This is a genomic window from Aeromonas sp. s8 (assembly GCF_040907785.1).
In the GTDB taxonomy this organism is placed as follows: Bacteria; Pseudomonadota; Gammaproteobacteria; order Enterobacterales; family Aeromonadaceae; genus Aeromonas; species Aeromonas veronii.
In genome coordinates, this window is the sequence record NZ_JBFOCL010000017.1 from 1 (window position 1) to 57671 (window position 57671).

Annotated in this window: 50 protein-coding genes and 2 tRNA genes (1 of these 52 running past the window's edge); 22 read left to right on the top strand and 30 right to left on the bottom strand. The window is 59.3% G+C overall.

From position 1 onward, the window contains the following. Positions 1-4998 (top strand): VCBS domain-containing protein (locus AB5Y86_RS05880; RefSeq protein WP_368192393.1); only part of this gene is annotated, 4998 nt, incomplete at its 5' end. Positions 4999-5067: 69 nt separating this feature from the next. Here the strand turns inward: AB5Y86_RS05880 and AB5Y86_RS05885 are convergent. After that, entirely contained in the window at positions 5068-5562 is a 495-nt protein-coding gene (locus AB5Y86_RS05885; RefSeq protein ID WP_005335330.1) for a hypothetical protein, read from the bottom strand. Between the two features lie 185 nt (positions 5563-5747). Between AB5Y86_RS05885 and AB5Y86_RS05890 the strand changes: the two genes are divergently transcribed. Continuing rightward, on the top strand, positions 5748-7703 hold the full coding sequence (locus tag AB5Y86_RS05890; RefSeq protein ID WP_219264515.1) for an EAL domain-containing protein: 1956 nt from the start codon (positions 5748-5750) through the stop codon (positions 7701-7703). 63 nt (positions 7704-7766) lie between these two features. Here AB5Y86_RS05890 and rraB read toward each other — a convergent pair whose 3' ends face one another. Continuing rightward, positions 7767-8102: a ribonuclease E inhibitor RraB gene (gene rraB / locus AB5Y86_RS05895; RefSeq protein ID WP_368192424.1), complete on the bottom strand. Its 336-nt coding sequence runs from the start codon at positions 8100-8102 to the stop codon at positions 7767-7769. Between the two features lie 265 nt (positions 8103-8367). On the opposite strand from rraB, the gene AB5Y86_RS05900 reads away from it, so the two are divergent. The 4 genes from AB5Y86_RS05900 (at position 8368) to AB5Y86_RS05915 (ending at position 11326) form a co-directional block, all read left to right on the top strand. Beyond that, positions 8368-8443, top strand: a tRNA-Phe gene (locus AB5Y86_RS05900). Between the two features lie 4 nt (positions 8444-8447). Further along, positions 8448-8523 (top strand) — tRNA-Asn (locus AB5Y86_RS05905). A gap of 426 nt (positions 8524-8949) precedes the next feature. Continuing rightward, positions 8950-10224, top strand: a complete 1275-nt coding sequence (locus AB5Y86_RS05910) for an alpha/beta fold hydrolase (RefSeq protein WP_368192394.1) — start codon at positions 8950-8952, stop codon at positions 10222-10224. A gap of 376 nt (positions 10225-10600) precedes the next feature. After that, complete coding sequence (locus AB5Y86_RS05915; protein ID WP_368192425.1) at positions 10601-11326, top strand: carbonic anhydrase; 726 nt, start codon at positions 10601-10603, stop codon at positions 11324-11326. An 87-nt stretch (positions 11327-11413) separates the two neighbouring features. Here the strand turns inward: AB5Y86_RS05915 and AB5Y86_RS05920 are convergent, their stop codons facing one another. Further along, positions 11414-12322, bottom strand: a complete 909-nt coding sequence (locus tag AB5Y86_RS05920; RefSeq protein WP_368192395.1) for a pseudouridine-5'-phosphate glycosidase — start codon at positions 12320-12322, stop codon at positions 11414-11416. Further along, positions 12316-13407: a PfkB family carbohydrate kinase gene (locus AB5Y86_RS05925; RefSeq protein WP_042080063.1), complete on the bottom strand. Its 1092-nt coding sequence runs from the start codon at positions 13405-13407 to the stop codon at positions 12316-12318. The genes AB5Y86_RS05920 and AB5Y86_RS05925 overlap by 7 nt, the downstream gene beginning before the upstream one ends. Before the next feature lie 204 nt (positions 13408-13611). Between AB5Y86_RS05925 and AB5Y86_RS05930 the strand changes: the two genes are divergently transcribed. Further along, on the top strand, positions 13612-14064 hold the full coding sequence (locus AB5Y86_RS05930; protein ID WP_368192426.1) for an RNA methyltransferase: 453 nt from the start codon (positions 13612-13614) through the stop codon (positions 14062-14064). A gap of 119 nt (positions 14065-14183) precedes the next feature. On the opposite strand, the gene AB5Y86_RS05935 is transcribed toward AB5Y86_RS05930, so the two are convergent. The 3 genes from AB5Y86_RS05935 to AB5Y86_RS05945 all read right to left on the bottom strand — a co-directional run bounded on the left by AB5Y86_RS05935 (position 14184) and on the right by AB5Y86_RS05945 (position 16551). Beyond that, on the bottom strand, positions 14184-14927 hold the full coding sequence (locus tag AB5Y86_RS05935) for a substrate-binding periplasmic protein (protein ID WP_368192396.1): 744 nt from the start codon (positions 14925-14927) through the stop codon (positions 14184-14186). A gap of 425 nt (positions 14928-15352) precedes the next feature. Next, positions 15353-15568, bottom strand: a complete 216-nt coding sequence (locus AB5Y86_RS05940; protein WP_005335285.1) for a SlyX family protein — start codon at positions 15566-15568, stop codon at positions 15353-15355. Positions 15569-15582: 14 nt separating this feature from the next. After that, positions 15583-16551, bottom strand: coding sequence for a vegetatible incompatibility protein HET-E-1 (locus tag AB5Y86_RS05945; RefSeq protein WP_043820853.1), 969 nt, complete (start codon positions 16549-16551; stop codon positions 15583-15585). 118 nt (positions 16552-16669) lie between these two features. Between AB5Y86_RS05945 and fkpA the strand changes: the two genes are divergently transcribed. Next, positions 16670-17473: an FKBP-type peptidyl-prolyl cis-trans isomerase gene (fkpA, locus tag AB5Y86_RS05950; RefSeq protein ID WP_005335283.1), complete on the top strand. Its 804-nt coding sequence runs from the start codon at positions 16670-16672 to the stop codon at positions 17471-17473. A 151-nt stretch (positions 17474-17624) separates the two neighbouring features. Further along, positions 17625-19031 (top strand): sigma-54 dependent transcriptional regulator, encoded by a 1407-nt coding sequence (locus AB5Y86_RS05955; protein ID WP_005348258.1) that lies wholly within the window; start codon positions 17625-17627, stop codon positions 19029-19031. Between the two features lie 54 nt (positions 19032-19085). Here AB5Y86_RS05955 and AB5Y86_RS05960 read toward each other — a convergent pair whose 3' ends face one another. The 3 genes from AB5Y86_RS05960 to AB5Y86_RS05970 all read right to left on the bottom strand — a co-directional run bounded on the left by AB5Y86_RS05960 (position 19086) and on the right by AB5Y86_RS05970 (position 20893). Continuing rightward, entirely contained in the window at positions 19086-19955 is an 870-nt protein-coding gene (locus tag AB5Y86_RS05960; RefSeq protein WP_368192397.1) for a hypothetical protein, read from the bottom strand. A gap of 113 nt (positions 19956-20068) precedes the next feature. Further along, entirely contained in the window at positions 20069-20404 is a 336-nt protein-coding gene (locus AB5Y86_RS05965) for a hypothetical protein (protein WP_368192398.1), read from the bottom strand. A 144-nt stretch (positions 20405-20548) separates the two neighbouring features. Next, entirely contained in the window at positions 20549-20893 is a 345-nt protein-coding gene (locus AB5Y86_RS05970; RefSeq protein WP_005349520.1) for a DUF2956 domain-containing protein, read from the bottom strand. Positions 20894-21161: 268 nt separating this feature from the next. Between AB5Y86_RS05970 and ushA the strand changes: the two genes are divergently transcribed. Next, positions 21162-22886 (top strand): bifunctional UDP-sugar hydrolase/5'-nucleotidase UshA, encoded by a 1725-nt coding sequence (gene ushA, locus AB5Y86_RS05975; RefSeq protein ID WP_368192399.1) that lies wholly within the window; start codon positions 21162-21164, stop codon positions 22884-22886. Positions 22887-23081: 195 nt separating this feature from the next. On the opposite strand, the gene AB5Y86_RS05980 is transcribed toward ushA, so the two are convergent. After that, on the bottom strand, positions 23082-23942 hold the full coding sequence (locus tag AB5Y86_RS05980) for a Tim44 domain-containing protein (protein WP_005335275.1): 861 nt from the start codon (positions 23940-23942) through the stop codon (positions 23082-23084). A 363-nt stretch (positions 23943-24305) separates the two neighbouring features. On the opposite strand from AB5Y86_RS05980, the gene dnaB reads away from it, so the two are divergent. From dnaB to AB5Y86_RS05995, 3 genes are all read left to right on the top strand, one after another. After that, a complete protein-coding gene (dnaB, locus tag AB5Y86_RS05985; protein ID WP_026035132.1) occupies positions 24306-25700 on the top strand; it encodes a replicative DNA helicase in 1395 nt (464 codons plus the stop codon). 199 nt (positions 25701-25899) lie between these two features. Continuing rightward, positions 25900-26973 (top strand): alanine racemase, encoded by a 1074-nt coding sequence (alr, locus tag AB5Y86_RS05990; RefSeq protein WP_021230808.1) that lies wholly within the window; start codon positions 25900-25902, stop codon positions 26971-26973. Continuing rightward, a complete protein-coding gene (locus AB5Y86_RS05995) occupies positions 26973-27392 on the top strand; it encodes a secondary thiamine-phosphate synthase enzyme YjbQ (protein WP_005335267.1) in 420 nt (139 codons plus the stop codon). The genes alr and AB5Y86_RS05995 overlap by 1 nt, the downstream gene beginning before the upstream one ends. Before the next feature lie 120 nt (positions 27393-27512). Here AB5Y86_RS05995 and pepE read toward each other — a convergent pair whose 3' ends face one another. The 5 genes from pepE to AB5Y86_RS06020 all read right to left on the bottom strand — a co-directional run bounded on the left by pepE (position 27513) and on the right by AB5Y86_RS06020 (position 32790). Further along, complete coding sequence (gene pepE / locus AB5Y86_RS06000) at positions 27513-28250, bottom strand: dipeptidase PepE (RefSeq protein WP_213386650.1); 738 nt, start codon at positions 28248-28250, stop codon at positions 27513-27515. Positions 28251-28494: 244 nt separating this feature from the next. Next, on the bottom strand, positions 28495-29856 hold the full coding sequence (locus AB5Y86_RS06005; protein ID WP_368192400.1) for an endonuclease/exonuclease/phosphatase family protein: 1362 nt from the start codon (positions 29854-29856) through the stop codon (positions 28495-28497). Positions 29857-30086: 230 nt separating this feature from the next. After that, on the bottom strand, positions 30087-30899 hold the full coding sequence (locus tag AB5Y86_RS06010) for a heme ABC transporter ATP-binding protein (protein WP_368192401.1): 813 nt from the start codon (positions 30897-30899) through the stop codon (positions 30087-30089). A gap of 11 nt (positions 30900-30910) precedes the next feature. Continuing rightward, positions 30911-31942, bottom strand: a complete 1032-nt coding sequence (locus AB5Y86_RS06015) for an iron ABC transporter permease (RefSeq protein ID WP_040066744.1) — start codon at positions 31940-31942, stop codon at positions 30911-30913. After that, positions 31939-32790: a hemin ABC transporter substrate-binding protein gene (locus tag AB5Y86_RS06020; RefSeq protein WP_042080088.1), complete on the bottom strand. Its 852-nt coding sequence runs from the start codon at positions 32788-32790 to the stop codon at positions 31939-31941. Before AB5Y86_RS06020 ends, AB5Y86_RS06015 begins: the two co-directional genes overlap by 4 nt. 170 nt (positions 32791-32960) lie before the next feature. On the opposite strand from AB5Y86_RS06020, the gene hutX reads away from it, so the two are divergent. Both hutX and hutZ read left to right on the top strand, forming a co-directional pair. Next, entirely contained in the window at positions 32961-33473 is a 513-nt protein-coding gene (gene hutX / locus AB5Y86_RS06025; RefSeq protein ID WP_042080089.1) for a heme utilization cystosolic carrier protein HutX, read from the top strand. Further along, positions 33470-34027, top strand: a complete 558-nt coding sequence (hutZ, locus tag AB5Y86_RS06030; RefSeq protein ID WP_005335257.1) for a heme utilization protein HutZ — start codon at positions 33470-33472, stop codon at positions 34025-34027. Before hutX ends, hutZ begins: the two co-directional genes overlap by 4 nt. Positions 34028-34113: 86 nt before the next feature. Here hutZ and AB5Y86_RS06035 read toward each other — a convergent pair whose 3' ends face one another. Genes AB5Y86_RS06035 through AB5Y86_RS06045 form a run of 3 tightly spaced genes read right to left on the bottom strand, consistent with a single transcriptional unit; the run spans position 34114 to position 36086 of the window. Beyond that, positions 34114-34497, bottom strand: coding sequence for a hypothetical protein (locus AB5Y86_RS06035; protein ID WP_005335256.1), 384 nt, complete (start codon positions 34495-34497; stop codon positions 34114-34116). A 37-nt stretch (positions 34498-34534) separates the two neighbouring features. Then, entirely contained in the window at positions 34535-35089 is a 555-nt protein-coding gene (locus AB5Y86_RS06040; protein WP_005348211.1) for a cysteine hydrolase family protein, read from the bottom strand. A gap of 25 nt (positions 35090-35114) precedes the next feature. After that, positions 35115-36086: a ChaN family lipoprotein gene (locus AB5Y86_RS06045; protein ID WP_042080090.1), complete on the bottom strand. Its 972-nt coding sequence runs from the start codon at positions 36084-36086 to the stop codon at positions 35115-35117. 193 nt (positions 36087-36279) lie between these two features. Here AB5Y86_RS06045 and AB5Y86_RS06050 point away from each other — a divergent pair, with 193 nt between their 5' ends. Beyond that, on the top strand, positions 36280-38385 hold the full coding sequence (locus AB5Y86_RS06050) for a TonB-dependent hemoglobin/transferrin/lactoferrin family receptor (protein ID WP_368192402.1): 2106 nt from the start codon (positions 36280-36282) through the stop codon (positions 38383-38385). A 348-nt stretch (positions 38386-38733) separates the two neighbouring features. On the opposite strand, the gene sppA is transcribed toward AB5Y86_RS06050, so the two are convergent. Further along, the gene (gene sppA, locus AB5Y86_RS06055; RefSeq protein ID WP_368192403.1) at positions 38734-40578 is read right to left on the bottom strand and encodes a signal peptide peptidase SppA; all 1845 of its coding nucleotides are present in this window, start codon (positions 40576-40578) and stop codon (positions 38734-38736) included. 318 nt (positions 40579-40896) lie between these two features. Here sppA and AB5Y86_RS06060 point away from each other — a divergent pair, with 318 nt between their 5' ends. Next, the gene (locus AB5Y86_RS06060) at positions 40897-42924 is read left to right on the top strand and encodes an FAD-dependent oxidoreductase (RefSeq protein WP_368192404.1); all 2028 of its coding nucleotides are present in this window, start codon (positions 40897-40899) and stop codon (positions 42922-42924) included. A 114-nt stretch (positions 42925-43038) separates the two neighbouring features. Then, a complete protein-coding gene (locus AB5Y86_RS06065) occupies positions 43039-43587 on the top strand; it encodes an NAD(P)H nitroreductase (RefSeq protein ID WP_042080611.1) in 549 nt (182 codons plus the stop codon). A 381-nt stretch (positions 43588-43968) separates the two neighbouring features. Here the strand turns inward: AB5Y86_RS06065 and AB5Y86_RS06070 are convergent, their stop codons facing one another. The 3 genes from AB5Y86_RS06070 to AB5Y86_RS06080 form a co-directional block, all read right to left on the bottom strand. After that, complete coding sequence (locus tag AB5Y86_RS06070) at positions 43969-44523, bottom strand: sugar O-acetyltransferase (RefSeq protein ID WP_368192405.1); 555 nt, start codon at positions 44521-44523, stop codon at positions 43969-43971. A gap of 167 nt (positions 44524-44690) precedes the next feature. Beyond that, positions 44691-45569, bottom strand: coding sequence for a 50S ribosomal protein L11 methyltransferase (prmA, locus tag AB5Y86_RS06075; protein WP_236563366.1), 879 nt, complete (start codon positions 45567-45569; stop codon positions 44691-44693). 537 nt (positions 45570-46106) lie between these two features. Then, on the bottom strand, positions 46107-47123 hold the full coding sequence (locus AB5Y86_RS06080; protein WP_263717004.1) for a zinc-binding alcohol dehydrogenase family protein: 1017 nt from the start codon (positions 47121-47123) through the stop codon (positions 46107-46109). 100 nt (positions 47124-47223) lie between these two features. On the opposite strand from AB5Y86_RS06080, the gene AB5Y86_RS06085 reads away from it, so the two are divergent. After that, a complete protein-coding gene (locus AB5Y86_RS06085) occupies positions 47224-48096 on the top strand; it encodes a LysR family transcriptional regulator (protein WP_162504381.1) in 873 nt (290 codons plus the stop codon). Between the two features lies 1 nt (position 48097). Here the strand turns inward: AB5Y86_RS06085 and AB5Y86_RS06090 are convergent, their stop codons facing one another. The 6 genes from AB5Y86_RS06090 to xseB form a co-directional block, all read right to left on the bottom strand. Further along, positions 48098-49525 (bottom strand): PTS transporter subunit EIIC, encoded by a 1428-nt coding sequence (locus tag AB5Y86_RS06090; protein ID WP_042080616.1) that lies wholly within the window; start codon positions 49523-49525, stop codon positions 48098-48100. An 89-nt stretch (positions 49526-49614) separates the two neighbouring features. Next, positions 49615-51072, bottom strand: a complete 1458-nt coding sequence (panF, locus tag AB5Y86_RS06095) for a sodium/pantothenate symporter (RefSeq protein WP_101531276.1) — start codon at positions 51070-51072, stop codon at positions 49615-49617. Then, the gene (locus AB5Y86_RS06100) at positions 51062-51325 is read right to left on the bottom strand and encodes a YhdT family protein (RefSeq protein ID WP_005338912.1); all 264 of its coding nucleotides are present in this window, start codon (positions 51323-51325) and stop codon (positions 51062-51064) included. The genes panF and AB5Y86_RS06100 overlap by 11 nt, the downstream gene beginning before the upstream one ends. 489 nt (positions 51326-51814) lie before the next feature. Beyond that, positions 51815-53683: a 1-deoxy-D-xylulose-5-phosphate synthase gene (dxs, locus tag AB5Y86_RS06105; protein ID WP_368192406.1), complete on the bottom strand. Its 1869-nt coding sequence runs from the start codon at positions 53681-53683 to the stop codon at positions 51815-51817. A gap of 21 nt (positions 53684-53704) precedes the next feature. Next, complete coding sequence (ispA, locus tag AB5Y86_RS06110; protein ID WP_368192407.1) at positions 53705-54595, bottom strand: (2E,6E)-farnesyl diphosphate synthase; 891 nt, start codon at positions 54593-54595, stop codon at positions 53705-53707. Continuing rightward, complete coding sequence (gene xseB / locus AB5Y86_RS06115) at positions 54596-54847, bottom strand: exodeoxyribonuclease VII small subunit (RefSeq protein WP_368192408.1); 252 nt, start codon at positions 54845-54847, stop codon at positions 54596-54598. It lies immediately after the preceding gene. Between the two features lie 211 nt (positions 54848-55058). Between xseB and pomA the strand changes: the two genes are divergently transcribed. The 3 genes from pomA to greA all read left to right on the top strand — a co-directional run bounded on the left by pomA (position 55059) and on the right by greA (position 57352). After that, a complete protein-coding gene (pomA, locus tag AB5Y86_RS06120; protein ID WP_201994663.1) occupies positions 55059-55817 on the top strand; it encodes a flagellar motor protein PomA in 759 nt (252 codons plus the stop codon). 8 nt (positions 55818-55825) lie between these two features. Then, positions 55826-56719, top strand: coding sequence for a flagellar motor protein MotB (locus AB5Y86_RS06125; RefSeq protein ID WP_236563370.1), 894 nt, complete (start codon positions 55826-55828; stop codon positions 56717-56719). Between the two features lie 156 nt (positions 56720-56875). Further along, complete coding sequence (greA, locus tag AB5Y86_RS06130; protein WP_005343528.1) at positions 56876-57352, top strand: transcription elongation factor GreA; 477 nt, start codon at positions 56876-56878, stop codon at positions 57350-57352. A gap of 76 nt (positions 57353-57428) precedes the next feature. Here the strand turns inward: greA and AB5Y86_RS06135 are convergent, their stop codons facing one another. Then, on the bottom strand, positions 57429-57671 hold the 3' portion of the coding sequence (locus tag AB5Y86_RS06135) for a hypothetical protein (protein WP_005338831.1). 339 nt of this gene lie beyond the right edge of the window; only the last 243 of its 582 coding nucleotides appear in the window; its start codon lies off the right edge, out of view — the gene reads right to left on this strand; the stop codon is at positions 57429-57431.

Below are 57671 nucleotides of genomic sequence, written 5' to 3' on the forward strand. Positions count from 1 at the left end.
CTGGATGTGAATGGCAACTGGGTGTACACCGCCGACAACGGCCAGGTGGCGATCCAGCAGCTCAGTCAGACCCAAAGCCTGACCGACACCTTCACCGTGCTCAATGCGGACGGGGTGACCAGCACCACGGTGACCATCACCATCCACGGCACCGATGACAAGCCGACGCTGAACATCTCCAACGATGTTGTCGTCTCCGAAGAAGGTCTCCTTGGTGGGTTGAAAGATGATGAAGGTGGCAAAGATACTACTGATGAGGTCGTTGCCAAGGGAGTGATTACCGTCGGTGATATTGACAGCAACAACTTGACTGTTTCACTGGGATGGCCAACCGATAATGGTGTTAAACCTGTTTATTCTGGTGGTGTTAAGGTCGAGTGGAGTTGGGATGCTGACAGCAAAACGTTGATTGGCTACGCCGGTAGCAAGGACAACGTTGTTCTTGAGGTTAAGCTGACAGCGCCAGTTGGTAGTAGCAAAGGTGACTGGGGTTATGAAGTGACCCTGAAGCAGCCGTTGGATCATGCTAATACCACCCAGGAAGACACCCTCGATCTCAAGATAAATGTGTCTGTTTCTGATGGGGCTCAGTCTGTGACTGAGTCTTTGACGATTACTGTCGAAGATGACGCCCCGATTGCCCGGAATGCTGATGCGGTCTCCGTTGCCAAAACAGACATTCCCAAGGTATTGACTGGTCTGTTTGATCTGACCCAACACTCGGCAACGGCAAATCAGAGAGAGCTTGATCTGGACGGGTTCAAGATCACCGCCAAAGGGTTCAAGTCGGCGACCGATTCAACTCTTATTGCTGCAGATGTCAATGCTTCAACGGCAGGGCTTGGTGTTGCCAGTGGTGATAGTCCGTACCACAACCTCGCCAATGAAGTGGATTTCCGTCTCTTTGGGAATGGAAAGTCTGCATCCGAGGAGCTGATCGTCAAGCTCGATCCGGGGACCGTGGCCTATGGCGCCAATATCAAGTTCAGCCAGATGTTTGGCAAAGAGTTGGAAAGTGGAGTGGTAGAGTTTTACCGCGACAAGGTATTAGTCTCCACACTACCGTTCAGATCGGATGCAGCGGGCGGAGAGTTCAACCAGAACTTCCAGGTGCAGCAGGGTGGCTTCGATACCATGGTGATCAAGGCGACCAATAACGGCAACATCAATACCAAAGACAACAGCGACTTTACCGTCAAGTCTATCGAGTTTCTGGGGGCTGATACGCCGCAGGCAATTGCCTATGGTTCGGGTACGGTTGCACCGCAATGGGGTGCTGATGGCAAGGGGCATATAGCGCTTTTGGGATCCAATGAAGTTGGTTTGATGACAGCTACTGGTAAAGAGATCTCAATTTCCAGCAAAGCAGGTCTACCCAATACCCTGTATGGCGAAGCCAGTGACGGCACTTTGGTGTTCAGGTTGGAGTTCACCCCGGCCACCGGCAAGTGGGAGTTCTTCCAGTACCAGCGCATGTCCAAACCCCTGGGTGATGGTGACATCGACTTCCAGATCCGGGTGGTGGATGGTGACGGTGACGCCAGCATTGGCTCCTTTGCCACCAAGCCTCTCTTCACGCCGCTGGTTCAGGGTGTCTCCAGCGAGAGCGTGACTGAAGGGGGCAACCTGTTGCACAAGGTCACCTTGTCCGATGCGACCCAGGAAGCGACCGAATACGATTTCGCCATTCGCGGATCGGGCAACAACCCCGCCTCCAACCAGGACTGGGGCAATGCCCAGTTCAGCAACGGCGTGACCTACAACAGCACCACCGGCAAGATCACGGTACCGGCGGGCGTGACAGACTTCACGGTGACCATCCCGACGGTGAATGATCGTCTGGTCGAGACGAACGAGACCCTCTCGGTGACCATCGGTGGTCAGAGCGGGACCGGTACCATAGTGGACAACGATCGGGCGCCGACGGCGGTTGGCGGCCACAGCACCGGTGCCGAAGATCAGCCCCAGGTCCTCACCTGGGCCCAGTTCGGTGCCAGCGACGATCAGGACGCGACCGATCTCGGGGTGCAGATCAACACCCTGCCGCTGAACGGTACCCTCGAATACCTCAATGCGGCTGGGCAGTGGGTCGCGGTGCAAACCGGATCCCTCATCTCCTATGCCGAGGTGAACGCAGGCCATCTGCGCTTCGTGCCAGGTCTGAACGAATCGAGCACCCATGCCGCCAACGGCAACGGCGCCGTGGTCGGCAACATGAAGGGCGACTATGCCAGCATCGGCTATCAGATAAGCGACGGTGCCAACCTCAGCAACGGCAGCAAGCTGGTGATCGATGTGGCGGCGGTGGCCGATAAGCCCACGGTCAACGTCACCCTGATGGGGAATGGCATGCCGTCTTACAGCCAGAGCTTCCCGAGCGCGGGGATCACCACGGGCCAGTTCCAGTCCGGCAGCTTCGACAAGGGGGCCCTGGGGATCACTAATACTCTGACCGATAGCACTTCTAGTAAGGACTCCGTGGTGGGCGGTGATGGCAACGACTACATCGTGAGCCAGAAGGGGGGCGGCGACCACTTCGTCGGTGGCAACGGCAATGACGTGCTGGTCGGTGGCAACTCAGTGTCGGGCGATACCCTCGACGGCGGCGTTGGAAATGACATTCTGGTCGCTGGGTTGGGTGGCGATACTCTCTATGGCGGTGCTGGTGATAAAGATATCGCTGTACTGTCCGGCAACCGTGCCGACTACGCCATCACAAAGGGCAGCGGATACTCGATCAATGATCGCTGGTTCAACTTCTCGGTCACGGAGAAGGGGGTCGGTATCACCAAGGCGCTGCACGACGTGGAGTATGTCCAGTTCGCCGACGGTGTCTACCAGATCAATCAGGATACGGGCGTGCTGACCCTGGTGCAGCCGGTGGTGGTCGACTACCCGCTGGAGGTGAGCGCCTCCCTGAGCGATCGGGATGGCAGCGAAGTGCTCGACAGCCTGGTACTGAGCGGGATGCCGAAGGGTGCTGCACTCTACAGCGGTAGCCAATTGCTGGGAACCGTCGGGGTTGATGGCAAGCTTACCCTCACCGCCAACAGCGGTCTGTGGAGTGAGATCGCGCTGGATGTGAAGTTGAGCGGACTGACGCTGCGAGTGCTGGGCAGCAGCGCCGGTCGGGTGGATCTCAAGGTGGAGGCGATCACACGCGAGTTGTATTCGGAGTCGTCAAACACCGCCAGCGACGAAGACAGTATCCGTCTGAGCTACTTCAATGCCACCGAAGGGGAGCCGGGCAACCAGGACCAGACCTATGGCAGCGAGCACAACATAGTGGTGGGGGATCTGGATGGCAGCGTGGTGCTGTCGGGTCAGAACTACAACATTGCCTTCATCGTCGACAGTTCCGGCAGTATAGGTGACGAGGCGATGGAGACGATCCGCACCCAGCTGGAGCAGGTCTTTACCAGCCTCAAGACCAGTGCGGGCACCGACAATGCGGGTACTGTCAATCTCTTGCTCGTGGATTTCGATACCACGACCCGCGGCAGCGTCAGTGTCAATCTGGCCGATAGCGGCGCATTGAAGACCCTGCTCGATGCCCTCAAGGGGATGTCTGCCGATGGCGGCACCAACTACGAGGCCGCATTCAGCAAGGCGGCGAACTGGTTTGCCGGCAGCACGGCGACCAGCAATGTGGATGCGAAGAACCTGGCCTACTTCATCACCGATGGCAAGCCGACCTTCTATGACCTCGGCACTACCACCAGGCTCAGTGATGTGAAGGTCATCGATTGGGCTTATAGCAGTGACGAGTATCTCAACAGCACCTCTTTGAACCTCGGCAACTATGTGCTCGGCAATACCGTGACCTACCGCGGTGTCGAAGTGGTCAACAGCAAAGGGGAAGTGATCAAGTGGTCCGAAGGGTGGGGTGGCTGGTTCACGACCACTGTGGGGGTCATCGTCAAGGGCAGCAACGGCCAGAACCAGATCCAGTTGCTGGGTGGGGATGGGCGAAACAGCACCGATGAGGTTCGGGCCGACGCCTTGTTGGGTTACCAGCTGTTGACCGCAAAAGGGGTGACCGTCGAGGCGATCGGATTGGGTAATAACATTTCCTATAACGATCTCAAGTCCTACGACTCTGACGGTGTCATCATGACCGGCGTCAATGCTAGCGACTTGGCCAACACCATCTTGGGTAGCTCCGTCAACAACAAGCCGGGCAGTGACCGGATCGATGGCGGTGCCGGCGACGACATCCTGTTTGGCGACGCGGTACGCTTCACCGGCATCAGCGGGGAAGGGTATGCGGCCATCAAGCAGTATGTGAGCGGCAAGCTGGGGGCAGGGTCGGTGACCGATGCCCAGGTGCACGCCTACATCACGGATCATGCCAGCGAGTTCGATCAGTCGTCGACCAATGACAAGGGTGACACCCTCCTCGGCGGTGATGGCAATGACATCCTGTTCGGTCAGGGGGGAGATGACTTCCTGTACGGCGGTGCCGGCAACGACACCCTGTTCGGTGGTAGCGGCAACGACACCCTCTATGGGGAGAGCGGCAACGATCGCCTCTATGGTGGCAGTGGCAACGACACCCTCTATGGCGGTACCGGCAACGACATATTGAGCGGCGGACTGGGCAACGACATCCTGATCGGGGGGGCCGGAAACGACATCCTCATGGGGGATGCAGGTGCCGATACCTTCACCTGGCTGAAGGGGGATACCGAGGCTGGCAAGGTGGCCAAGGACTACATCGTCGATTTCAGCAAGTCGGAAGGGGACAAGCTGGATCTGAGCGACTTGCTCGACAGCGATGGCAGCAAGAGCGAGAGCTCCCTGAAGAGCCTGCTCTCGGTGTTCCAGGACAGCGAAGGGGTGCATCTGCAAGTCAAGGAGAGCAGTGCCGCGCCGGTGACCCAGGAGATAGTGCTGATGAACCACACCTTCGACACTCTGACGGGCGGTTCAGGGACGACTGCCAACCAGGTGATCGACTTCATGTTGCAAAACAACATGTTGGATATCAACAAGTAACAGCCAAGCGGGCTGGGCAAAAGCGGCAGAGCAATCTGCCGCTTTTTTTATCTTTGCAGGGAAGCGAAATCAGTTGCCGAGGGTGGCGAACAGGCTCTGCTCTAGGGTACCGCGGGAGACGCAGACCGGCTTGATGGACGGGGCCGGTACGCGCTCGCCTGAGGATTCAACGAAGAACAGCTCGGTGTTGCCCTTGACGTTGACGGTGGCCACGCTGCTGTTACCGCTCTGGGTGATGATCAGGTTGATCTGCAGGTTCGGGTTGCCCAGTGCAACTTTGGATCCCATGGTGCCGCAGTCCAGCCACTCCAGCCCGTCGGCTGACTGGTTGACGTTGGCGGTCATCAGGCCGGAGCCACGCTGGCTGTTTTCGATGGTGAGGCCGTGATCGGTGAACCACTTCTCGGCGCGAGCCCACACCAGATCCACCGGGATCGCCATTTCCTGAGTATTGTTGGTTGCCTTGGCAATTGGCGGGTTGTAGCGATACTCCTCACCGCCGTTATTGTCACCAGCACAACCAACCAGCAGCAGCGCCAATGCGCTCCCCATAATCTTTTTCATCTTGTTTCTCTCGTCCATATCACCAGGCCATTGGCCAACCGGCGCCTATTATCGCCGGAGCGACAATCTCTGTCAGCAACCATCCAGCGTTCGGTGTTATGGGGAGGTGATCGGGGTGCTTTACAAAATTGGTTTGCTATCATAGATTTGCTCGAAATTCCTCCATAAGCGCCCCTGTGACCAACATGCTCACCCCGGATCTGCTGCAGCAGATCATCGACCAATTGCCAATGAGTATCTTCTGTCGAGATAGTCATGGGCGTTACCTGTTCGCCAATCGTGAGTTCGCCCGTGAAGCCAAGCTGGAGTCGCCTGCCGAGGTTGTCGGCAAGACAGATGCAGAGATGCCCTGGGGCGATCTCTTTCGCAGTGAGGATGAGCAGCTGCTTGCCGGAGGCGTGCCGATGCTGTATCAGCAGCTCCATTGCAACCGGGGTGGTGATACCTGCTGGATGGAGGTGCACAAGGTGCCTCTTTACACCCCGCAGGGGGAAGCGTGCGCAGTATTCGGGGTGGTTAACGAGATTGCCCAGCGCAAGAGCCTGGAACAGACCGTCAAACAGCAGCAGTTGTTGCAGCGTTTTCTGCTCGATGCCATTCCTGACCTGATCCGCTTTGATGATCACAACGGGGTGTTGCTGGAGTGCAATCAGGCGTTTCTCGACTTTATCGGCCAAGGGGCGGATGAGGTGCTGGGTCAGCAGCTGCCGTTCCGGTTGGCGGCGCCGCAGGGGATGGGTCATGGCGAGTGTTGTCTGCTGGATGCCAGCGGGCAGGGGCGACACATGGAGATCACCCGGGTAGATGTCCCCGATGGTGATGGTCACTCTCTCGGGATCCTGACGCTGGGGCGTGACATCACCGGTCTGCGCACCACTCAGGCGCAGTTGCAGCAGGAGCAGCACTACGACAGTCTGACCGGGCTGCTCAAACTCTCCCGGTTCTTGCAGACCAGCCGCCATCTTGGGGGACGCAGTGCCACATTGGTGCTGGTCGATCTGCACCATTTTCGTGAAATCAACGATCGCTTCGGGATCCGGATTGCCGACCGCCTGCTCAGCCAGGTGGCCAAGCGGTTGCAGCAGTTGGTACCGCCGCGTTCTCTGCTCTGTCGGGTCGCTGCCGATGACTTCAGCCTGCTGTTGCCCGACTTCAACGAGCCATTGCAGGGGTGGAGCCAGCATCTGCAGCAGCAGTTGATGGAGCACTATCAGGTGGAAGATCACCGGATCCAGATCCCGGTGTTTCTGGGGCTGGCCCAGGGGCGGGCAAGCGATGCCGAGCGGTTGCTCAGTCATGCCGAGGCTGCGCTGGCGCAGGGCAAACGGCAGCAGCAGTACTGCACCCTGTTTGATCCCGAGCTGCATGCCCGGCTCAAGCGGCGTCAGCTGATCGCCGCCCAGTTGCCACTCGCTATCAAGTCCGCCCAGCTGGTTGCCGTCTATCAGCCCATTATCTGTACCCGTACTCACCGGCTGCACGGCGCTGAGCTGCTCTGTCGCTGGCCCCATCCCGAGCTTGGGATGATCTCCCCCGACGAATTCATTCCGTTGGCGGAAGAGATGGGGATCATCGGTCAGCTTGGCCAGTTAATGTTGGAGCAGGGCTGTGCCCAGCTGGCGCAGTGGCAAACTGCGCAGCCGGATATGGTGCTCTCCATCAACCTTTCGCCGCTGCAGTTCCGTGATCCGGCGCTCTGTGAGCGGGTCTCAGCCTGCATCGCTCGCCATGGTCTCAAGGCCAGTCAACTGGAGCTGGAGATCACCGAAGGGGTACTGATGGAGAATGCCGACGAGATTGAGACCAACCTCGACAACCTGATCGCCGCCGGTTTTCAGCTGGCCATCGACGACTTTGGTACCGGTTACTGCTCGCTGGCCTATCTGCCGCGTTTGCAGGTGGCGACTCTAAAGCTGGATCGCAGCTTCACTCAGGGGCTGGCCAGCAATAGCGCGACCACCGCTATCGTGCGTTCGGTCATCGGATTGGGCCATGAGCTCGGGATCCGCATCACTGCCGAAGGGGTAGAGACACCCGAGCAGCAGCTGTGGTTGACCGAGGCGGGGTGTGATCGGCTCCAGGGCTATCTGTTCAGTCGCCCCCTGCCGCCGGCGGAGTTTGCTGCCAGCTATCTGGTGTGAGAGATCGTCAGAAACAACAAGGCCACCGCAAGGTGGCCTTGTTGTTTTACGATGGAGGCAGGATCAATCCTGGAAGTAGGTGCCCCAGCCATCGTAATCCACCCCATATTTTTCCAGGATGGGCAGCATATTGGCGATATCGGCGACGATCGCTTCGACATTCAGCTTGCACTCGATGGTGGCATCGAAGCAGAAGATGGTGGCGCCGTCATCCAGTTCCATCTCTTCGGCATCGGTCACTTCAAAACCAGCCTTGAACAGGTCAACCGCTGCTTTTTCCAGACGGTCGAAATCCTGGCAGGCGAAGTGGTGCTCGATATCGTAATCCGCATCGGGATTGCTGCCATCGGCCAGCAGTTCGTTGACGATCTCGGTGGTCTCATCACGCCACTCTTGCATATTCAGACTCATGTTGCCTCCAGGCGGTATCATTGCGGCAAAGCATACTCGCAGAGTGGATTCGGCTCAATGCGGCGGACCCACTGAACCTCGAATTTCCATCATATTGGCGCAGCCTGCAGGGCGTGCAGAGGTCAGCAAGTATGGCAAACAGGACTGAAGTGGATAATAAATGGCTGCTTCGTTCAGTTGTTGAGCGAACGCACTTTTTATCGAGCCATCATGGTTGACACTCTGCGCTGGAAAGGGTTTAATGCGCGCCGTTGCCCAGATAGCTCAGTCGGTAGAGCAGGGGATTGAAAATCCCCGTGTCGGCGGTTCGATTCCGTCTCTGGGCACCACAATTCCTCCTTAGTTCAGTCGGTAGAACGGCGGACTGTTAATCCGTATGTCACTGGTTCAAGTCCAGTAGGAGGAGCCAAATTCGAAAAGCCCGCTCAATCGAGCGGGCTTTTTCATTTCTAGTTGCTGTTGCATGCTGCCAAAAAGAGCGTTGCGCCACAGGTGGCACTGAACAGCAGCATTCCGGTCTGCAACATGCTGCCAGGGCATGGCTTCTTCTCTCTTTTTCTGGCCCTGATCCACTTCGGTTTCATCACATTCCCTTATCCATTTTGTCGGCCTGAATGGCTGCACTCCTGTGCAGGCGAGCCATCTTTGTTGAATGGCTCCATGGCGTCAATCTCCCCTGCAAAACAATTAATTCAGCAGCGTTGAAGAGCGGCTTGTCGGGTGATGTTTCGACCTTTAAGCCATTGTTAACATTTTGGAAAACCGGAGTGACCCTGTGGCTGGGCGGGGCTATGATGGGATCAATGATGTTCCCATCCTGACGGAGAGATCCCAGATGAGCAGCCCCTTGAGCTATGTATTGGACGGCATTCATTGCGAGCCGCACTTTTTTACCGTTCCCCTCGATCATGATGAGCCGGATGGTGACAGCATTACCCTGTTTGCCCGCACCCTCTGCCGCAAAGACAAACTCGATGACAAGCTCCCCTGGCTGCTCTTTTTGCAGGGCGGTCCCGGTTTCGGCGCGCCGCGCCCGACGGCCAACAGTGGCTGGCTCAAGCGGGCGTTGCAGGAGTTCCGAGTGCTGCTGCTGGATCAGCGTGGCACCGGGATGTCGAGCCCCATCCACGGGCATAGTCTGGCCAAAATGACCCCGGCCGAGCAGGCGGAGTATCTCGGCCATTTTCGCGCCGACAGCATAGTGCAAGATGCCGAGTTCATCCGGCAGGAGCTCAGCCCCAAGCATCGCTGGAGCCTGCTGGGGCAAAGTTTTGGCGGTTTTTGCTGCCTGACCTATCTCTCGCTCTTCCCCGATAGCCTGCGGGAGGTCTATATCACCGGCGGTATCGCACCGATTGGCCGCAGCGCCGAGGAGGTTTACCGTGCCACCTACCAGCGGGTGGCTGACAAGAACCGAGCCTTCTTCGCCCGCTTCCCCCACGCTCAGGGGATTGCCAACCGGCTGGCCAACCATCTGCACCAGCATGATGTGCGACTGCCCAACGGCCAGCGCCTGACGGTGGAGCAGTTCCAGCAGCAAGGGCTGGATCTTGGTGCCACGGGTGCCTTCGTGGAGCTTTATTACCTGCTGGAAGAGGCCTTTATCGGCGACAAGCTGAGCCCGGCCTTTCTCTATCAGGTGCAGAGCATGCAGCCATTCAATACCAACCCGCTGTTTGCCATCCTGCACGAGGCTATCTACGCCGAAGGGGAGGCGACTCGCTGGGCGGCGGAGCGGGTCAGAGGGGAGTTTCCTGCGGTGAACTGGGCGCCCGGCAAGGATTTCGCCTTCACCGGCGAGATGGTTTACCCCTGGATGTTCGAGCAGTTCCGCGAGTTGCTGCCCCTGAAAGAGGCGGCTCATCTGCTGGCCAACAAGGCGGACTGGGGGGCGCTCTATGACCCAGCCCAGCTGGCCCGCAACAAGGTGCCGGTGGCATGCGCCGTTTATGCCGAGGATATGTATGTGGAGTTTGACTACAGTCGCGAAACTCTGCATGGCCTTGGCAACAGTCGCGCCTGGATCACCAATGAATATGAGCACAACGGTTTGCGTGCCGATGGTGAAGCGATTCTTGAGCGCCTGATCGCGTTGAATCGCGACCGTTAATTGCCGTTATCGGCAACTATCGCGGGAGCCCGGACTCCCGCGATAGTTGTGATGGATAGTTGTGATGGATAGTTGTGATGGATAGTTGTTATGAAAGCGTGACACCCTGAACCTTGCCCCGCGCCTGCCAGACGATGAGTGGATAGCTGGCTGATTAATTTCCCCCTCTTTCACTGTATCTGCCGATCCCTCACCATATACTTGCCAAACGACTCTGTATTGAGCCGCGGTCAAACCGATTGACCAACCCGTGCTCGTTACCATTAGAAAGTCGCTCCGATGCTCTGTATTCCGCGTATCAGATATGCCATCTCTGCATGCCCCGCTATCCGGGGGAGGGGATGGTCGTGCTTTTCAATCAAGATAAGGATGTATGATGAGAAAGTCTCTGTTGGCCTGCTCCCTGTTGCTGTGCCCTGTCGTGTTTGCTGCCACCCCCCATTGGGAATATAGCGGTGAGGCGGGGCCTGCCCACTGGGCCAAGCTGACCCCTGAGTTTGGCCAGTGTGCGGGCAGCAATCAGTCGCCGGTTGACCTGAGCGGATTGGTCGAGGCCAAACTGGCCCCGCTGGTACTCCACTATCAGGCGGGTGGCAAGACCGTGGTCAATAACGGTCATACCGTGCAGGTCGGTTATACCCCGGGCAGCACCTTGCAACTCGATGGCACCACGTTTGAGCTCAAGCAGTTCCACTTCCACGCCCCGAGTGAAAATCTCATCGAGGGCAAATCCTATCCGCTGGAAGGGCATCTGGTGCACGTCAGTGACAAGGGAGAGATCGCCGTGGTGGCGGTGATGTTCGAGGCTGGCAAGGCCAATCCGGCGCTGGCGGCTGCCTGGGGTGAACTACCTGCCAAGGTGGGGGAGACCCAGGCCCTCAATGCGCCGCTCTCTGCTGAGCAACTGCTGCCCGAGAATCGTGACTACTATCGCTTCAGCGGTTCCCTTACTACGCCTCCTTGCTCGGAAGGAGTGCGCTGGCTGGTGATGAAGCAGCCAGTCGAGGTCAGTCAGGCCCAGATCGACACCTTCAAGGCGGTGATGCACCACCCCAACAACCGGCCGGTGCAGCCCCTCAATGGGCGCGTGGTGCTGCAATAACACAGCGTTGCAATAGCGCAGTCGATAGCAAAAATAACAAAGAGGGCCGCGAGGCCCTCTTTTACATGGAGAGGTATCGGCGAGCTATCAGAGGCTGGCGGCAATGCGTGCACCGAGGGCCGCGTTGTTCAGTACCAGCTGGATGTTGGCGGCGAGTGAGTTGCCGCCGGTCAGCTCGCAGACGCGGGCCAGCAGGAAGGGGGTAGACGCCTTGCCCTTGATCCCCTGCTCATCCGCTTCACGCAGCGCTTGGGCAATGGCTGCGTCGATATCGGCTTTTGGCATGGCGTGTGCGGTCGGGATGGGGTTGGCCACCACGGCGCCGCCCGCCAGTCCCAGCTCCCACTTGAGGCGCAGCGCCTCTGCGATGGCTGCCGGGGTATCGAGGCGATAATCGACCTTGAAGCCGCTCTCGCGGGTGTAGAAGGCTGGCAGCTCCTCGGTTTGATAGCCGATCACCGGCACGCCCTGGGTCTCCAGATACTCCAGAGTCAGCCCGATATCGAGAATTGATTTGGCCCCCGCACAGACTACGGCCACTGGCGTTTGTGCCAACTCCTGTAGATCGGCCGATATATCGAAGGTCTCCTGCGCGCCGCGATGCACCCCGCCAATACCACCGGTGGCAAAGACCCGGATCCCGGCCATGGTGGCAATGATCATGGTGGAGGCGACCGTGGTGGCACCCATCCCCTTGCGCGCCAGTACGAACGGAATGTCGCGGCGGCTGCACTTGGTCACGCTGTGGCCTGCCCGGCCGAGCGCTTCCAGTGCACCCGCATCGAGACCCACCTTGAGGCGGCCGTCGAGGATGGCGATGGTGGCCGGAATGGCGCCGTTATCGCGCACCACCTGCTCCACCTGACGGGCCGTCTCCACGTTCTGCGGATAGGGCATGCCGTGGGAGATGATAGTGGATTCGAGGGCGACGACCGGTTTGCCGGCGGCCAGCGCGGCAGCAACTTCCGGTTGGATATCGAGGTAAGCGTTCAGCATGAGTACTCCTCCAGTATGCGGTCAACGGCGGTCTTGCTCAGACCGGAAAAAACGGTATCGGAACAATTGACGGTGAGGGCGGCGCAGCCCAGGGCAAAGCGGGTGGTTTGGGCAATGTCGAGCTGTTGCAGCCAGGCGTGGGCGAGACCAGCCATAAAGGCATCCCCGCCGCCGGTGACGTTGAGTACCGGACTGCCCAGCACCGGCAGGTGGCCCTGCTGCTCGCCATCGCTGTAGAAGATCCCCTGTTCACCCAGACTGAGGAACAGTCGCTTGACCCCGGCGCGGTGGAACCAGGCGGCCACCATGGGCCAGGTTTCGGGCCCGGCGATGGTCATGCCGCACAGCTGCTCGGCTTCGCTTCGATTGGGTTTGAGGGTGTGGATCTTGCCGAGCCAGGGGCGGATCTTCTCCACCTTGGCCACCGAAACGGTATCGACAAAGATGGCGTGCTCCCCCTGTCGCTCGAACAGCCAGTCGAGAGTGTGGATGGCCAGATTGGTGTCGAGCACCCAAAGCCGGGCACCGCCGAGAAAGCCTGCGAGGGGGGTCAGGCGGGCAGGGGTGAGCTGCTCTATGATGGCCATGTCATTGATGGCGCAGCTCATTTCGCCGCTACCATCATGCAGGCTGAGGTAGCAAGAGGTAGTGTGGCCATCGAGCACCAGGGTCTGGCGCACATCGACGCCGGCCCGCTGGCTTACCTCCAGCAGATGATGACCATACTGGTCGTTGCCGACTGCAGTCAGCAGCCGGGTATCGCTGCCGAGCCGAGCCAGATTCTCGGCGATATTGCGGCCGACACCACCGGCCGAGGTGCGCACCTTGCCAGGGTTGGAGTCGCCAAGCAGCAGGTTGTCGTGGCTGGTGCCGCAAATATCCATATTGGCACCGCCGATCACCACCACGTAAGGGCCTTCTCGCAGTACATAACCTCTGCCTTGCACATATCCCTGCCGGATCAGGCTTGAGATGTGGCTGGCCAGCGCGGAGCGGCTGATGCCAAGGCGATCGGCCAGCTCCTGCTGGGCAATCATGGGATCCTGACGCAGCAGGGCGAGGATCTCTTGTTCACGCTCAGTCATAGACAAACATCCATTTACAAACGTTTGTCTATTATTGCTGGGAAACGTTTGCTGGCTATCAGCTTGTACAAAATTTGTCGGCTTGCGCACAAAAAATTGACATTCAAAGCTGGGTTGGCAAGCGGTTTAGCCGGGGAGGGGACTTTTAACGGGTCGATGGCCCTGCAACGGCTTATAATGGCCGCCGCAAGATGAGGAGAGATGATGGAAAAGAGTGCATTCTGCTGCGTGGGGCTGGTCAATCCCAAGTCTCCGGAAAATGTCGGCTCCGTGATGCGAGCTGCGGGCTGCTACGGGGTGGACGAGGTCTACTACACCGGCAACCGCTTCGAGTTGGCGCGCCGCTTTGCCACCGATACCAAGCAGATGGTGGAGAAGATCCCGCTGCTCGGGGTGGATGATCTGATTGCGTTTATCCCGCAGGGATGCGTGCCCGTGGTGGTCGATTTGATCGATGGCGCTACGCCGCTCCCCGACTATGTCCATCCGGAACGCGCTTTTTATATCTTCGGGCCGGAGGATGGCACGCTCGATCCCGCCCTCTATGGCGCGGTGAAAGATGTGGTCTATGTGCCGACTCAGGGCTGCATGAATCTGGCCGCCTCGGTCAATGTGATCCTCTATGACCGCTTGGCGAAGGGGTTCCGGCAACCCTGAGTTGTGGCGTGGCCACGGTCAATCAAACCGTAATGGAAAGGTGTTGCTCATAGACTGGTTGCTGGCGGTGGCCGCGGTTGACGGGGCTGCGGTATCCTTCTCTTTCCCCTATGGAGGGATCAGTTTTCGCCGGCCTTGACCGCCTGCTCCTCGAGAAAGTCGCGGTAGTAGTCATAGAGGTGATAACGGCGATATATCTCGGCCAGCGTGCCGCGACGGATCAGATTCACCATCTCCTGATCCCACAGCTGCAGTAGCCGGTCGCCCTGTTCGGTATCGGCAAAAATGGGGTAAGTCGGTATCCAGCGCAAAATGGTGCGGTACATATTGGCCGGGGTCTCATCGGCTGCATGGAGCACGCCAGCGGTCAGGTAATAGCGATAGCGCCCCTTGCCAATCAGCTGCAGGGCCATCTCATGGTTGTCGATCTCGTGCCATCGCATGGTGACCGGAAGATATTTATCCAGCACCCATCCTCGCCGCCAGAGGACGGTCTCGCCTTCCAGACTGCGCTCTCCCCGCCATTGCGGCTGCCACTGCTTGAGCATGAATACGGTCACATCATCTGCGGAGGCTGGCTGATGGGGCTGCTTGACCCCCTTGATCTCGTCCAGATAGACACTCATGGCCATATCGCCCTCTTGCCTGGCTACCATGGCGACGGCGCGTTTGTAGGGCACGATATGGGGCACGATCTGATAGCCGTGGGGTTGGTAGATGGTTCGCACCAGATCGAGATAGATACCGCGGCCATCCGGTTGGCAGAAACCGGGCCAGCCATCGCAATAGACGTGGATATCGGTTGTGCGAGCGTGGGTGATCGCACACAGAGAGCAAAGCAGCAAACAACCGATGCGCAGCATGGTCAGCAATATCCTCGCAGGGGTGAGGAGAGCATTTATCACCTGATTTATACCATGCATTGATCGCGGCGGGCGGAGAAAACATCTCGCATCTCCATTTTGCGACAGGGTTGAGAGTTATTTACCTTCGAGTCGTTCTCATTAATGAGAGGTGCAATAGTGGCCAATTGGTTGTCGCTAATAAGATGGCTAACCACAAATACGTAGGGCTGGTCTGACAGCAGGGGGGATATCAACGTCTGTTTGCATGAGGCGCTGGCACACTCATGCGTACAGGTAAGTGACATATAGTTTTTGATAAACCTCAGCGGTAGCAGCCATACAGCGATATAAAAAGGTGACCCTCATCCGCCTCATGTTATCCCGGCTATGAATCTCTGCAGCCTCACCCGGCGGCCAGCTAGCTTCTCGATCTTGCGCTGTGTTCAGTAGTGCGGCGGCGGGGTCTCTTCGGCCATGCTGGCAATCTGGCTGGGTTGTACGCTTTGCAGTTTGTCGATCAGCAGCTGGATCTGGTATTTGAGCCGATCGAGTTCACGGCCCTGGGTGGTTACCTCGTCGTTGAGCTGCTCTATGGTGTACTCCGCATAGGCGAGACGGGTTTCCAGGGTTTCGATGCGATCGTTAAGTTGCTGACTCATGGGCCTTCGGGTCCTTACTTGATTGTCCAGATTTCGGCCAGACCACTGGAGCTGGCACTGACAAGGTGGCTATTGTCGCGCAAAGCGACGCCGTAGACCACTGCGCTGGGCGGTTTCACCTTGGGTTGCGGCGAGACGCGCCAGCTCTGCAGCAGGGCACCATCGCTCACTTGCCACAGGGAGAGCTGACGGGAAGGGGCGCCGGTGATGAGCCACTTGCCATCGTTGGCAAAGCGGGCGCTGGTGTAGACCTCGAAGCGGTGATCATATTGCAGCTGACTCACCTCTTTGCCGGTTTTCAGATCCCAGATGCTGGCCCGGCTGCTGTCGGCGGTGAAGGCGTAGCGGCCGCTCGGCTCCAGTCTGGCCATGATCACCCGGCCACCATGGTTGAACCGCCAGATCACCTGCCCGCTACGGGTATCCCACAGATAGGCGCTGTAGTCGTTGCCGCCGGTCAGGGCGTAGCGACCGTTGGCGGAGAGATCCACCGTATTGACCTGTTCTGTGTGCCCGAGAAACTGCAGGCGACGACCGCTTCGGGTATCGAGCCACTCGGCCTTGCCATCTTCCCGACCTATCAGCACATAACGACCGTCGGCAGAGAGCGCGATATCCCTCAGCCTGGATTCAGGAAGTGAGTAGTAGCCTTGTGATTGCCCGTCGCTCAGTCGCCAGGTCGCAAAGGTGTCTGGTGTGGCGGTGACGGCATGGCTGTTGCCTTCGGAAAAGCGGGTAATGAATACCAGATCATCCGCCGAGTCGGATTGCTTCCAGCGCCAGCGTTGACGGTTCTGTTCCAGATCCCAGACGATGATGCCCTGGCTGATGCTGGAGACGATGGCCTGCTTGCCATCACTGGATAGATCTGCGGTCAGCAGACCCGTGCTGGCGAGGGTCATTTGCTGGTTGGGTTGGGAGCTTTGCTCGCAACCGGTGAGCATTAAACAGAGGCTCACCAGATAAATGGCACTTTTTATCATTTTTGCGGTCTCACGCTTTTGTTACCTGCGATCACGGCGTTAGTATAAGGCGCTTATCACGATAAACCTCTCATTTCACGATGGAACCGAGAGCGGTATTTGGAGTTTGGAGAAACTGATGAACAAATTTCTGAAGGTGTCCCTGTTGGCGGCGGCCGTTGCCGTCGGTCTGACTGCTTGCCAAAAAGACGAGAAGCCTGCTGCGGCCAATACCGCCGAAGTGAAGGCAGAAGCCAGCAAGCCGGCAGAGGCGACCAAGGCCGAAGCCAAGAGCTTTGAAGAGCAATCTGGCTACGCAATTGGCCTCTCCATGGGTCGTTACATCGCCAATACCCTGGAGCGTCAGCAGGAACTGGGCATCAAACTGGACAACGCCGTGATCCTGAAAGGGGTGACTGACGGTCTGGGCAAAGAAGCCAAGATGACTGATGAAGAGATCCAGAAGGTACTGCAGGATTACGACGCCAAGATCAACGAGCTGACCAAGGCCAAGGCCGAGAAAGACGCCGTTGAGAATCTGAAGAAAGGCGAAGAGTTCCTGGCTGCCAACGCCAAGAAAGAGGGTGTGAAGAGCACTGAATCCGGCCTGCAGTACGTGGTCGAGAAGATGGGCACTGGCGCCAAGCCGAAATCTACCGATATCGTCAAGGTTCACTACACCGGTACCCTGACTGACGGCACCAAGTTCGACAGCTCCGTCGATCGCGGCGAGCCGGCTACCTTCCCGCTCAACCAGGTTATCCCGGGTTGGACTGAAGGTGTGCAACTGATGCCGGTTGGCTCCAAGTTCAAGTTCTTCCTGCCGTCCAAGCTGGCCTATGGCGAGCACGGTGCAGGCTCCATCCCGGCGAACGCCGTGCTGGTGTTTGACGTTGAGCTGCTGGCTATCGAGAAGCCGACTGCTGATGACGCCAAGAAGTAATCCCTTCTTGTAGTTAAAAACGGCTCCTTAAGGAGCCGTTTTTACTTGTGTATTCCCTGCAATCGCGGGATAACAGAGCTGTCTTGGCGTTGGGTTTGCGCGCGAAAATAAGGCAAAATAGATCGCAGAATCAAATACAAGGATGAGTCCAGTGGCTGAAAATAAATCGCGTGTCCTGCTGGTGGAAGATACCCGTAGTCTGGCGGTGGTCTATGAACAGTACCTGCGCCAGGAGGGGTACGAGGTGGTGCTGGCCGACTGTGGTCAGCAGGCGTTGGCACAGTTGCTGGCAAGTCCTCCCCCCGTGGTGCTGCTGGATCTGGAGCTGCCTGATATGTCCGGTATGGATATTCTGCAGATGATCACCGAACAGCAGTTGCCCTGCTCTGTGGTGGTGATCACCGCTCACGGCTCGGTGGATGTGGCGGTGGAGGCGATGCGCCTCGGTGCCTTCGATTTTCTGACCAAGCCGTTTGACAGCAAGCGGCTCTGCGCCACCGTTCGCAATGCCTTGAAACACCAGCAGTTGAGCTCACTGGTTGCCCACTATCGAGAAAACTTCGAGCGTAGCTCCTTCTTCGGTTTTATCGGTGCCTCCATGTCGATGCAGGCGGTCTATCGCATCATCGAGAGCGCTGCGCCCAGCAAGGCGACCGTCTTTATCACTGGCGAGAGCGGCACCGGCAAAGAGGTGTGTGCCGAGGCGATTCACCAGTGCAGCCCCCGCAGCGAACAGCCCTTTATTGCCCTCAACTGCGCCGCCATTCCCCACGATCTGATGGAGAGCGAGATCTTCGGTCATGTGAAGGGCTCTTTTACCGGCGCCCAGGGGGATCGCAAGGGGGCGGCCAGTCTGGCTGATGGCGGTACCCTGTTTCTCGACGAGATCTGCGAGATGGACCTGGATCTGCAGAGCAAGCTGCTGCGCTTCATCCAGACCGGCACAGTGCAGCGAGTCGGCAGTGGCAAGCTCGAGACGGTGGATGTCCGCTTTATCTGCGCCACCAACCGGGATCCGCTGGTCGAGGTAAAAGCGGGCCGTTTTCGCGAGGATCTCTATTATCGGCTCCACGTCATTCCCCTCACTCTGCCGCCGCTGCGGGAGCGGGGTGAGGATATCCTGCTGCTGGCGCGCACCCTGCTGCAAAGCTACGCCAAGGAGGAGAACAAACGCTTCAAGGATTTCGATGTCGAGGCGGCGCGAGTGCTGCTTGACTACCCCTGGCCTGGCAACGTACGCGAGCTGCAAAACGTGGTGCGCAATATCGTGGTGCTCAATGACAAGGAGCTGGTGAGCCCGGATATTCTGCCGCCACCACTCAATGGAGTTCGTCCCCAGCTGCCGGCTGCGATTGCGGCAGCGGTGGCATCGGCTCCGGCCGCCACCGGGGTGGCCAACGGGCCAATTCGTCCGCTCTGGCTGGTGGAAAAAGAGGTGATTGAGCAGGCCATCGCCAGCTGTGACGGCAATATTCCCAAGGCGGCGGCCCTGCTCGAGATCAGCCCCTCCACCATTTACCGTAAAAAGCAGGGGTGGGAGGAGTCCAATCGGGCCTGAACCATCTTGCCAGCAGCAAGGGCGGCTAGCGTGCCGCCCTTGCTATTTTGGGGATCAGAGTTTGGCGAGGCGCTTGAGGCGGGCCAGTCGCTCACCCTCGTTGGCGCTGAACCAGCGGTCCTGTGACAACAGAAACCAGGCACGGGAGAAGTATTCCGCGGCCAGCGGATCGTCCAGCACCAAGGCATTCTCCCCCAGCTCCTCGAACAGATAACCATCCTCAGGTTCGCCTGCCTCGGCCATATCGGCCTTGAGCTGGTGCAGCTCTGCCAGTGCCTGCTGGTGCTGACCTTGGGCCCGGGTCAGGCGAGCCAGACTCCAGCGAGCGATAAACGCCTTGGCCGGCTGGTTATGCTGCAGATGCCAGGCCAGGCACTTCTGTTGCTGGATTTTCGCCTCATCAAAGCGGCCCAGTTCGAACAGGGTACAGCCCTGATTGTTGTAAAGGGGGGCCAGCCAGCCGCGCACCTTCTCGTCACTGCTGCGTTCCGCCAGCTCCATCGCCAGTTGATGCCAGCGGCTCTGCTCTTCCAGTGGTGCGGCGATGGCGATCATGTGAGCGGCGTCGATGGCGAGATAGGTCTCCTTCTCCTTGAGTCCCCACTGCCAGGCTTGTTCAAACAGCGGTTTGGCACTGGCTTTGTCGCCCGCCGAGTTAAAGGTGCGGCCTCGCTCCAGCAGAGCTCGGATCCGCGCTCTGGGGGTTGTGTCGGTGAGGCGGGGCTCTATCTCGTCGAGCAGCTGGTGGGCTTCGGCAAACTGGCGCTGCAGCGAATGGGTGCGGGCAATTTGGGTCAGCAACTCCAGTTCGAGTTGCAGGTCGGCGGCGGTGCGCGCTTCGGGAAGAAGGGTGTGAAAACGCAGTGCGCTGGCGGCGGGATCCTGATAATCCCACAGCGCCATGAAATCGGGCGGATTGTCCATTTGGCCTCCTTGCTGGTTATCCTGTCACCAAGATGCCTGCAGGCCATTGTTTGTACAAGGGGCGCCCGTCACAGAGCGCCCCTTGAGTCATGTTAACGGCTGTTGTCAGCCGATCAGTAGACCATGGCCAGGCTCATCAGCATCAGACCGAAGGCGGCAAAGGCCCCCTCTTTGATAGCGAGCCGTGGCACCAGCGCCTTGGGCAGGGCCGGAAACAGGCTCAGGGCAAAACCAAGGCCCGGCATCAACCAGTGGAATGCCGGATCGCGCAGGGTGGGATCGGCGGCACCGTTGATGATGATCAGTAAAATAAACAGGGTGAAGGCGGGGAGGATAAACCAGCGTACCCCGCCGGCGGCGACCGCCCGCAGCGGCGAAATGCGATAGAGCAGCATGGTCACAAGGAACAGAACAAAAGGGGCCAGCAGATAGAGCGGAGCGGGGTTCATAACATCTTTCCTGAAAACTGATCGTCAAAAAACCGGGTGTCCGGTGCAAGAGGCGCGGGATTTAATCACTCTTCGCAGGTAATCACCAGCAGTCCGGGTCCGGGCTGTGAAGAGGATCCCGGATAAAGGTTTGCTAGCGCACTCTTAGTGCAACCAGAACCAGGCTGCAGCAAATCCCAGCCAGCTCAGCACCAGCAAGATCCAGGGCAGGGGATGCTGATGGCTTACTTCAACCAGCTCCAGCTGATCGTCTTGTTCTTCGGTTTGGGGCGCGCCCTGTGGCTGCCTGGCTTTGGCCTGCAATTTCTTCTGGCGGCTCGCTTCACGGGCCCGCGCCTTCATCTGTTTCTTGTATTCGTCGATGCCTTTCTGGATCCCTTGCGCGATAAGCTGGGTCTGTTCCTTGGTCTGCCCCGGCTTCTGGTTGGCACGGGCAATTTTCATCGCCTCCTGCTGGGTCTCGGGGGAAATCTTGTCGTACTTGGCCATCAAATCATCTCCTCGGGCATGGCTGGCTGGGGAGTATGCCATAAAGGCGCGTCCGGGTGGCGCCTCCTTGGTGCGGGAGGAGAGCAAGTGAGTGACTGCTCAACAAAAAACCGGATAAATCAGCAGGAAGCCGGATGTTGGGCCGAAGATCACAATTAGCAGAATTTGTGAGTCATCGATGAAAAACGGTCATCTGTTGTTTGTTATATTGGCGCCCGACCCGCTGGACAGGGTTGATAAATAACAAAACAATCAAGGTGATATGGAAATGAATAATAACTTTATCAAAGGCGGCGTGGCACTGGCCGTGCTTGCTGCACTGACTGGCTGTAATACCTCGAGCAATGACACCGTTGCACCCTGCACCGAAAATGTCTGCAAACTGACCATCCTGCACACCAACGATACCCACGGCCGTTTCTGGCACAACGCTGAAAATGAGTACGGTATGGCTGCCCAGAAGACTCTGGTCGAGCAGCTGCGTGCCGATGCCAAGGCTGCTGGCAGTGACGTACTGGTTCTTTCCGGTGGTGATGTGAATACCGGGGTGCCGGAGTCCGATCTGCAGGATGCCGAGCCTGACTTCATGGCGATGAACAACATTCGTTACGATGCCATGGCAGTGGGCAACCATGAATTCGACAACCCCCTCAGCGTGCTGGAGAAGCAGCGCAAGTGGGCCCAGTTCCCCATGCTCTCGGCCAACATCTATGACAAGGCGAGTGGCAAACACTACTTTGACCCCTACAAGGTGTTCAAGCTGGAGAGTGGTCTCAAGGTTGCCGTACTGGGCCTGACCACCGAGGATACCGCCCAGCTGGTTGACCCCAACAACGTTCAGACCCTGGAGTTCCGCGATCCGACCAGCGAGGCGGCCAAACTGGGTCAGCAGATCCGCAGTAACAAGGAGGCCAATCTGGTCTTCGCCATCACTCACATGGGCCATTACGAGAATGGTCAGCACGGCAGCAATGCGCCGGGCGATGTAGAGATGGCTCGTGCACTGCCGGCAGGGACTCTGGATGCCATCATTGGTGGCCACTCCCAGAATCCGGTCTGTATGGAACCGGGCACCACCAACAAGTACGCCAATTTCAAACCGGGTGATAACTGCCAACCGGACCAGCAAAACGGCACCTGGATCATGCAGGCTCACGAGTGGGGCAAGTATGTGGGCCGTGCCCAGTTTGAGTACCAGAATGGCAAGTTGACCCTGACCAGCTATGACCTGATCCCGGTCAACCTCATCAAGCGCAACGCCAAGGGCGAGGCGATCGATGCCAACGGCGCCGTAACCAAGGACCCGACCAAGATGCAGTTCGTACAGGACGAGATCACCAAGGATCCCGAGCTGTATAACTCCCTGCTGGGTTATCAGGAGAAAGGTCAGCAAGAGCTGAATGTCGTCATTGGCTCGGCAGATGGCTTGCTGGTTGGTGATCGCAACTCGGTTCGCAATAAGCAGACCAACCTGGGTCGCCTCATCACCACGGCGACCAGCAGCAAGCTGGGTGTCGACTTTGGTATCGTCAACTCAGGCGGCGTGCGTGACAGCATCCCGGCCGGTGATATCACCTACCGCAGCGTGCTGCTGGTACACCCGTTTGGCAACACGGTCAACAAGGCTGTCATGAAGGGAAGCGAGCTGGCGACCTATTTGGGCCAGGTGGCAAGCAAGACCCGCAATACCGGTGGTTATGCCCAGTTTGGCGGTATCAACATGGCGGTGGATTGCCAGGCCAAGAGCGTCAATATCACCAGTATCGGTGGCAAGGCGTTTGATCCGGCAGCAACTTACAGCTTCGCGATCCCGAGCTTCAGCGCCTCCGGTGGTGACGGCTATCCGAAGATCGATACCATCAATGCCGGGTTGGTGGATGCTGCCGTGCTGAAGGAGTACATCGAGATCAAGAAGACCATCAACGTGGCCGATTATCAGCCAGGTAATGAGGTGAGCTATCTGAACTCAGCCTCTACCGAAGGGTGTAACTGATTCGTCTGCGGGGCGCATACCCCCAGATGTGATCCCAAAGGGCAGCCGGTGGCTGCCTTTTGTCGTTGTTTGGGTGGCGGTTACAACTCTTCAATCATCAATGACGATAGCAATCGTCTGTATGAGGTCAGGTGAGGGGATGGAATGAAAAGAGGGGGCCCATGGGCCCCCTCTTGCGTAGTGACAATCTAAACCTTACAGCTGTTCGATACCAACGATATGCCAGGGGGCATTGTTCTTGGCCAGATCGCGCTCGAGGTGCCACACCTCTTTGATGTCTTCTTCGACCTGCTCCTGACGGTCCATGTAGCGGCCGCTGAAGCGCACGCTCACCTGAGCCCAGTCGCTGCCGTAGTCGGCGCGTACCAGCTGGGTATCCACATACATTACTTCCGTATGCTGGTCGCCAGTCAGTTCGGCGCGCTCGGCTTTGAGCTGCTCAAAGAGCTCGGGGCTGACGTACTCGCGCACCTTTTCCAGATCGTTCTTGTTCCACGCCTCTTGCAGGGTGCGATAGTGATCGCGGGCACCGGCCAGGAAGCTGTTCATGTCAAAGCCCGGCGGCAGGCGGAACGGCACATCGCTGTCGGCAAAGCCGGTGGCTTGCGGTGCGCTGTTGCTCTGCTCAAACTGCTGCGGGGCCGCGGATTGTGGTGGCTGATAGCCCGCATAGGCCGCCTGTTGTGGCTGTGGCGTTGCGACCTTGCCCTTGCGCAGGGTACGGATCAGGAAGACTGCCCCCAGCGCCAGCAGGGCGATCAGCAGGAAGTCCATTCCTTGCAGACCTTCAAAGGCACCGCTGCCCAGCAGGTAGGCAAACAGGCCGCCAGCCAGCAGGCCGCCCAGCAGGCCACCCATCATGCCGCTCTTTTTCGGCGGAGTCTGGGCATTCAGTGTCGGATTCTTGTTGTCGACCGGTTTGGCCGCAGGCTGGGCCGGCGCAGTTTTGTAACTTTTACCAAAGGATTTGCCGCCGCCAAATTTCTTGGCTTCGGCGTGAGGTGCCCCCAGGCCAATGGCCAGGATCACGGCAAACAGGGTCAGCATCTTTTTCATTTTGACTCTTTTCACTCTCGTCTGTGGGTGGGGCATGCTCCGCTTTGGCAAGCTCAGCAAGGCGCATGGCAGGCTGCCTGTCCCTAATTGTGTTGCAGCTTGTATTCATCAATATCACCTCTGGCATGAATTATTCATGAACGAGGTTGCCGCGATGCGGCGTCAAACAAGAGGAGTAAACCGGATGAAAAGCAGAAGATTGAGTCGCAAGGAGCGCAAAATGCGAAGCAAAATCAAAATGGTCAAGGTAGAGCAGACTCTGGTTTGGCCCTTTATGATGGTATGAGCCGCCAGATAGGGCTCGCCGTAGTTGGCTTTCTTTTGTAAAATTCCCGTCCCCTTCCCGCTGCGGTTTTTATGTGTATGGCAGAGCAAGTGACGGCGAAAAAAGACGCCAAGACACAACAGCTGAAAGTTCCTCCCCACTCTTTTGAGGCCGAACAGTCCGTACTGGGCGGCCTGATGCTGGATAACGATGCCTGGGATCGGGTTGCCGAACGGGTTATCGATCAGGATTTCTACAGCCGTCCGCACCGGTTGATCTTCCAGGCCATGACCCGCCTCTCCAATGCGGGCAATCCCATCGACCTCATCACCCTGCAGGAGGAGCTGGAGCGCTCCGAACAGCTGGAAGAGGCGGGCGGCTTCGCCTATCTGGTGGAGATCGCCAAGAACACCCCGAGTGCCGCCAACATCAACGCCTACGCCGAAATCGTGCGCGAGCGGGCGGTGGTGCGGGAGATGATCTCGGTCGCCAACGAGATAGTCGAAGCGGGCTACGAGCCACAGGGCCGTACCTCAGGCGATCTGCTCGATCTGGCCGAGAGCAAGGTATTCAAGATTGCCGAGCAGCGCACCAGCGCCAACGAGGGGCCCCAGCCCCTGAAGCTCATCCTCGAGCAGACTGTCGACAAGATTGAAGAGCTGTTCAAGACGCCGCACAACGGGGTGACCGGGGTATCGAGCGGTTACAACGATCTCGACAAGATGACCGCCGGTTTGCAGCGTTCGGACTTGATCATCGTGGCGGCCCGTCCCTCCATGGGCAAGACCACCTTTGCCATGAACCTCTGCGAGCATGCGGCCCTCACTGCCGACAAGCCGGTGCTTATCTTCTCGCTGGAGATGCCCTCCGAGCAGATCATCATGCGTATGCTCGCCTCGGTCGGTCGCATCGATCAGACCAAGGTGCGTACCGGTCAGCTCGACGACGAGGATTGGGCCCGTCTCTCCTCCACCATGGGATTGCTGCTCGAGAAGGGCAAAATGTATATCGATGACGCCTCCGGCCTCACTCCGACCGATGTGCGCTCCCGTGCCCGTCGGGTGGCGCGCGAGCATGGCGGCCTATCCATGATCATGGTGGACTACCTGCAGCTGATGCGGGTGCCGGCGCTCTCTGACAACCGTACCCTGGAGATCGGCGAGATCTCCCGCTCCCTCAAGGCCTTGGCGAAAGAGCTGCAGTGCCCTGTGGTGGCGCTCTCCCAGCTGAACCGAAGTCTGGAACAGCGGGCCGACAAGCGCCCGGTCAACTCGGATCTTCGTGAATCGGGCTCCATCGAGCAGGATGCGGATTTGATCATGTTTATCTATCGTGATGAGGTTTATCACGATGACAGCCCGGACAAGGGGATTGCCGAGATCATTATCGGCAAGCAGCGTAACGGCCCTATCGGAAGAGTGCGTCTCACCTTCCAGGGTCAGTTCTCCCGGTTCGACAACTACGCCGGTCCGGCGTTTGACGACGATTATTGATAAGTAACAATCATGGCAATCCTATGGTCAGGATTGCCACCACCGCTCTGACCCGCTTGCCATTCACTGCAAGGCAGCCCGTCAGAGCCTGTTTTCCCGGTTCGACAATTATGCCGGTCCGGCCTTCGACGACGATAAGTGAGTGGCGGTCTTCTGCCCGATGAGGGGGAGACCATTTGTGCCCTCGTAAGGGAAAACCATGAAAGCGGCTACTGCCCAAATCAATACTGCGGCCTTGCGCCACAACCTCGCCGTGGTCAAGCGCCACGCCCCCGCTTGCAAGATCATCGCTGTGGTCAAGGCCAACGCCTATGGCCACGGACTGCTGCCGGTCGCCCGCACCCTGGTGGATGCGGATGCCTATGCGGTGGCCCGTATCGAAGAGGCGCTGATGCTGCGCTCCTGCGCCGTGGTCAAACCCATCGTGCTGCTGGAGGGATTCTTCTCTGCCGATGATCTCCCGGTGCTGGCGGCCAACAATCTGCAGACGGCGGTTCACACCTGGGAGCAGCTCGAAGCGCTGGAGCAGGTCGAGCTGCCAGCCCCCGTGGTGGCCTGGCTCAAGCTCGACACCGGCATGCACCGCCTCGGGGTGCGTGCCGACGAGATGCCCGCTTTTATCGAACGACTCGGCAAGTGCAAGAACGTGGTGCAGCCGTTCAACATCATGACCCACTTCAGCCGTTCCGATGAGCTGGAGCAGCCCACTACCCGCGAGCAGATCGACTTGTTCAGCAAGTTGACCGCACCGTTGGCGGGCGAGCGGGCCATGGCCAACTCGGCGGGCATTCTGGCCTGGCCAGACTCCCACTGCGACTGGGTTCGCCCCGGTGTCATCCTCTATGGCGTCTCGCCCTTCCCCAACACGGTAGCGGCCGATTATGACCTGCAGCCGGTGATGACCTTGAAGACCCAGCTAATTGCGGTGCGGGATCACAAGGCGGGCGAGCCGGTGGGCTATGGCGCCAACTGGGTGTCGGATCGCGATACCCGGCTCGGGGTGATCGCCATCGGCTACGGTGACGGTTATCCACGCATGGCGCCCAATGGCACTTCCGTGCTGATCAACGGCCGCATCGTGCCGCTGGTGGGGCGTGTCTCCATGGATATGAGCACGGTAGATCTTGGGCCCGGCGCAACCGACAAGGCCGGTGACGAGGCGGTACTGTGGGGCGAGGGGTTGCCGGTGGAGCGGGTGGCCGACGAGATTGGCACCATCCCCTACGAGCTCATCACCAAGCTCACCTCCCGCGTCTTTATGGAATACGTCTGATGTGGCAGCAGTGCCTGCTGACGTTGAAGCCCCGTTCGCGGGGCTTTCATCTGGTGACGGACGAGCTGGTGGCCAAACTGCCGATGCTGGCGGATTACCGAGTCGGCATGGCGCACCTGCTGCTGCAACACACCTCCGCCTCGCTCACCCTCAACGAGAACTGCGACCCCAGCGTGCGCAGCGATATGGAGGCTCATCTGCACCGGCTGGCGCCGGAAGATGCCCCTTACTATCGCCACACCTATGAGGGGGCGGATGACATGCCCGCCCACATCAAATCCTCCCTGCTCGGGGTGAGCCTGCTACTGCCGATCCGTGACGGTCAGCTGGCACTTGGCACCTGGCAGGGGATCTGGCTTGGCGAACATCGCGTCGATGGCGGTGCCCGCAAGGTGCTGGTGACCCTGCAGGGTGAGTAATCAGGCTGCAACCAGCTGAAAGATGACGATAAAAAAGAGGGATGGCATTGAGCCATCCCTCTTTTGTTTTTACGATTTCGCGAGCTATCCGCCTGCCAGTAGTGAAGCGCTCTGCTTGGCTCAGGCGACCTTGAAGGGGGTCAGCTCAGCCAGCGGGGCGGCGTCCATAAAGGCTTGCGGCTCCTGACCCTGTTTGAAGATCTTGAAGTCCTGCTCGCGGGCGCTCCAGTACTCCAGACGCTCGCTGCCGTTTTCTCCGGTGATTTGCAGCAGACTCGCTTCGCGCAGGGCCACCACATATTCGCTCGGGTTGATGGCGCAGAACTCGGCCAGACGCTCGTCGCGGGTCTCGCCCATGTGGCCGCTGATGCTGGCGTCCAGATAGTGCGGGTTGATCTGCAGCGGGAACAGGCCCAGCGCGGGCAGCACGGCGGCGTTGCAGACCGGCATGTCGTTGGTGGTGCGGATGCTCGGGGTCGCCACGTTGCAACCGGCGCTCCAGCCCACATAGGGGACGCCCCGCTCGCGCACGGCACGCTGGATCGGCACGATCAGGCCGTTTTCATGCAGCAGCTGATTCAGGCGCCAGGTGTTGCCGCCGCTGATAAAGATGGCGTCCGCCTGATTGACGGCATCGACCGGATCATCGAAGTGGTGAATGCTGATGGTCTCGATCCCGAGGCTCTCGGTAAGTTCGTTGGCGCGGGCATCCCAGTCGCTGCGGATCACCGCGTAGGGGATGAGCAGAATGCGTTTGACCTGTTTGCGAGCCAGCAGGCTCTGCACCCGGTCGCGGGCCCAGCCGAGCAGGCCGGGAAATTCGTTGGCTTTACCGTTGCTAAGCAGAAGCAGTTCCATCAAATCGTTCCTCAAAAAGTGAAAGCGGAGGAGGGAGGGCCACCGGATCCGCCGTGCGGCCGGATGGCAAGAGGAGGCATGCTACCACCATTGGCGCGGCGGTTCTGTGATCGGAGGGCCTATTCAACGGCTATGGATGAGTTATGGATGGATAACTCAATGCCAAGCGGTGGATTAATGAGCCGTGGTCAACTCGCCAGTCATCGCCAAGAAAAGACCCCGCCGCAGCGGGGTCATGGCAGAGTTAGTCGAGTTTGAGATCGACCCACACCATGCGGTGATCCGAGCTGACTCCCTTGGCGATGCCGAGTTTCGCATCATAGACCAGGTGATAACCGGCCTCGAAGCTGGCAGGCCAGAAGACGCCGCTCTTGACCGCGTTGAGGTTGGCGGAGGGGATGACGTGATCCAGCTGCAGCACGCTGGAGTTGGTGATGCGTTCCGGGTTGGGGCGAGTGAGGTTGCGTTTGCAGTCGGTCCCCTTGCTGACACACTCCGGGCCCCCTTCGCTGACCGGGATCAGGGTGCCATTGGTGATGGCCTGATTCATCAGCGGGTTGTTTAGCAGATCCTGAATGGCGGTCAGGTCACCGTCACCGGTGAGCGGATCGGCATTGAGATCCCCGGCGATGACGAACTTGGCGTTTTTGGCCAACCCACCCTTGGTGCCTTTGTCATCGGTCATGTAGTTGAGACCCTTGACGTAGTCATTCCAGAAGGCGATCTCGGCGCGGTTGTGTTTGACGGTGTGACGCGCTGCGTTGGCAAAGATCGGCGGGGTCGGGTGGGAGATCAGGAAGTGGATCACCTCTTCCCCCTTCTCGGTCTTGATCCGTACCGGCACATCGGCGTGGTTCTTGGAGGAGAGCGGGTACTGCTGCCAGGCTGCGTCTTCATACCAGGCATCGCCACACTGGCGGCTGGCCGGGATCTTGACCTTGGGATTGTTGCAGTCATCGATGACGGGGTTCTGCTCGCCCGGCATATCCTTCCACTTGAAGTGCTGGAAGGTTCGGATCTGCTTGGTGTCGATGGGGTATTTGGACATTACCGCAAAGGCGTACTGGCCGTGGTAGTTGCCAAAGCCCCAGGCATCGTCGGGGCCGCTGTTGACCTTGCCATCCAGATTGAGGTCATAACCGCTCATCAGGCCGGTGTTGGTGGCGAAATTCTGCATCACCGGATAGCTGATGGCCGTCACCTCTGCGTGCTGGGCGTGAGCCAGATAGTTGTCGTTGAAGGCTTTCAGATCGGCGGTGCTCTCGCCTTTGCCGTCGTTGTCGAACTCGTTGAGCAGGAACACATCCGGGCGAGTGCGCTGGATGATCTCCGCCACGTTGCGGATCTGCTGCACGTTCTTGGCTTTGGTTTCCGTGGCGCCGCTCAGGCTCCCTTCGGCGAGGCGGGCCAGCAGGGCGTCCTGTTCGGTGCGGGTCAAGGCCAGCTCACCGGTCAGCATACCGGCGGTAGTGCGATCAAAAGAGAGGTTGAAGGTGGCAAAACGAACCATGGGATCTGCTGCCTTTGAGTCGTTGTCGCTGTTGCAGCCTGCCAGCATCCCGAGGGAGATGGCAGCGGCCAGTAGGGTCTTGTTGATATTTTTCATTGTAATTGTTCCGTAGCATCAATGAGTTATGCCTTCTGTGAGGCGGCGCCATTATAAGTAGACGGCGATGCTGCGGGGATTTTGCCTGAGTAAAGTGTGAGGATATTCACACCACATATCTGGCGATGATGAATGTTAGCAGGGCGATATGGGGTGTGAAAAACCGGTTTATACGCTGCAGTTTCCGGGATGAATGGCGCATTTCCTGCCGTTACCGCACTCTGAATTTGTCACACCACCATCGGCAGGCCGCTCTCGGGGTGATGGATCACCTGTGCCGGATAGTCATAGAGACGGGCGATGAGCTCAGGGATGAGCACTTCGGCAGGCGTGCCATCGGCCATCAGTTTGCCCCGCTCCAGCATCACCAGCCGATCGGCATAGCGCGCCGCCAGATTGAGGTCGTGCAGCACCACCAGCACAGCTGTATTGCGGCTGGCGAGGGCGCGCGCCATGGTGAGCAGCTGATGCTGGTATTTCAGATCCAGCGCCGAGGTGGGTTCGTCGAGCAGCAGCAAGCGGGGTTGCTCGGCCTGCTCGGTCGGGGAGGGGGCCTGCCAGATCTGCGCCAGCACCCGGGCAAACTGCACCCGCTGCCGCTCGCCGCCGGAGAGCCCGGGATAGAGCCGCTTGGCCAGATGCTCGACCCCGGCATGGGTCATGGCCGCTGCCACTATCTCGTCACGCCGCGCCGCCGGTTCACTGTGGGGCAAGCGCCCCATGGCGACCACTTCCTCGCAGAGAAAGGGGAAGTTGAGGGAGGAGCTTTGCGGCAATACCCCGAGCCGGTGGGCAAGCTGGCTGCTGTCCCACTGTTGGCGATCTGCGCCAAACAGGGTGATGGAACCCTCATATTCCAGCTCGCCGGTCAGGCACTTGAGCAGCGAGCTCTTGCCCGCCCCGTTGGGGCCGAGCAGCGCGGTCAGGGTGCCGCTCTCGAGACTAAGATCGAGCCCATCCAGGATCTGGCGCTGGCCGCGACGCAGGCTGAGTCGGGTGCAGCTCAACAGGGGGGAGGAGAGTGAGGATGAGAGTGGTTGCATAACAGTCCGTATCACAGGGCGCGGCGGCCTTTTACCAGCAGCCAGATGAAGAAGGGGGCGCCGAGCAGGGCGGTGATGATGCCCACCGGCAGCTCGGCAGGGGCCAGCAGGGTGCGCGCCAGCATATCGGCCGCCAGCAGCAAGGCGGCACCAAGCAGGGCCGAGAGCGGCAGCAACCTGACATGGTTGGGGCCTGCCAGCAGGCGCACCAGATGGGGCACCACCAGCCCGACGAAGCCGATCATCCCCGACACCGCCACCGCCACGCCGACGCCCGCTGCGGTGAGCAGGATCAGGCGACGTTTGAGGGATTGCACATTGACCCCCAGATGACGGGCCTCCCCTTCACCCAGCAGCAGGGCGTTGAGGGGATTGGCATCGCGCATAAAGAGCCACAGCAGGGCCACCAGAGTGAGCAGGGCCAGCGCCACATCGGCCGGTTTGCCTGCCGCCAGCGTTCCCATCTGCCACAGGCTCAGGTTGCGCAGCATCTGATCGTCCGCCAGATAGGTGAGCAGGCCGATCACTGCACCGGAGAGCGCCGTGATGGCGACCCCGGCCAGTAGCATGACGGTGACCGAGGTGCCCCCCTCACGGGTGCCGAGCAGATAGACCAGGGTGGTGGTGAGCGCGCCGCCGAGAAAGGCGAGCAGCGGCAGCAGACCAACCCCGATGGTGGCTTGCAGCTGCTGGCCGAGGGGGGCCAGCAGCACGATGGCGAGCGCCGCACCGAGTGCCGCACCGCCGGAGACACCTATGATGCCGGGGTCAGCCAGGGGGTTGCGAAACAGCCCCTGCATCACGGCGCCACAGAGCCCGAGGATCCCCCCCACTGCGATGCAGAGCAGGGTACGAGGCAGGCGAATTTCCTGCACGATCAGCAGCTTGTGCGACTCTATCCCGCTCTCCTGTCCGGCAAACAGCGCCCGCAGACTCTCGCCCAAGGTGAGGGTCATGGGGCCGGTTGCCAGCGAACCGAGCAGCAACAGTGCCAGTGCAGCCGTGGTGAAGGCCAGCAGCCAGGAGAGGGGCAACCGCATCATGACCCCTGCTTGATCCATTGGGCGATCTGGTTCGCCTGTTGCAGGGAGTTGAGGCTCAGGCCCCCTTGCAGGGCGTGGCCGTCGATGGCGTGAATGGCGTTGCGCTTGCCAGCCGGGGTGGCGGCCAGGGCGGGCACTTCAGCCAGCACCTTGGCCGGATCGGCATATTGCTGCCAGTCACGACCGCTGACCAGCACCAGATCGGGCTGCATCTCGATGAGGGATTCGGCGGATACCGGCTTGTAGTTGCGCAATTCGGCGACCGGATTGATGCCGCCCGCCAGCGAGATCAGCGCGCTGGCTGTGGTGTCACCCCCGGCGATGCTGGTGGGTTGCCCCTTGTGCAGCAGCAGGAAGGCGACCTTGAGCGGTTTGTTCTGTTTGGCTTGCGCCGCCAGCTGATCGGTCTGGGCCTGGATCTCTGCCTTCAGGCGATCGCCAGCGGCTTTATCGCCCAGCAGGCTGGAGAGGGTGTCGATGCGCTGGTTGAGGTTGGCGAGAGTCGGCGCGGTATCCAGCACCTCCACCTTGACCCCGGCACGGCGCAGCTGATCCAGGGTCGGGGCCGGGCCCATCTCGTCGCTGCCCACCAGTCGGGTGGGAGAGAGGCTCAGGATCCCTTCGGCGGCCAGTGCCCGGTGATAACCCACCTTGGGCAACCCTTTTGGCAAGGGGCTGCTGACATCGGTGGCGATCAGGCTCGATTCACCGCCAAGTGCCAGAATGAGTTCTGTGGTAGCCGGGCCGATACTGACGATACGCTCTTTCTGTCCGTCGGCGGCAACGGCAGAGAAGGGAGAGAGTGAACTGCAGAGCAGGGTGATGGCGAGGGCAAGACGACGGCCCATGCTAACCTCCGAAGGGGTGAATGAAACGGGTGTGCCGCCGAGAATATCAAGGCTTTGGAAAAAATGCACTGATAATGATAGCAATTATCAATTGCATTGATTCCAGTGCTTTATTAGAGTAGCCGCCATGATAAACAGCGGGACAATATGGTCCCGCAGAGGGAGAAAACATGAGCATTGCACAACGCATTCACGCGCTGCTGGAGCAGGATCCCGGCGCTCATCCGTCCACCCTGGCGGCCCAGCTTGCCATCAGCGAATGGGAGGTGGTTCGCCATCTGCCCGCCGAGCTGGTGACCCTGCTACCCGCCGATCGCGCACAAGGCCTGCTGGAAGATCTGGCCGACTGGGGCCCGGTGACCACCATCGTTGAATCAGAAGGTTCCATCTTCGAGGTAAAAGCCCCCTTCCCGAAAGGCAAGGACGCACGCGGCTACTACAACCTGATGGGCCGTGACGGTGAGCTGCATGGTCATCTCAAGCTCGACAACGTGGCGGGGATTGCGCTGGTCAGCAAACTGTTCATGGGCAAGGAGGGGCACTCCTTCCAGTTCTTCGGTCACTCCGGCCGCTGCATGTTCAAGGTCTATCTGGGTCGCGACGAGAAACGCCAGCTGCTGGCCGATCAGGTCACCCGTTTTATGGCGCTGCGCCACAACTCTCAAGAGGAAGTCAAAGCATGAGTGAACGTCAGGAGCGTCTGCAGAACCGCCTGCAACCGGAGATCCGCGAGTTTCGCGACAGCTGCCGTACCCTGCAGCTCGCCACCGTCGATGGTGAAGGCAATCCCAACGCCAGCTATGCCCCGTTCGTGCTACAGGAAGATGGCTACTATGTGCTGATCTCCGAGATCGCCCGCCACGCCCGCAACCTGCAACAGGTGCCCCGGGTATCCCTGATGCTGATCGAGGATGAGAGCGGTGCCCGCGAGCTGTTTGCCCGCAAGCGCTTGACCTTCGATGCGGTGGCTGAAGTGGTGGCCCGTGACGACGCCCGCTGGAGCAAGGCGGTGGCGGCACTGGAAGGTCGTTTTGGCGAGATCATCAAGGGTCTCTCCAACCTCAAGGATTTCAAACTGTTCCGCCTCAAGCCGGAGCAGGGGCTGTTCGTCAAGGGCTTCGGCCAGGCGTTCGCGGTCTCCGGTGACGAGCTGGTGGATTTCGTCCATCTGGTGGAGGGGCACAAGCGCATCGACAACGGTGCCGAGCTCACCAGCCCGGCCGATGCGCCGGTCTGATAATCTCTGTCGACCACGACAGCCGTCATAACAAAACGGGCAGCCAATTGGCTGCCCGTTTTTATTGCGTTATCTCATCCGCCAGTTCAATCCTGCCAGCTGGCCTTGTTGGGAAAAGCGCGACGATCGGCGTCGGTGGCCGTTTCGTTGCACTCTCCCCGCACCTTCCAGGAGGTCTGGCTCAGTACGATGTAGCCCTGGCGGCAATACTGCTTGGTCGCCAGGGTCTCGGTCAGCAGATTCTCCTGTAACGCCTCCCGCTGCTCCAGCAGCCGCTGGCTCTGGGCCGCCGAGAGGCCGCGCGGCAAGGTGTCGTTGGGCGCGGCTTCAAAGGTGAAGCGCTTGCTCCCCTCCTCGTTGATGTGGGTCAGAAACAGAGGTTCCGGCCCGTCATACTTCTGTCCGGGCAAGCTGGAGCAGGCCGACAGCAGGGGAACAATCAACAACAGGGTGGCAGACAACAGGCGCACGACAGACTCCAGTGAGAAACGAAGCGAGGCTCGCAGATTAGCACGGCTGCAGGGCGGGTGTTACTGCCAGCAGTTCGTCGGTGGTGAGCAGGGTGACACTGCGCCCCTCCGGCAGGCTAAGGTGGCGCCACATCCAGTGATGGTGCTCGGTGATCTGGGCCGCGCTCAGGTGGGGGCGATCGGCGGTGGTGTGACCATCGCTCAACACCAGCACCTCGTACCCATGGGAGGCGGCACTGCGCACCGTGGTATCGACGCAAAAATCGGTGGCGCAGCCACAGAGAATGAGTCGATCGACCGGCTGCTCGGCCAGCAGGAAGGCAAGCTCGGTATCGAGAAAGCTGTCACAGGCTGTCTTGCGCACCCGGCTCTCCCCCTTGGCCGGTTGCAGCGCACTGTGAAGCTGCCAACCCGGGGTGCCCGGTTCCAGTTCGGTACCGGGGGGCGAGTCATGCTGGATATAGATGACCCGTCCCTGTTGCTGCCTGACATGGGCCGCAGCCCGGTTGATATTGGCCAGCACCTGCTCCTGGCGGTAACGGGGCTCGTTGAACAAGCCTTGCTGCACATCGATGATCAGTAACACATCCATATTTTACCCGCCGTTTCCTGGAAGATTAGGGTTGCAGCCACTGGCTGCAGTCACGACTGCGGGATTGATGCAGCGCGCCCATATCTTGCTTCATCTCGTCACTGTTTTGCCAGCGCTTAGGCAGCGGCATGATGGTTACCTGCACATCGGCTGCGGGATCTGCAACAGAGGTCTCATCTGTACGAGGCACGACCAGCGCCACCTTGAGTGCAGGATTGCGGCTGGCGATGCGACTGGCGAGCCCAAGCCCCCCCTCGACGTGGAAATTGCCGGCGATATGCATGATCTGCTGGCCCGGGTGCTTGGCGAGATAATCCACCATGCTCTCGGCCATGGTGTCATCCCAACTGGTCTGGGCGGCGAAGCGGCGGGCGTTGCTGTCGGCATCGCCGTGGTGCATGGAGGCCATAAATTTCTGGCGATAGGGGTCATCCCCCAGCGTCAGTTGGCGGGCCAGCTGGCTGCGGCGCGACGCGGGCAGTTTGTCGAGCCACTCAGCCCCCTCCTGACCGACACAGCTCACCAGCGGTTTGGGGGCGTTGGCGGCGATCACCGGCATCTGGTGAGCCTTGGCAAACTCCACCAGCGGACGGTAGTCGCTCGGATAGTTGGGCCAGGCGTTGCCTTCGCGGATCAAGGCCGCTTCACCAATCTGGTTCGCCAGATAGGCATCCAGCGTCTTCTGATCGGCGCGGCTGAACTGCTCCATGGAGAGGGCCAATGGCCGCCCGTGCTGCTGACCTGCGGTGTAGAGCCCGCTCAGCAGGCGCGATTGCAACAGATGCACGGCGGGATGGCTGTGCAGCTCACCCACCAGAATGATGTCGGCGTCGGCAATGCGCGCGATCGCCTGCTCCAGCGTCAGGTCTGCGTCTCCCTCGCTGCTTAGCCGGTAGTCATAGAGCGTCTGCAACTGTGATGACTGGGTCGGTTGGGTGGGGGTGGCACAGGCTGCCAGCAGCAGCGGCAGGGCGAGCAGGGGAAGTCGTCTAATCATGGGATCTCACGGCTGATATGCCCGGATGCCGGTGCATCTCGGGGGGCTAATAGAGAATAAGGGCAACACAGGGCGACAGTGTAAAACCAATTTTGTTCAAAACAAATGAGAATGATTTCGTTTCTTGTTGATCTTTGTCGAGAGCCGGGTAATATGCGGTCTGTTTGATAATAGTTCTCAATAAGGATTCGCTGTGACCCATCAAAACGCACTCTCTCTGGTCGCGCTCGCCGTAGCGGCCGGTCTCTCCTCCCAGGTCTTTGCTGCCACCCAGAAGGCGGATGAAGTCGTGGTCGTCAGCGGCTCACGGATGGAGCAAAAACTGGAAGATGTCTCTGGCCCCATCTCGGTGATCACTGCCAAGCAGATTGAAGAGCAGGTCGTCACCAACGTCGCCGACCTGTTCCGCTATGAACCCGGTGTGACTGTGCTCGGCGGTCAGGGGGATGCGCAGACCTTCATCATCCGCGGCATGGGTGAAAACCGGGTCAAGGTGGTGCGCGACGGTGTGCGCCAGAACGATGCCTACAGCAAGGGCGGGGTTGGCCAGAGCTACTTTGATACCGATATGATCAAGCAGATAGAAGTGGCCAAGGGGCCCGCTTCTGCCGCCTACGGCTCCGATGCGCTGGGTGGCGTGATTGCCATCACCACCAAGGATGCCAGCGATTTCCTCAAGGGCAAGGATAGTTATCTGGACGTGACCAGCGGTTACGCCTCAAGCAGCCACCAGAAGATGGCGGGCTTTACCGGCGCCTTGCGCACTGGTGAAGTGGAGAACCTGCTGCGCTACACCTGGCGCGATGGCGGTGTGACCCAGAATTTCGACTCCACCAAGAACGACTTCGATATCGGTACCCACGCCCTGCTGCTCAAGAGCAAGTGGAACCTCTCCGATGAGCAGTTCCTCAAGCTGACCGTTGACTACCTGACCGATGGTGAGGAGCCGGATGCGGTCAAGCTCAACAAGGTCGGTACCGGCACTGCCCGTGTCTTTGATCAGCCCATCACCGACAAGCAGACCGACAACCTCTCAGTGGTGCTGGATCACGGCATCGCGCTGAATCAAGGCTGGGCCGATCGGATGGATAGCAAGGTCTACTTCGCTCGCACCAAGCAGACACTGGATCAGTACGCCTCATCCAAGTATCCGGTCAGCCCCGGCAACCCCTATGTGACCAAAAACTCGCTGGATCACAACGTGTTCGATCAGAAGAACATCGGCGCCCAGCTGCAGTTCCACAAGGCAGTCGCCAACCACCGCCTGGCCTGGGGGGCTGAATACGAGCATACCGACAACGAACGTACCCGTTACAAGGGGCCGACGACCCCCGGTGATTTTGTCGGCTACAACGAGCTGAGTTTCCCAGCTACCACCAGCGAGCGCAGCGCCCTGTGGGCCTTTGACGAGATCAAGTTTGGCGAGCGCTGGGTGCTGACCCCGGGTGCCCGTTATGACTACTACCGGATGACCCCGGACAACGATCCGGCCTACACAGGCGACAAGCTGCACAAGTTCTCCGAAGGGGAGTTGTCACCCAAGCTGGGTCTGGTGTTCAAGGTCCACGAGGCGGCCAACCTGTTCGCCCAGTACAGCCACGGTTTCAAGGCACCCATGTATGACAGCGCCTTCTCCACCCTGAACCATCAGGCGTACGGCTATCGCATCGAGCCCAACCCGAACCTCAATCCGGAGAGCAGCGACGGCATCGATCTTGGTGTACGTGGCAGCAGCAACGGCTTCAGCTATGAAGTAGCCAGCTTCTACAACAAGTTTGAAGACTTCATCGAGATGGTGGAAGTGGGCAAAGAGGGGCGCACCGCCGTCTACCAGTACCAGAACCTGAGCAAGGCGACCACCAAAGGGGCCGAAGCCAAGGCGGATTACTGGCTCAACGACATCGTCAATGTCTGGGGCAACCTCGCCTACATCGAAGGCAAGGATGGGGATGGCAACTACATCAACAGCCTGAGCCCGCTCAATGGCTCGATCGGTGTGCGTCTGGAACAGTCCCAATGGAACTTCAACACCGCGCTGCGCTTTGCTGACGACATGGACAAAGTCCGTAAAGACAGCAAAGGCAACGATTACGTGAAGAGCGCCGGTTGGGGTGTGGTTGATATGTACGCCCAGTTCAACCCGATGACCGACCTGCAGCTCAACGTCGGGGTCTTCAACCTGTTTGACAAGGAGTACACCAGCTACGAGCGCATCGCCGGTCGTGCCGAGGGCTCCGATAACAGCATGATGACCGAACCGGGCCGCAACCTGAGTGCACGGGTCAAATACGTATTCTAAAAAGACAACACATGCAGCCGGGCTGGAAGCATCTCGGCCTACCCAAGGCCCGCACCATATGGTGCGGGCTTTTTGTTATTTGGTATCTGGAAAAGTGCCGGGTATTGTTGGCGTCGATTTTTTTAATGCCTCTCTAGTTTTCATACTGGCCAAGAACTCTTGCTGTATTAAGCACTTAACGCCGAGTTTTTTTGATAAATAGTCCGCAATATGGGCCCAGGAAAACAAAACCCCCGGTGCCGTGCACTGGGGGTTTTGAGTCGTTCAAATTAGTTGAAAAGATCTGAACCTGTCGTGGGCTCAGATTTTTCTGTTCAACCTTCTGACATTGTGATTTTCAGTTATCCGCTACAGCACGCAGACCGGGCAGAAGGCGTAGGTGCCTTGCGGATCGTTGAAGCGGGTGAGCGGGTCGAGACTGCGGTTCACTTCCACCAAGGCCTTGCCAAATCCGGCTGGCAGCCAGCTTTGCAACTGGGGGGCCAGCACTTGGGCACTGCTGTCAAACAGCTGGCGCAGGAACTTGTCCTTGGTGGACTCCTCCTGCTCGATGGGGGTCACCTGCCACTCTTTGAGGTTGGCCAGTTCGGCGGCTGCCTTGATGGCGTCATCCAGATTGCCGAACTCGTCCACCAGCCCCAGGGCCTTGGCATCTTCGCCGGTCCAGACTCGGCCTTCGGCCGCTTTCTCGGCCTCTTCCGGGCTAAGACCGCGGCCCTTGCTGACCAGACCGATGAAGCGCTGGTAGGTATCCTCCACGCTCAGCTGGATGGCCTGACCGACGTGATCCGGCAGGGCGCGGGTCGGGCCGACGCCGACGTAATCTGTGGTGCCAACCCCGTCGGTATGCACCCCGAACTGGGCCAACGCCTTGTCGATGGTGGCGAACATGCCGAACACCCCGATGGAGCCGGTGAGAGTGGTGGGGGAGGCGAAGATCTTGTCCGCATCGGCGGAGATCCAGTAGCCACCGGAGGCGGCATAGCTGCCCATGGAGACCACTACCGGCTTGCCTGCCTGTTTCAGGGCCAGCAGCTCGGCGCGGATCTGCTCGGCGGCGAAGGCGCTGCCGCCCGGGCTGTCGACCCGCAGGACCACGGCTTTAACCTTGTCATCGCGGCGGGCATCGGCCAGCAGGTCGGAGAGGCTGTCGCCGCCGATGGTACCGGCAGGCTGGACGCCATCCATGATGGCGCCGCTGGCGACCACCAGACCCACCTCATCCTTGCCGCTCTGGGGATATTGTTCCGGAATGGCAGCCAGATACTCTTTCAGGCCTACCCCTTTCCAGCCGTGGTCGTCCGCTTCACCCACCTCTTTAATGACCGCCTGGGTCATCTCGTCGCGGGTGGCCAGCTGATCCACCAGCCCGTTGTCGAGGGCGTAGTTGGCGGCATTGCCACCGGCCTTGCGCAGCAGCTCGAGGAAGCGATCCTTGCCCGGCGCGACCGCATCGGGCTCGATCTCCCGCTGCTCGGCGACATCGGCCACATAGGATTGCCACAGCTGATCCAGCCAGCGCTGGTTCGCTTCTTTGCTCTCGGGGGACATCTCGTCGCGGGTATAGGGTTCGACGAAGGATTTGTAGGTGCCGACCTTGAACACGTGCGGGGTGATGTTGAGCTTCTCCAGCGCCGACTTGAAGTAGGTCTGGTAGACACCAAGCCCCTCGATCACCACGGCGCCGCTCTGGTTGAGCAGCACGTGATCGGCGTGGGCCGCCAGCAGGTATTGCCCCTGAGTGTAGAAGTCGGCCATGGCGATCACCGGTTTGCCGCTCTCCTTGAACTGGTCGATGGCGCTCGCCACCTCCTGCAGTTTGGTGAAGTTGGCTCCCTGCAGCCCTTGTGGCTTGATCACCAGCGCCTTGATGCGCTCGTCATCCTTGGCACTCTTGATGGCCCACAGCAGGTCGGAGAGGACGATCTCGCTCGGCTGCTCGTCGCTGCTGTCCATCTGGCGCAGCAACTGGACTGTGGGATCTGTCTGGGTGCGTTGCTCCACCAGCACGCCGTTGAGATTGAGGGTCAGCGCCCCTTCGATGGGCGCCTTGGGGGCCTCTTTCTGGCTGACGCTGAAGACGATGACCAGCACTACGATGAGAAACAGCAGATTGACCAGCATCAGCCGGGTGAAATTGAGCAGGCGCCACAGGCTGCGGAACAACCAACCCAGACCTTTGAAAATAGACATAGTCGCGTTATCGCCCTGTTAATGGGTAGAGAAGAGCCATTATTAACCAGTTGCGGGCGAAATTGCCATTTCCGACTGGCGGATCCCGTCTATCTTCGTTCAGGGCACGGCTGTTCGCTGAAAAATTGTCCAAACATTTGTTTGAAAAAGAATTTTCGATTCTTTACTCTAGCTTCAGTTTGATAACAAAAAATTAACTGGAGGCATCGTGAGCCGCTATCCGACCCTGCTGACCCCGCTCGACCTTGGTTTTACCCAGCTGCGCAACCGGGTGTTGGGCGTTGTTCCATGCACCCTGGCCTTAAAGAGGAAGGCATCATGAGTCGCTATCCCCATCTGCTGAAGCCCCTTGACCTCGGTTTTACCCAGCTGCGCAATCGCGTGTTGATGGGCTCCATGCACACCGGCCTCGAAGAGGAGAAGGGCGGTTTTGACAAGCTGGCCGCCTTTTACGCCGAGCGCGCCCGTGGTGGCGTTGGCCTTATCGTCACCGGCGGCATTGCCCCCAATCTGCGCGGTCGGCTGGTGCCTCACGGCTCCCAGCTGAGCTTTCCCTGGCAGGTGAGCAAGCACAAGAAGGTGACCAGCGCCGTGCATCAGGAGGGGGGCAAGATAGCGCTGCAGATCCTCCATGCCGGTCGTTACGCCTACCATCCCTTCAGTCTGGCCCCGAGCGCCCTCAAGGCCCCCATCTCCCCGTTCAAACCGCGTGCCATGAGCGAGCGGCAGATCCGCGGCACCATTCGCGACTTCGCGGCTACAGCTGCGCTTGCCAAGGCGGCCGGTTATGACGGCGTCGAGGTGATGGGCTCGGAAGGCTATCTCATCAATCAGTTCATCTGCGAGCGAACCAACAAACGCACCGATGGCTGGGGCGGCAGCAGCGAAAACCGGATGCGCTTCCCAGTGGAGATTGTTCGCGCCATCCGCGAGCGCGTCGGCACCGACTTCATCATTATCTTCCGCCTCTCCATGCTGGATCTGGTGGAGCAGGGCTCGACCCTGGAAGAGGTGATTGCCCTTGGCAAAGCGCTGGAAGCGGTGGGGGTGACCCTCATCAACACCGGTATCGGTTGGCACGAAGCGCGTATTCCCACCATCGCCACCAGCGTGCCGCGCGGCGCCTTCAGTTGGGTGACCGCCGAGCTGAAAAAACACCTCAAGGTGCCCCTCATTACCACCAACCGTATCAACACTCCCGAGGTGGCCGAACGCATTCTGGCGGGTGGCGAGGCGGATATGGTCTCCATGGCGCGCCCCTTCCTGGCGGATCCCGAATTTGTCATCAAGGCTGCCGAGAACCGGGCGGACGAGATCAACACCTGCATCGCCTGCAATCAAGCTTGCCTTGACCATGTGTTCAAGCAGAAGCGCGCCTCCTGTCTGGTGAATCCCCGCGCCTGCTTCGAGACCGAGCTGACCTTTGGCCGCGTGCCCCAGCCCAAGAAGCTGGCGGTCGTGGGGGCGGGCCCGGCCGGGCTGGCGTTTGCCTGCTACGCTGCCGAGCGCGGTCATCAGGTGAGCCTGTTCGATCAAGCCAGCGAAATCGGCGGCCAGTTCAACTTCGCCAAGCAGATCCCGGGCAAGGAGGAGTTTCACGAGACTCTGCGCTATTTCGCCAAACGGCTGGAGAAGTGCGGTGTCGAGCTCTATCTCGGCCAGCGCCAGAGTGCCGAGAGCCTGCTCGGCGGCGGTTTTGACGAGGTGATCCTCGCCACCGGTATTCGTCCGCGCACTCCCAATATTCCGGGCATCGAGCATCCCAAGGTATTGAACTACCTCGATGTATTGCGGGATCACAAGCCGGTCGGCGAGAAGGTGGCGGTGATCGGTGCCGGCGGCATCGGTTTCGATGTGGCTGAGTATCTGGTAGAGAAGAAGGTGGAGATGGATGCCGATGGGCACCGTGATCACTGGCTCAAGGAGTGGGGCATCGACAAACAGCTTGGCGAGCGCGGTGGCCTCACGGCTCCTGAAATCGACGCCCCCGAGCGCCAGATCTGGCTGCTCCAGCGCAAGGAGAGCAAGGTGGGTGACGGACTTGGCAAGACCACCGGCTGGATCCACCGTACCGTGCTCAAGAACCGCAAGGTGCAGATGCTCTCCGGGGTGCAATATCTGGGGATCGATGACGAGGGCTTGCACATTCAGGTGGGCGAGAGCAAGCAGTGTCTGCCGGTGGATCAGGTGATCGTCTGCGCCGGGCAGGAGCCCCTCAAGGAGCTGCAGGCGGGTTTGCAGGCGGCAGGCAAGCCGGTGCATATCATCGGCGGAGCCGACGTGGCTGCCGAGCTGGATGCCAAGCGAGCGATCAGACAGGGCGCCGAACTGGCTGCGGTCATCTAGCCAACTGTGCTCTCTTGTCCTTTATAGTGCGATAAACCCCTGAGCCTCAGGGGTTTTCTTCATTCGGTGCTGTGCTAAGGTAGCGCCATCATTGCCCCAGAGAAGGAATTGCCCATGGATGCCCTCACCCTGTTGCTCAATCGCCACTCCTGTGGCCGTCTCGCCGATCCCGCCCCGAGCGGTGAGGTGCTCGACAATATCCTCAAGGCGGGCCTGCGTGCGCCGGATCACGGCACCCTGACCCCCTGGCAGTTCATTCTGTTTGAAGGGGAGGGGCGCGAGCGGCTGGGCAAGCTGCTGGCCGAGGCGGCCCGTGCCCGTGGCGAAGATGAAGAGAGCATCAAGAAGTGCAGCGAAGCGCCGCTGCGGGCGCCCTTGATCGTCGCCGTGGCAACCCGTTATCAGGATCACCCCAAGGTGCCGAAACTGGAGCAGGAGCTCTCTGCCGGTTGTGCCCTGATGGCGATGCAGATGGCGGCGCAGGCGCAGGGCTTCAACGGCATCTGGCGCTCCGGCTGGTTTATCTTCGATGAGCAGATCAACAAGGGATTGGGACTGGCGGCAGAGGATCAGCTGGTGGGTTTCCTCTACCTCGGCACCCCCATGCTGGAAGCGCGTAAACTGCGCGAGCTGCCGCTCGATGAGTTTGTCCGCCGTTTCTGACTTTTTGGCCACGTTGCGGTTGAGAGAAGCAAAGCCTCGAGAAATCGGGGCTTTTCTGTTTAACCGTGAATAGTAACCAGAGAAATTGGGGAAAATAAATGGGTCAAAGATGCTTCGCGCGCCATAGCAGGTAATTATTTAAATAGTGCGATGTACCTCGCAATCCTGTTGTATTTCACTATGTAAAACGTTTGCGCATTCGCTAATATCTCCCTGCCAGTTTAGAAGGGCACTCCTTCTAATTTTTCTGCGATGAGAGTCGCAATTCCGTAGCACCTTTTAACAGCCCAACGTCTTCGTGACATTGGGCTTTATTTTTTATGGGGAGGCGGGGTTGTTGTGAGTTGATGGCGGCATCAAGATGCAGCCCGGTTGGCCGCCTTATACCCTGTTTTTGGCTGGCAGGATCCGGGCAGGGTTGCCGACTACCCGAGCACCGGACGGTACATCTTTGGTGACTACGGCGCCCGCGCCGACGATCGCCTCCCGTCCTATGGTGACGCCGGGCAGCAAGATGGCACCGCCCCCAATCCAGACCTTGTCTTCAATGGTGACCGGCAGCGCCGTCTCTGTGCCCTGAATCCTTTCGTCGGCCTCCAGTGCATGGGCTGCGGTATAGACCTGCACGTTTGGCCCAATCATCACATGGGCGCCGATGCGAATGGGGGCATTGTCCAGCAGGGTCGCCCCCATATTGATGTAGGAGTCCTTACCAAGCTGAATATGACGGCCATAGGTGCAGTAGAGTGGCGGGCAGATAAAGGCGTTCTCTGCCAATTTGCCAATCAGCTCCGCCAGTAGTGCCCGCTGCTTTGCCTCCTCTTCCGCCTGATTGAAACGGCGATAGCGCTGGGCCGCCTCCCGGCGCAACTGGGCCAGCTCGGGTGCCATGCAGTTGTACGGTTGGCTGCTAATCATCTTCTGGTATTCGCTCATGGCAGGGCCTCAATGATGTGGAAGAACGATGTTAATCCCTCATTGGCCAGAGAAGCGTGAACCGTCCCCCAGAGTAGGAAAGGGGGGGGGAGAAACAACAAGAGCACCCGCGGGTGCTCTTGTTTAGTAAAGATGCTGACTTGCCGCCTTGAGAGCGGGAGCTATGTTTAGCCGTGCTTGCGGCCGGAGAGGCGGCACCACTCCTCCTTGACGGCGGTCGGGTCCATCTCGAACCACTGGCCGTAGATGGTCTCCAGCTCCGGCGCCTGGCTCTCCAGCACGCCGGAGAGGGCCATCAGGCTGCCCGGCTTGCCGTGGCCGGCGATAAGTGGAGCCAGTTCGCGCAGCGGGCCGGCCAGGATGTTGGCGACCACCACGTCCGCTTCGACATCTTGCGGCTGGTCGGCTGGCAGATAGAGCTCAATCTGGTCGGCGACGCCGTTGCGCGCGGCGTTGTCGCGACTGGCCTGAATCGCCTGCGGGTCGATGTCGATGCCGATGACGCGGGCAGCACCCAGTTTCAGGGCGGCGATGCCGAGAATGCCGGAGCCGCAACCAAAGTCGACCACGGTTTTACCGGTCAGATCGAGGCCGTCCAGCCATTGCAGGCAGAGAGCTGTGGTGGGGTGGGTACCGGTACCGAAGGCCAGACCCGGGTCCAGCATGACGTTGACCGCATCGGGGTTTGGCACGTCGCGCCAGCTCGGGCAGATCCAGAGCCGCTCGCCGAACTGCATGGGGTGGAAGTGATCCATCCACTCGCGCACCCAGTCCTTGTCCTCCAGCTGCTCCACCTTGTAGCCCACGTCTTCACCGAAGATCTGCTGGAAGAAGGCGATGGTGGGGGCCGGATCGGTTTCGGCGTCAAACAGCCCCATCACTTCGGTCTCGCCCCACAGCGGGGTTTCGCCCGGCATGGGTTCATAGACGGGCACATCCTTGGCATCCATAAAGGTCACCGCCTGGGCACCACGCCCCAGCAGCATGTTGCTCACCTTGTCTGCGGTCTTGGCAGTGGCGTTGATTCGAATTTGTATCCAGGGCATGGCGTCGACTCTTCATAAATGTGAAACCGCGAGATTCTACCATCATGGGGAAGTGCTGTCGTGGTTTGCCCATGACGTGGAGGGATACGGGGGTTTTTGCCGGATTGGCACGGTTCCTGTATTGCTCTATGCAGGCGAAGACGACCGGTTTTCGCTGAACGCTTTGCTCAAGTTCCGTCATCTTTCACTGCCACCCTCGGGTGGCATTTTTTTATCTGCACTTCTTTGCTTGGTAAACAGTCTGCCAGACAAAAAAAGAGCAAGGTCGAAACCTTGCTCAAGGATGGGTTGACGCCGTTTTGGCGCATTCATGCTGCTGTTGGCACGCCAGATGCAAAGACTAATATGTCCTGCATAAGGATATGTGTGTGATTGTTACCCCAATGTTCAGGTATTCAGGCCATTTCTCGCGAAATGGCCTCTTTTTTGGCTGATTGTCGGATGTTGGTCTGCCACAGGCTGTCATGAGTGCCGCTGATTGTGCCCGTTTGGGGCATCTCCTTTGTGAACTTATCCCATCATGGTGCGTTGGAGGGCTTAGTTGGCAAAGCCGCTCATGTCGATCACCAGCTTGCCAACCATACGGCCCGCTTCCACCTCGGCATGGGCCTGAGCCAGCGTGATCGGGGTCAGTGACGAGATGGTTCTGGTCAGGGTGGTCTGCAATACCCCTTCATCGACCAGTGCCGCCACCCGGCCGAGCAGGCGGTGCTGTTCGATCATGTCCGGCGTCTGGAACAGGGAGCGGGTGAACATGAACTCCTGGCTGAAGGTGACGCTCTTGCTCTTGAGCAGGGAGAGATCCCACGGCTCGCTCGATTCGGCAATGGTGCAGATATGGCCAAACGGGCGGATCAGCCCTGCCATGGTGGCCCAGTGCTCGGCGGTGGCGTTGGTGCAGAAGATGGCATCGACCTGGGTGATGCCAAGGACGGTCAGCTCCTCCTGCAACTTGTGGTGGTTTACGACCTGATGGGCGCCCATCTCGAGGCACCACTCACGGCTCTCGGGGCGGGAGGCGGTCGCAATCACCTCCATGCCGGTGAGCTGGCGGGCCAGCTGGATGGCGATGGAGCCCACGCCACCGGCGCCGCCGATGATCAGCAGTTTGCCACGGCTTTCGCGGGTAAGAGCGAAGCGCTCGAACAGGGTCTCCCAGGCGGTGATGGCGGTGAGCGGCAGGGCGGCGGCCTCCACATCGCTCAAGGTGGTGGGGGCGATCGCGGCGATACGCTCATCCACCAGTTGCAGGGCGCTGTTGCTACCCGGGCGGCTGATGTCGCCGGCATACCAGACCCGGTCGCCCGCCTTGAACAGGGTGACTTCGCTGCCGGTGGCGATCACTTCCCCCACCGCATCCCAACCCAGTACCCGGGGCGAGCTTTCAATTTTGGCCTTGGGGGAGCGCACCTTGGTATCTACCGGATTGACGGAGGTGGCGGTGACCCGCACCAGCAGATCCCGCGGGCCCGGAACCGGATCGGGCAGGTTGGCGGCGATGAAGCAGTCGGGGTGGTCGCTTGGCAGATAGTGAGTCAGGGCAATGGCTTTCATGGTTTTTCCTTTCAAATCGCTGTGTTCGGGATTGCCACTCACTCTAGTCTGGTTGATTATCAAGATTAAGATGGGTAATCGGTAAAGACTGTTTGAATATATGAACAATGTCGATCTGGAGTTGATGGGACTGTTTGCCACCGTGGTGGAGCAGGGAAGCTTTACCCGGGCCGCCGAGCTGCTTGGTATGCCCAAGTCATCGGTGAGCCAGAAGATCTCGCGGCTCGAATCCCAGCTCGGGGTGCGGCTGTTGCAGCGTACCACTCGCAGGTTGAGCCTGACCCCGCAGGGGGAGCTCTATGTGGAGCACTGTCAGGGGCTGCTGGCACTGGCCCGCAGCGCCAATCTGGCGATGGCACGGCTGCGCTCGGCCCCGGCGGGGCGGGTGCGGATCACTGCCCCCGAGGCGACCGGCACCCTGCTGCTTGGCCGGATCCTCGCCGAGTTTCGCGCTCTCTATCCCGAAGTGGTGCTGGAGTTGACCCTGAGCGACGATCAGCTCGATCTGGTGGGGGAGGGTTACGATCTGGCGCTGCGGGCGGCGCCGCTGAAAGACTCCAGCCTCATCTGTCGGCGTATCGGTCAGGTGGCGCGTCATCTGGTGGCAGCGCCCGCCTATCTGGCGGCCCACGGCATGCCACAACAGTTGAGCGAGCTGGGCCGTTATGCCTGTCTGGTGCACTCGGCCATGCCGGTGTGGCCATTGCAGGAGGGCGGCTGGCGGCCGCAGGGGGCCTGTGTCAGCAACAGCTTGCTGGCGCTGCGGGAGATGGCGCTCCATGACGGGGGGATTGCCCTGTTGCCCCACCATGTCTGTGAAGGGGATTTGGCGGCGGGGCGGCTGCAGAAGGTGTTGCCGGATCAGCCCATTCCGGCCAACCCGTTTTACCTTATCTATCCGAGTCGGGAGCATCTGGCTCCCGCCCTGCGCACCCTGATGGATTTCGTGGCCGAGCGGTTGCCGTTCGCCTGAGTTACCAACTGCTCTGGCTGGCCGACTCCTGATTGGGTTTGAGGCCAAGGGGGACCGACTGGCGCTCCGCCAGCATGCGGATCTGCCCTTCAATCAGGCTGGCGCTGGGGCCCAGCACCAGCACCAGCTGGTGGTCGTTGAGCTGGATCCAGGAGAGGCAGCCGAGGCCCAGCAGGCGAGATTCATCCACCAGTGAAATATCGCGCACCCGCAGGCTGAGGCGGGTGATACAGACACTCATCGCCACCAGATTGTCCATCCCGCCCAGCACCTTGAGGTACTGGATCGCCAGCATCTGCGGGTCGGAGGGGGCAACACTGGCAAGGCGCGGATGCTCCACCGCGATGGGCTTGCTCGGCATGCTGAGGGGGGCACGCTCCAGCAGCTGATAGAACAGCAGGGTGTAGGCAACGAAGAACAGGATACCGACCGGAATGAGCCAGAAGCTGTGCTCCCCTGCCTGATAGCTCAGCACCAGATCCAGCAGACCGGCGGAGAAGTAACTGCCCACCTTGATCCCCAGCCCGCTACAGACAGCGAGCGATAGCCCGGTCAACAGGGCGTGGGCGAGAAACAGCCAGGGGGCGGTAAAGGCGAACAGAAATTCGATAGGCTCTGTGATCCCCACCAGTGCCGAGGTGAGCGCCAGGGTGAGCAGCAGCCCGCCCTGTGGCAGCCGCTGCATCCGCTGGCGGTGTAGCCAGATGGCAAAACAGGCGCCCGGCAGGCCGAACATGATGATGGGGTAGAGACCGGCCACATACCCTTCATGAAGGGGTTGGGCGGTGGCCAGCGCCTGCAGGTTGCTCTCGCCAAGGCCGATGACGCTGCCCAATACCTGATGCAGCCCGAGCGGGATCAGCAGTCGGTTGAGAGTGCCGTAGCAAAAGGCGCCAAACGGCGTGGTGAGCAGCTCGGAGGTGAGCAGGGTCAGCCCGCGCTCCAGCGGCGGCCACAGCAGCGAGAGGGGGATGGCGATCAGCAGGCAGGCCAAGGCCGACACCAGCAGGCTGGGAAACTCCCCCCTGGCGATCTGCAGCCAGCGGGGCAGGGTTTGCTGGTGTACCCAAGGGTAGATGATGGCGGTGGTGAGCCCCGCCAGCAGGCCGCAGATCATGTCGGCGTGCAGGTTGGGGGCCAGCGTATTGAAGGCGGTGCTGAGCAGCAGGAAGTTGACTGCCCCCGCCAGCGTCTGCCCGCCCAGCTCTTGCCGACTCAGGCCAAAGGCGATCGCCACCGCATAGATAAGCGGCATCTGGCTGAAGATCGCCTGACCGGTGAGGGAGAGCACCGCCAAATCGAGCACGTCGGGTTGCCCAAGCCGGTATATCAGCGCCGCCATCGGCAGGATGGAGACGGGCAGCAGCAGGGCATAGCCAAGCCGCTGCAGGGCTTGAGTAACGACTTGTCGAGTGGCTTTAACGGGCATACAGCGGCTACGTTCTGTGACTTGGCGCACAGTTTAACCGGAAAACACCTATTTGGGGATAGTTTTGGAACCCCTAATTTATATTTTTATTATTTCTGCCCGAAAAGCTCGCGTACTTCCCGCGAGGGCGGTGCCGTCAGCAGGCTGACCGTGATAAAGACCACCAGCGCCAGCGTGAGGCTTGGCACGATGGCGTGCAGGCCAGCCAGCTTGATCCCCCACTGACTGAGTACCCCATAGCTGACGATGCCGCTGACCATGCTGGCCAGCGCGCCCGGGCCGTTGGCCCGCGACCAGTAGAGGCCGAGCACCAGCGGCCAGAGGAACACCGCCTGCAGACCGCCAAAGGCGAGCAGGTTGAGCCAGATGATCATCTCGGGGGGCTGCAACGCCGCCAGCAGCACCAGAGTGCCGAGGATCAGGGTGCAGAGCAGGGAGAGGCGGGGGATGCGCACCTCCAGCTTCTCCTGCTTTGGACTCAGATAGTTGAGATAGAGATCCTTCACCAGAGTGGCGGAAGCCTGGATCAGCTGGGAGTCGATGGTGGACATGATGGCCGCCATCGGCGCCGCCAGAAAGACCCCGGCCAGCCAGGGGGGCAGCACTTCCATCATCAGGGAGGGCATGATCTTGTCCGGGCTGTCCATGCCCGGCAGGATGGCGCGGCCGAGGGCGCCCGCCAGATGCATGCCGAACATCAGCAGGGCGCTGACCACGGTGCCGATCAGAATGCCACGATGGAGCGCCTTGCTGTCGCGATAGCCAAAACAGCGCAATGCCGAGTGGGGCAACCCCACCACCCCGACACAGACCAGGATCCAGAAGCTCAGCATAAAGGGCTGGGTCAACATGTCGCCGGCCCCTTGCGGGCTTACCAGCTTGGGATCGATCTCCCTGAGCTGGTGGATAAGGTTCGGTAGGCCGTCACCGGCAATCAAAATCCCCGCCAGCAAGGCGCCGGTGCCGATCAGCATGATGATCCCCTGCAGGGCATCGGTCATCACCACGGCGCGGAAGCCGCCGATGATGGTGTAGAGCAGTACGCAGCTGGCAAACAGCATCAAGCCCTGCTGGTAGGAGAGGCCGGTGGCGGTCTCCAGCAGGCGAGCGCCGCCGATAAACTGCACCACCATGGTCGCGATAAAGGCGAGGATGATAGTAATGGAGCCGAGGATCACCACCGCCTTGCTCTGGTAGCGGGCCCACAGCATGTCGTTGATGGTCACCGCATTGACCCGGCGGGCGATGATGGCGAACTTCTTGCCAAGCACCCCCAGAGTGAGCCAGACGGTGGGCAGCTGGATCATCGCCAGCAACACCCAGCCCAGACCGATCTTGTAGGCCGCGCCCGGTCCGCCGATAAAGGAGGAGGCCGAGGTGTAGGTGGCCACTAGCGTCATCGCCAGCACCAGCCCGCCCATGCTGCGGTTGCCGATGAAGTACTCCTGCACGAAGTTGCCTTCTGCGCGATGGCGGCTGGCCCAGAAACCCACCCCCAGCACCAGCACCAGATAGATGACGAGCGGCAGCATCAACTCAAGATTCATGGGATGACTCCTTGCCGGAAGGGGAGTGGGTATCGAGGGGGATCTCCACAAACAGCCGGTTTACCATCAGGGCGCAGAGCAGAATGAACAGCAGCGGCATCACCATGCAGCTGAGCAGGAACCACAACGGCAGCCCCCACAACTCCAGCTGGAGCGGGATAAAATAGGCGGTGCCATACCAGGCAAAGAAGTAGAGCAGGGTCAGCAGCAGGCAGAAAGCTGCTTCCCGGCGGGCGAGAGCAAAACGGTTCACCTTGGCCTCCGACAAATTTGAGGGGCGCAAGGATAACAAAAAAGGGCCATGTCGCCATTAATGTTGAGCCCTTAGGAGGTCATGAACTGATTTATCTGATGTGAAAAAATCTGAAACCAATAGATTGCTTTCAGATTTTAATATTTTTCACAGGGGCGTTAAATGTGGCTCAGGTTGAGTCATCAGGGCAATTACATTGCAGTCACCCATTGTTCTGTTCAGCAAAGAAAAGGGGGCTCGGAGCCCTAATGCCAGTCAGTTAAGCACTTTTATGACTAAATATTCGAGATATTGAATATAAAAAGTAACTCCATGATTAAAGAGTCAATTTGGCTCCAACCCTTGCCCTGACTGGCATGCAATAAAAAGAGGGAGGCATCATGCCTCCCTCACTCGTTAGCCCTTATACCACGCGGGTTGGGACTCAAATTCTCTTAACTGACTTGCATTAGGCTCGGAGCCCCCCAGTTAGATGCGATGGCGATCTACTCAGGCTTGCAGCCAGCTTTCGATACTGCGCTGGATGCCTGCATCGTCCAGACCGAGCAGGGCATAGATCTCCTGCTGGGTGCCCTGTTCGACAAAGCGATCCGGCAGGCCGAGGTTGAGCACCGGCTTGCACTGTTTGCTGCGCATCAGCAGTTCGTTCACCGCCGAACCGGCGCCGCCCATGATGGCGTTGTCTTCGATGGTGACGAAGTGATCGTGGCTGGCCGCCAGCGACAGCACCAGCGCCTCATCCATCGGTTTGACAAAGCGCATGTCCACTAGGGTGGCATCCAGTGCTTCGGCGGCCGCTTTCGCGTGGTGCAGCAAGGTGCCAAACGCCAGAATGGCAGTGCCCTTGCCCTCTCGCAGGATACGTCCCTTGCCAAGCGCCAGTGTCTGCATCTCTGACGAGATGGGCGCATCGCTCAGGCTGCTGCCGCGCGGGTAACGCACAGCGACAGGGCCCTGATGGAGATAGCCGGTATAGAGCATCTGACGGCACTCATTCTCATCAGATGGCGTCATCACCACCATGTTGGGCACGGTGCGCAGGAAGCTGATGTCGAACGCCCCCTGATGGGTCGGGCCGTCGGCGCCCACCAGACCGGCCCGGTCGATGGCGAACAGCACCGGCAGATCTTGCAGCGCCACATCGTGGATCACCTGATCGTAGGCGCGCTGCAGGAAGCTCGAATAGATGGCGACCACCGGCTTCTTGTCGGCGATGGCGAGGCCGGCAGCGAACGTGACTGCATGCTGTTCGGCAATGGCCACATCGAAGTAGCGATCCGGATATTGCTGGCTGAATTTCACCAGCCCGGAGCCTTCGCGCATGGCGGGGGTGATGCCGACCAGCTTCTCGTCTTTGGCTGCCATATCGCACAGCCACTGGCCGAAGATAGCGGAGAAGGTGGGCTTGGCGCCACTTGCCTTGGGCAGGGAGCAATCGTCAGGATTGAACTTGGGCACAGCGTGATAACCGATGGGGTCTTTCTCCGCCGGCTCGTAGCCCTTGCCCTTCTTGGTTTTGACGTGCAGCAGCTGCGGGCCCTTGAGGTTGCGCATGTTGCGCAGGGTCTCGACCAGCGCCTCGATATCGTGACCGTCGATGGGGCCGATATAGTTGAAGCCGAACTCCTCGAACAGGGTGCCGGGCACCACCATCCCCTTGAGGTGCTCTTCGGCCCGCTTGGCCAGCTCCTTGACCGGTGGCAAACCCGCCAGCACCTTCTTGCCGCCTTCGCGGATGGTGGTGTAGAGCTTGCCGGACATGACCCGGGCCAGATGGTTGTTCAGCGCCCCGACATTCTCGGAGATGGACATCTCGTTGTCGTTGAGGATCACCAGCATGTCTTTATGGACATCGCCGGCGTGGTTGAGCGCTTCGAAGGCCATCCCTGCGGTAATGGCACCGTCACCGATCACTGCAACGACCTTGCGACCCAGCCCTTCGCTCTCGGCGGCGACCGCCATGCCAAGGGCGGCACCGATGGAGGTGCTGGAGTGGCCGACGGAGAGCACGTCGTACTCGCTCTCGCCACGCCAGGGGAAGGGGTGCAGACCGTCTTTCTGCCGGATGGTGTGGATCTGATCTCGGCGCCCGGTCAGGATCTTGTGGGGATAGGCCTGATGGCCCACGTCCCAGATCAACCGATCGAACGGGGTGTTGTAGACGTAATGCAGGGCCACGGTCAGTTCGACCGTACCGAGACCGGAGGCAAAGTGTCCGCTGGAGCGGCTGACAGAGCGCAGCAGATATTCGCGCAGCTCGTTGCACAGCACCGGCAGCCGATCTTTGGGCAAGGAACGCAGCTCGACCGGAGTGTCCGCGAGGGCCAGGTTGGGGAAATTGCTAATATCAACGCTCATATTGTTACTGTTATCCAGCGTTTAGTGGGTTCGCTCGATGATGTAATCGGCAAACGCTTCCAGAATGTCGGTATTGTAGGGCAAGGATTGCAGGGCTGTTAAGGCTTTCCCATGCAGTTCGCGAGCCAGCTCACGGGCATTTTCGAGTCCGAGCAGGGCCGGATAGGTACTTTTCTCCAGCGCCAGGTCAGAACCTTGCGGCTTGCCCAGGGTGGCGGTATCACCTGTGATGTCGAGGATATCATCCTGCACCTGAAAGGCGAGGCCAATCGCGGCGGCGTAGGTTTGCAGGGCAGCCAGCGTGGCGTCATCGACATCGGCTTTGCACAGGGCGCCGAGCGCCACGGCACATTCAATCAGCGCACCGGTCTTGTGGCGGTGTACCTGCTCCAGTTCGGCAAGCGTGATCTGGCGCCCTTCAGCCTGCAGATCCAGCGCCTGGCCGCCACACATACCGAGATAGCCGGAGGCGCGGGCGAGGGTACTCAGCATTCGCACCCGGTTGGCCATCAAGGTATCGGGCATGGGGTGATCGGCGAGAATGGAGAACGCCAGGGTCTGCAGCGCATCACCGGCCAGAATGGCGGTTCCTTCGTCAAACGCCTTGTGAACGGTTGGCTGACCACGACGCAGGTCGTCGTTATCCATGGCGGGCAGGTCATCGTGCAGCAGGGAGTAGGCGTGGATGCACTCCACGGCAGCCGCGGGGCCATCCAGCAGTTCGCTTTTGACGCCCAGCATCTCGCCGACTGCATAGACCAGAAACGGGCGAACCCGCTTGCCGCCCAGCAGCAGGCCATAACTCATGGCATCGCGCAGGCGTGGCGCGATGGCGGGCAAGGATTCAAGTTGTGCTGACAGACAGTCGTCAATACGCTGACGATGCAGACGGGAAAAATGGTCCAGCGCCACTCACTCCTCTCCTTGTTCTGGCTGGAAGGGGGCGAGCTGGTCACTGCCATCGGCTTGACTGAGCAGGATCTGGATCTTCTGTTCGGCCAGTTCCAGCTTCTGCTGACCGGCCCGAACCAGATGAACGCCCTGCTCGAACTGCTTGAGTGCCTCTTCCAGGGGTAGGGAACCTTCTTCCAGCTGATGAACGATGGTTTCCAGCTCTTCCAGAGTGGCATCAAAACTCAGACGGTCGATTTTTTTACTGGCCATGTCCATCCTCGGGGATTGAAAAAAACGGCTTATATTAACATCGACCGTCCACAGGGGGGAGGCAGAAAAGCATTGCCCCCTCAAACTCTCGCTAAACTGGCCGATAATGAGCCATTATTCTCAGTGGATGCATGCTTGCCGCTAGGGTCGCAATAGCAGAAAATTCAACAAACTATAATTAGGCATAAGAACCGGTGACAGGAGTAGGGACGTGGATCTAGGCAGTCTGATAGGGATAGTGCTGGGTTTCGGGGTGGTAGGATACGCCATGGTTCTTGGCGGTGGCTTGGGCATGTTTGTCGATGTTCCATCCATTCTGATCACTTTTATGGGGTCAATCTTCATCGGAATGATGAAATTTAACTTGGGTCAGTTTTTTCTCGCTTTCAAGGTTGCAGGGAAAGCGTTTATGTATAAAAGCGATAAGCTCGATGATCTGATCCTCAAGTCTGTCGAGTTGGCTGATGCTGCCCGCAAAGGGGGGTTTCTGGCGTTGGAAGCGGCAGAAATCCCCAATCCTTTTATGAAAAAGGGCATTGATATGTTGGTGGATGGTCACGATGCCGAAGTGGTACGTGCTGTGATGGAAAAGGATATCGATCTAACCGAGGAACGGCACACTAATGCGATCAAGGTGTTCAGAGCTCTCGGAGATTTGGGCCCTGCCATGGGGATGATTGGTACTCTAGTGGGATTGGTAGCCATGTTGTCAAATATGAGTGACCCCAAGTCGATCGGTCCGGCGATGGCGGTAGCCTTGCTGACGACCTTGTATGGTGCGATTTTGGCGAACATGTTTGCCATACCGATTGCAGACAAGCTGGATCTGCGTAATGCCGAAGAACGTCTTAGTCGTTCGCTTATTCTGGATGCCATTATGGGGATTCAGGATGGACAAAACCCTCGTATCATTGAGTCGTTGCTCAAGAATTATTTGCATCAATCCAAACGCGGGCAAGCGGCGGAGTAGCATATCAAATGGCTAAATGTAAGTGTCCGCCCCCCGGTCTTCCTGCCTATATGGGTACCTTTGCCGACCTGATGTCGCTGCTGATGTGTTTCTTCGTGCTGCTACTCTCTTTTGCCGAGATGGACGTCCTCAAGTTCAAGCAGATCGCCGGTTCAATGAAATATGCGTTCGGGGTTCAGAATATCCTCGAGGTGAAAGATATTCCCAAGGGAACCTCGGTGATTGCCCAAGAGTTCAGGCCGGGTCGCCCTGAGCCCACGCCGATTGATACCGTGATGCAGCAGACCATCGATATGACTCAGACCGAACTGGAGTTTCTGCCCGGTGAGGCGGATCAGGCCGGTGGTCAGGACAAGAGTGATGGCAAACAGACGGGGGGCGATACCGCGCAGGATGCGAAGAAGGCACAAGAACAATCCAATACCCTGGCCAAAGCCCTCGCCGAGCAGATGAAAGATCAGATCCAGGACGGTGCCATCGAAATTGAGGCGCTGGGCCAGCAGATCATCATCCGGATCAGGGAAAAAGCGTCGTTCCCGGCCGGTTCGGCATTTCTGCAACCCCAGTTCTGGCCGGTCATTCGCAAGGTCGCGACCCTGCTCAAGGATGTGCCGGGTGAAATCACCATCTCCGGTCACACCGACAACGTGGCGACCGAAGATGAGCTGTTCCAGTCCAACTGGGAGTTGTCGTCGCAACGGGCGGTGGCGGTGGCGCACCAGATGCTGAAGGTCCCCGGTTTTGATCAGGGGCGACTGGTGGTGCAGGGGATGGCGGACTCCCAACCATTGGTGCCCAATACCACCCCGGAAAATCGTCGGATGAACCGGCGGGTGGAGATCGCCATCATGCAGGGCAAACCGACCGTTTCGGCCCCCATTTCCGTACCGGAAGGGAAGTAAGCGAGGGTAATATCGATGACGCAAGTGGGATCTGCATCAGGGGGCTGACGTGGATTTTGTGTTGGCTTCATATTAAGATGCCTCATCCGAACCGATTGCTGCGGCCTCCTTGCAGATGGCCGCAGTTTCTATTTTCAAGCAACCCAGGTTTCGACTATGAATCATACTCCGATGACTGTTCGCGGCGCTGAGAAGCTGCGCGAAGAGCTCGATTATCTCAAGACCGAGCTTCGTCCCCAGATTATCGAAGCGATTGCCGATGCCCGTGAGCACGGCGATCTGAAGGAAAATGCCGAATACCATGCCGCTCGCGAGCAGCAGGGGTTCTGTGAAGGCCGCATTCAGGAGATTGAAGCCAAGCTCTCCAATGCGCAGGTGATCGATGTCACCAAGATGACCAACAACGGCCGCGTTATTTTTGGCGCGACGGTGACTCTGCTCAAGAGCGAGACAGAGGAAGAGGTGGTTTACCGCATCGTGGGTGACGATGAGGCTGATATCAAACAGAACCTCATCTCTGTCAACTCCCCCATTGCTCGCGCCCTGATTGGCAAGGAAGTGGACGATGTCGCAATCGTCAAGACACCTGCTGGCGATGTGGAATACGAAGTGCTGGAAGTCGCTTATATCTAAGCGAATGCTACAGACGATGAAACAGGGGGGCTGGCGCTCCCCTGTTTGTCTTTATCTATATGATTATTGATAAAAATCAGGACAGATACGCCTCGGTAAAGGCGTCCTGATGACGCTGAAACAACCAATGGCGCAGCCGTTCGATGTTGCTCTCGCTCATTTGAAAGCTCAGTGCCCAAGTGGCATGGTCGGCATTGGCTTTGATGCGCCTTACCAGTCGTCCCTGCAGTGGAAGAGGGGCCTCTTGCTCGATGCAGAGCTCGCCGTTGATGGGGGTATCGGCCACCATGTCGATTGGCAAATTTTCCACGATGAGGCC

Bases quoted from the DNA above. Each gene is read 5' to 3' on its own strand.
- AB5Y86_RS06010 (WP_368192401.1), bottom strand. From the start codon at position 30,899: ATGCAACCACTCTCATCCTCACTCTCCTCCCCCCTGTTGAGCTGCACC.
- AB5Y86_RS05945 (WP_043820853.1), bottom strand. From the start codon at position 16,551: ATGATAAAAAGTGCCATTTATCTGGTGAGCCTCTGTTTAATGCTCACC.
- AB5Y86_RS05910 (WP_368192394.1), top strand. From the start codon at position 8,950: ATGAGCAGCCCCTTGAGCTATGTATTGGACGGCATTCATTGCGAGCCG.
- greA (WP_005343528.1), top strand. From the start codon at position 56,876: ATGAATCATACTCCGATGACTGTTCGCGGCGCTGAGAAGCTGCGCGAA.
- AB5Y86_RS05920 (WP_368192395.1), bottom strand. From the start codon at position 12,322: ATGCTGAACGCTTACCTCGATATCCAACCGGAAGTTGCTGCCGCGCTG.
- dxs (WP_368192406.1), bottom strand. From the start codon at position 53,683: ATGAGCGTTGATATTAGCAATTTCCCCAACCTGGCCCTCGCGGACACT.
- dnaB (WP_026035132.1), top strand. From the start codon at position 24,306: ATGGCAGAGCAAGTGACGGCGAAAAAAGACGCCAAGACACAACAGCTG.
- hutZ (WP_005335257.1), top strand. From the start codon at position 33,470: ATGAGTGAACGTCAGGAGCGTCTGCAGAACCGCCTGCAACCGGAGATC.
- AB5Y86_RS05930 (WP_368192426.1), top strand. From the start codon at position 13,612: ATGGAAAAGAGTGCATTCTGCTGCGTGGGGCTGGTCAATCCCAAGTCT.
- AB5Y86_RS06070 (WP_368192405.1), bottom strand. From the start codon at position 44,523: ATGAGCGAATACCAGAAGATGATTAGCAGCCAACCGTACAACTGCATG.
- AB5Y86_RS05980 (WP_005335275.1), bottom strand. From the start codon at position 23,942: ATGAAAAAGATGCTGACCCTGTTTGCCGTGATCCTGGCCATTGGCCTG.
- sppA (WP_368192403.1), bottom strand. From the start codon at position 40,578: ATGTCTATTTTCAAAGGTCTGGGTTGGTTGTTCCGCAGCCTGTGGCGC.
- prmA (WP_236563366.1), bottom strand. From the start codon at position 45,569: ATGCCCTGGATACAAATTCGAATCAACGCCACTGCCAAGACCGCAGAC.
- AB5Y86_RS05995 (WP_005335267.1), top strand. From the start codon at position 26,973: ATGTGGCAGCAGTGCCTGCTGACGTTGAAGCCCCGTTCGCGGGGCTTT.
- AB5Y86_RS06060 (WP_368192404.1), top strand. From the start codon at position 40,897: ATGAGTCGCTATCCCCATCTGCTGAAGCCCCTTGACCTCGGTTTTACC.
- ushA (WP_368192399.1), top strand. From the start codon at position 21,162: ATGAATAATAACTTTATCAAAGGCGGCGTGGCACTGGCCGTGCTTGCT.
- AB5Y86_RS05915 (WP_368192425.1), top strand. From the start codon at position 10,601: ATGAGAAAGTCTCTGTTGGCCTGCTCCCTGTTGCTGTGCCCTGTCGTG.
- AB5Y86_RS05890 (WP_219264515.1), top strand. From the start codon at position 5,748: ATGCTCACCCCGGATCTGCTGCAGCAGATCATCGACCAATTGCCAATG.
- fkpA (WP_005335283.1), top strand. From the start codon at position 16,670: ATGAACAAATTTCTGAAGGTGTCCCTGTTGGCGGCGGCCGTTGCCGTC.
- hutX (WP_042080089.1), top strand. From the start codon at position 32,961: ATGAGCATTGCACAACGCATTCACGCGCTGCTGGAGCAGGATCCCGGC.
- AB5Y86_RS06090 (WP_042080616.1), bottom strand. From the start codon at position 49,525: ATGCCCGTTAAAGCCACTCGACAAGTCGTTACTCAAGCCCTGCAGCGG.
- AB5Y86_RS06065 (WP_042080611.1), top strand. From the start codon at position 43,039: ATGGATGCCCTCACCCTGTTGCTCAATCGCCACTCCTGTGGCCGTCTC.
- AB5Y86_RS06045 (WP_042080090.1), bottom strand. From the start codon at position 36,086: ATGATTAGACGACTTCCCCTGCTCGCCCTGCCGCTGCTGCTGGCAGCC.
- AB5Y86_RS05935 (WP_368192396.1), bottom strand. From the start codon at position 14,927: ATGCTGCGCATCGGTTGTTTGCTGCTTTGCTCTCTGTGTGCGATCACC.
- pepE (WP_213386650.1), bottom strand. From the start codon at position 28,250: ATGGAACTGCTTCTGCTTAGCAACGGTAAAGCCAACGAATTTCCCGGC.
- rraB (WP_368192424.1), bottom strand. From the start codon at position 8,102: ATGCAAGAGTGGCGTGATGAGACCACCGAGATCGTCAACGAACTGCTG.
- AB5Y86_RS06005 (WP_368192400.1), bottom strand. From the start codon at position 29,856: ATGAAAAATATCAACAAGACCCTACTGGCCGCTGCCATCTCCCTCGGG.
- AB5Y86_RS05925 (WP_042080063.1), bottom strand. From the start codon at position 13,407: ATGACTGAGCGTGAACAAGAGATCCTCGCCCTGCTGCGTCAGGATCCC.
- panF (WP_101531276.1), bottom strand. From the start codon at position 51,072: ATGAATCTTGAGTTGATGCTGCCGCTCGTCATCTATCTGGTGCTGGTG.
- AB5Y86_RS05960 (WP_368192397.1), bottom strand. From the start codon at position 19,955: ATGGACAATCCGCCCGATTTCATGGCGCTGTGGGATTATCAGGATCCC.
- AB5Y86_RS05965 (WP_368192398.1), bottom strand. From the start codon at position 20,404: ATGAACCCCGCTCCGCTCTATCTGCTGGCCCCTTTTGTTCTGTTCCTT.
- AB5Y86_RS06020 (WP_042080088.1), bottom strand. From the start codon at position 32,790: ATGGGCCGTCGTCTTGCCCTCGCCATCACCCTGCTCTGCAGTTCACTC.
- AB5Y86_RS05940 (WP_005335285.1), bottom strand. From the start codon at position 15,568: ATGAGTCAGCAACTTAACGATCGCATCGAAACCCTGGAAACCCGTCTC.
- AB5Y86_RS05885 (WP_005335330.1), bottom strand. From the start codon at position 5,562: ATGAAAAAGATTATGGGGAGCGCATTGGCGCTGCTGCTGGTTGGTTGT.
- AB5Y86_RS06080 (WP_263717004.1), bottom strand. From the start codon at position 47,123: ATGAAAGCCATTGCCCTGACTCACTATCTGCCAAGCGACCACCCCGAC.
- AB5Y86_RS06015 (WP_040066744.1), bottom strand. From the start codon at position 31,942: ATGATGCGGTTGCCCCTCTCCTGGCTGCTGGCCTTCACCACGGCTGCA.
- AB5Y86_RS06125 (WP_236563370.1), top strand. From the start codon at position 55,826: ATGGCTAAATGTAAGTGTCCGCCCCCCGGTCTTCCTGCCTATATGGGT.
- alr (WP_021230808.1), top strand. From the start codon at position 25,900: ATGAAAGCGGCTACTGCCCAAATCAATACTGCGGCCTTGCGCCACAAC.
- AB5Y86_RS05970 (WP_005349520.1), bottom strand. From the start codon at position 20,893: ATGGCCAAGTACGACAAGATTTCCCCCGAGACCCAGCAGGAGGCGATG.
- AB5Y86_RS06085 (WP_162504381.1), top strand. From the start codon at position 47,224: ATGAACAATGTCGATCTGGAGTTGATGGGACTGTTTGCCACCGTGGTG.
- xseB (WP_368192408.1), bottom strand. From the start codon at position 54,847: ATGGCCAGTAAAAAAATCGACCGTCTGAGTTTTGATGCCACTCTGGAA.
- AB5Y86_RS06040 (WP_005348211.1), bottom strand. From the start codon at position 35,089: ATGGATGTGTTACTGATCATCGATGTGCAGCAAGGCTTGTTCAACGAG.